Origin of the sequence: Halomonas urumqiensis (assembly GCF_003028575.1) — a bacterium.
Classification (GTDB): Bacteria; Pseudomonadota; Gammaproteobacteria; order Pseudomonadales; family Halomonadaceae; genus Halomonas; species Halomonas urumqiensis.
Genome location: NZ_PYUD01000003.1, coordinates 342,758 through 399,972, shown reverse-complemented (window position 1 = coordinate 399,972; position 57,215 = coordinate 342,758). Strand labels below are relative to the sequence as shown.

Annotated in this window: 48 protein-coding genes and 1 pseudogene (2 of these 49 running past the window's edge); 28 read left to right on the top strand and 21 right to left on the bottom strand. The window is 60.9% G+C overall.

Features of this window, described 5'->3' with window-relative positions; genetic code table 11:
• Positions 1-591: the final stretch of an OmpA family protein gene (locus tag C6V82_RS11620; RefSeq protein ID WP_102587167.1), read on the top strand. The gene continues 1,620 nt to the left of window position 1, outside the view; only the last 591 of its 2,211 coding nucleotides appear in the window; the start codon falls outside the window, past its left edge; its stop codon occupies positions 589-591.
• Between the two features lie 111 nt (positions 592-702).
• On the opposite strand, the gene hmuQ is transcribed toward C6V82_RS11620, so the two are convergent.
• Complete coding sequence (hmuQ, locus tag C6V82_RS11615) at positions 703-1,035, bottom strand: heme-degrading protein HmuQ (RefSeq protein ID WP_102587166.1); 333 nt, start codon at positions 1,033-1,035, stop codon at positions 703-705.
• 208 nt (positions 1,036-1,243) lie between these two features.
• On the opposite strand from hmuQ, the gene C6V82_RS11610 reads away from it, so the two are divergent.
• Together C6V82_RS11610 and C6V82_RS11605 are read left to right on the top strand one after the other, a co-directional pair.
• A complete protein-coding gene (locus tag C6V82_RS11610) occupies positions 1,244-1,570 on the top strand; it encodes a helix-turn-helix domain-containing protein (RefSeq protein ID WP_102587165.1) in 327 nt (108 codons plus the stop codon).
• Positions 1,560-2,816: a type II toxin-antitoxin system HipA family toxin gene (locus C6V82_RS11605; RefSeq protein WP_102587164.1), complete on the top strand. Its 1,257-nt coding sequence runs from the start codon at positions 1,560-1,562 to the stop codon at positions 2,814-2,816. Before C6V82_RS11610 ends, C6V82_RS11605 begins: the two co-directional genes overlap by 11 nt.
• A gap of 428 nt (positions 2,817-3,244) precedes the next feature.
• Here the strand turns inward: C6V82_RS11605 and C6V82_RS11600 are convergent, their stop codons facing one another.
• Positions 3,245-4,237, bottom strand: coding sequence for an alpha/beta hydrolase (locus C6V82_RS11600; protein ID WP_102587163.1), 993 nt, complete (start codon positions 4,235-4,237; stop codon positions 3,245-3,247).
• 295 nt (positions 4,238-4,532) lie between these two features.
• Positions 4,533-5,843 carry a glycine cleavage T C-terminal barrel domain-containing protein gene (locus C6V82_RS11595; RefSeq protein ID WP_102587162.1) on the bottom strand — a complete coding sequence of 437 codons (1,311 nt, stop codon included), beginning with the start codon at positions 5,841-5,843 and terminating at the stop codon, positions 4,533-4,535.
• 370 nt (positions 5,844-6,213) lie between these two features.
• Between C6V82_RS11595 and C6V82_RS11590 the strand changes: the two genes are divergently transcribed.
• Positions 6,214-8,247, top strand: coding sequence for a sensor domain-containing diguanylate cyclase (locus C6V82_RS11590; protein ID WP_180978232.1), 2,034 nt, complete (start codon positions 6,214-6,216; stop codon positions 8,245-8,247).
• A gap of 94 nt (positions 8,248-8,341) precedes the next feature.
• On the opposite strand, the gene C6V82_RS11585 is transcribed toward C6V82_RS11590, so the two are convergent.
• Positions 8,342-9,358 carry a TauD/TfdA dioxygenase family protein gene (locus C6V82_RS11585; RefSeq protein ID WP_102587160.1) on the bottom strand — a complete coding sequence of 339 codons (1,017 nt, stop codon included), beginning with the start codon at positions 9,356-9,358 and terminating at the stop codon, positions 8,342-8,344.
• A gap of 285 nt (positions 9,359-9,643) precedes the next feature.
• On the opposite strand from C6V82_RS11585, the gene C6V82_RS11580 reads away from it, so the two are divergent.
• Both C6V82_RS11580 and C6V82_RS11575 read left to right on the top strand, forming a co-directional pair.
• Positions 9,644-9,922, top strand: coding sequence for a type II toxin-antitoxin system RelE/ParE family toxin (locus C6V82_RS11580; RefSeq protein ID WP_102587159.1), 279 nt, complete (start codon positions 9,644-9,646; stop codon positions 9,920-9,922).
• A gap of 10 nt (positions 9,923-9,932) precedes the next feature.
• Positions 9,933-10,220 (top strand): HigA family addiction module antitoxin, encoded by a 288-nt coding sequence (locus C6V82_RS11575; RefSeq protein ID WP_102587158.1) that lies wholly within the window; start codon positions 9,933-9,935, stop codon positions 10,218-10,220.
• A gap of 522 nt (positions 10,221-10,742) precedes the next feature.
• On the opposite strand, the pseudogene C6V82_RS11570 reads toward C6V82_RS11575, so the two are convergent.
• Positions 10,743-10,877: pseudogene (locus C6V82_RS11570) on the bottom strand (IS5/IS1182 family transposase); the annotation flags it as partial.
• 208 nt (positions 10,878-11,085) lie between these two features.
• Here C6V82_RS11570 and C6V82_RS11565 point away from each other — a divergent pair.
• The 11 genes from C6V82_RS11565 to C6V82_RS11520 all read left to right on the top strand — a co-directional run bounded on the left by C6V82_RS11565 (position 11,086) and on the right by C6V82_RS11520 (position 24,088).
• Positions 11,086-13,188, top strand: coding sequence for a putative bifunctional diguanylate cyclase/phosphodiesterase (locus tag C6V82_RS11565; protein WP_102587157.1), 2,103 nt, complete (start codon positions 11,086-11,088; stop codon positions 13,186-13,188).
• A gap of 195 nt (positions 13,189-13,383) precedes the next feature.
• Positions 13,384-13,614 carry a DUF427 domain-containing protein gene (locus tag C6V82_RS11560; protein ID WP_229843170.1) on the top strand — a complete coding sequence of 77 codons (231 nt, stop codon included), beginning with the start codon at positions 13,384-13,386 and terminating at the stop codon, positions 13,612-13,614.
• 1 nt (position 13,615) lies between these two features.
• Positions 13,616-15,229, top strand: a complete 1,614-nt coding sequence (locus C6V82_RS11555; protein ID WP_102587156.1) for an RNA-directed DNA polymerase — start codon at positions 13,616-13,618, stop codon at positions 15,227-15,229.
• Positions 15,178-15,939 carry a hypothetical protein gene (locus C6V82_RS18025; RefSeq protein WP_146009662.1) on the top strand — a complete coding sequence of 254 codons (762 nt, stop codon included), beginning with the start codon at positions 15,178-15,180 and terminating at the stop codon, positions 15,937-15,939. Before C6V82_RS11555 ends, C6V82_RS18025 begins: the two co-directional genes overlap by 52 nt.
• A 303-nt stretch (positions 15,940-16,242) precedes the next feature.
• Positions 16,243-16,653, top strand: a complete 411-nt coding sequence (locus C6V82_RS11550; protein ID WP_102587155.1) for a hypothetical protein — start codon at positions 16,243-16,245, stop codon at positions 16,651-16,653.
• A gap of 517 nt (positions 16,654-17,170) precedes the next feature.
• Positions 17,171-17,845 carry an SDR family oxidoreductase gene (locus C6V82_RS11545; protein WP_102587154.1) on the top strand — a complete coding sequence of 225 codons (675 nt, stop codon included), beginning with the start codon at positions 17,171-17,173 and terminating at the stop codon, positions 17,843-17,845.
• Positions 17,823-19,019: a nuclease-related domain-containing protein gene (locus tag C6V82_RS11540; RefSeq protein ID WP_308430829.1), complete on the top strand. Its 1,197-nt coding sequence runs from the start codon at positions 17,823-17,825 to the stop codon at positions 19,017-19,019. Before C6V82_RS11545 ends, C6V82_RS11540 begins: the two co-directional genes overlap by 23 nt.
• Before the next feature lie 269 nt (positions 19,020-19,288).
• Positions 19,289-20,263: a lipase family protein gene (locus C6V82_RS11535; RefSeq protein WP_146009661.1), complete on the top strand. Its 975-nt coding sequence runs from the start codon at positions 19,289-19,291 to the stop codon at positions 20,261-20,263.
• 293 nt (positions 20,264-20,556) lie between these two features.
• Positions 20,557-21,405: a DUF2726 domain-containing protein gene (locus C6V82_RS11530; RefSeq protein WP_219724479.1), complete on the top strand. Its 849-nt coding sequence runs from the start codon at positions 20,557-20,559 to the stop codon at positions 21,403-21,405.
• Between the two features lie 122 nt (positions 21,406-21,527).
• Positions 21,528-23,180: a hypothetical protein gene (locus C6V82_RS18020; RefSeq protein WP_146009660.1), complete on the top strand. Its 1,653-nt coding sequence runs from the start codon at positions 21,528-21,530 to the stop codon at positions 23,178-23,180.
• Positions 23,181-23,494: 314 nt separating this feature from the next.
• Positions 23,495-24,088: a uroporphyrinogen decarboxylase/cobalamine-independent methonine synthase family protein gene (locus C6V82_RS11520; RefSeq protein WP_102587150.1), complete on the top strand. Its 594-nt coding sequence runs from the start codon at positions 23,495-23,497 to the stop codon at positions 24,086-24,088.
• 164 nt (positions 24,089-24,252) lie between these two features.
• Here the strand turns inward: C6V82_RS11520 and recD are convergent, their stop codons facing one another.
• From recD to recC, 3 genes are read right to left on the bottom strand one after another with little or no spacing between them, the layout of a single operon-like run.
• Positions 24,253-26,487 carry an exodeoxyribonuclease V subunit alpha gene (gene recD / locus C6V82_RS11515; protein WP_229843188.1) on the bottom strand — a complete coding sequence of 745 codons (2,235 nt, stop codon included), beginning with the start codon at positions 26,485-26,487 and terminating at the stop codon, positions 24,253-24,255.
• A gap of 5 nt (positions 26,488-26,492) precedes the next feature.
• Positions 26,493-30,422, bottom strand: a complete 3,930-nt coding sequence (gene recB, locus C6V82_RS11510; protein ID WP_102587148.1) for an exodeoxyribonuclease V subunit beta — start codon at positions 30,420-30,422, stop codon at positions 26,493-26,495.
• Positions 30,419-34,036 carry an exodeoxyribonuclease V subunit gamma gene (gene recC / locus C6V82_RS11505; protein ID WP_102587147.1) on the bottom strand — a complete coding sequence of 1,206 codons (3,618 nt, stop codon included), beginning with the start codon at positions 34,034-34,036 and terminating at the stop codon, positions 30,419-30,421. Before recC ends, recB begins: the two co-directional genes overlap by 4 nt.
• 164 nt (positions 34,037-34,200) lie before the next feature.
• Here recC and C6V82_RS11500 point away from each other — a divergent pair, with 164 nt between their 5' ends.
• Together C6V82_RS11500 and C6V82_RS11495 are read left to right on the top strand one after the other, a co-directional pair.
• Positions 34,201-34,602 (top strand): MbcA/ParS/Xre antitoxin family protein, encoded by a 402-nt coding sequence (locus tag C6V82_RS11500; RefSeq protein ID WP_102587146.1) that lies wholly within the window; start codon positions 34,201-34,203, stop codon positions 34,600-34,602.
• Positions 34,603-34,604: 2 nt separating this feature from the next.
• Complete coding sequence (locus C6V82_RS11495; RefSeq protein WP_229843169.1) at positions 34,605-35,300, top strand: RES family NAD+ phosphorylase; 696 nt, start codon at positions 34,605-34,607, stop codon at positions 35,298-35,300.
• 257 nt (positions 35,301-35,557) lie between these two features.
• On the opposite strand, the gene C6V82_RS11490 is transcribed toward C6V82_RS11495, so the two are convergent.
• Both C6V82_RS11490 and C6V82_RS11485 read right to left on the bottom strand, forming a co-directional pair.
• Positions 35,558-36,100 carry a helix-turn-helix domain-containing protein gene (locus tag C6V82_RS11490; RefSeq protein ID WP_102587145.1) on the bottom strand — a complete coding sequence of 181 codons (543 nt, stop codon included), beginning with the start codon at positions 36,098-36,100 and terminating at the stop codon, positions 35,558-35,560.
• Between the two features lie 165 nt (positions 36,101-36,265).
• Entirely contained in the window at positions 36,266-36,559 is a 294-nt protein-coding gene (locus C6V82_RS11485) for an EF-hand domain-containing protein (protein WP_180978231.1), read from the bottom strand.
• A gap of 166 nt (positions 36,560-36,725) precedes the next feature.
• On the opposite strand from C6V82_RS11485, the gene C6V82_RS11480 reads away from it, so the two are divergent.
• Positions 36,726-37,376 carry a flavin reductase family protein gene (locus C6V82_RS11480; RefSeq protein WP_102587143.1) on the top strand — a complete coding sequence of 217 codons (651 nt, stop codon included), beginning with the start codon at positions 36,726-36,728 and terminating at the stop codon, positions 37,374-37,376.
• A 34-nt stretch (positions 37,377-37,410) separates the two neighbouring features.
• On the opposite strand, the gene C6V82_RS11475 is transcribed toward C6V82_RS11480, so the two are convergent.
• Positions 37,411-38,280 carry a pirin family protein gene (locus C6V82_RS11475; RefSeq protein ID WP_102587142.1) on the bottom strand — a complete coding sequence of 290 codons (870 nt, stop codon included), beginning with the start codon at positions 38,278-38,280 and terminating at the stop codon, positions 37,411-37,413.
• A gap of 163 nt (positions 38,281-38,443) precedes the next feature.
• Here C6V82_RS11475 and C6V82_RS11470 point away from each other — a divergent pair, with 163 nt between their 5' ends.
• Complete coding sequence (locus tag C6V82_RS11470) at positions 38,444-39,391, top strand: LysR substrate-binding domain-containing protein (protein ID WP_102587141.1); 948 nt, start codon at positions 38,444-38,446, stop codon at positions 39,389-39,391.
• Positions 39,392-39,470: 79 nt separating this feature from the next.
• On the opposite strand, the gene C6V82_RS11465 is transcribed toward C6V82_RS11470, so the two are convergent.
• On the bottom strand, positions 39,471-40,418 hold the full coding sequence (locus C6V82_RS11465) for a D-2-hydroxyacid dehydrogenase family protein (protein ID WP_102587140.1): 948 nt from the start codon (positions 40,416-40,418) through the stop codon (positions 39,471-39,473).
• A 97-nt stretch (positions 40,419-40,515) separates the two neighbouring features.
• On the bottom strand, positions 40,516-41,265 hold the full coding sequence (locus tag C6V82_RS11460; protein ID WP_102587139.1) for a haloacid dehalogenase type II: 750 nt from the start codon (positions 41,263-41,265) through the stop codon (positions 40,516-40,518).
• A gap of 202 nt (positions 41,266-41,467) precedes the next feature.
• Here C6V82_RS11460 and C6V82_RS11455 point away from each other — a divergent pair, with 202 nt between their 5' ends.
• Complete coding sequence (locus C6V82_RS11455) at positions 41,468-43,453, top strand: aconitate hydratase (RefSeq protein ID WP_102587138.1); 1,986 nt, start codon at positions 41,468-41,470, stop codon at positions 43,451-43,453.
• Positions 43,454-43,538: 85 nt separating this feature from the next.
• Here the strand turns inward: C6V82_RS11455 and C6V82_RS11450 are convergent, their stop codons facing one another.
• Both C6V82_RS11450 and C6V82_RS11445 read right to left on the bottom strand, forming a co-directional pair.
• Positions 43,539-44,141, bottom strand: coding sequence for a 2-hydroxychromene-2-carboxylate isomerase (locus C6V82_RS11450; RefSeq protein WP_102587137.1), 603 nt, complete (start codon positions 44,139-44,141; stop codon positions 43,539-43,541).
• A 58-nt stretch (positions 44,142-44,199) separates the two neighbouring features.
• Positions 44,200-45,717 carry a malonate--CoA ligase gene (locus C6V82_RS11445; RefSeq protein ID WP_102587136.1) on the bottom strand — a complete coding sequence of 506 codons (1,518 nt, stop codon included), beginning with the start codon at positions 45,715-45,717 and terminating at the stop codon, positions 44,200-44,202.
• A gap of 277 nt (positions 45,718-45,994) precedes the next feature.
• Between C6V82_RS11445 and C6V82_RS11440 the strand changes: the two genes are divergently transcribed.
• Positions 45,995-47,470: a protein adenylyltransferase SelO gene (locus tag C6V82_RS11440; RefSeq protein WP_102587135.1), complete on the top strand. Its 1,476-nt coding sequence runs from the start codon at positions 45,995-45,997 to the stop codon at positions 47,468-47,470.
• Between the two features lie 10 nt (positions 47,471-47,480).
• Here C6V82_RS11440 and C6V82_RS11435 read toward each other — a convergent pair whose 3' ends face one another.
• From C6V82_RS11435 to C6V82_RS11410, 6 genes are all read right to left on the bottom strand, one after another.
• Positions 47,481-48,800, bottom strand: coding sequence for a TRAP transporter large permease (locus tag C6V82_RS11435; RefSeq protein WP_102587134.1), 1,320 nt, complete (start codon positions 48,798-48,800; stop codon positions 47,481-47,483).
• Positions 48,800-49,306 carry a TRAP transporter small permease gene (locus C6V82_RS11430; protein ID WP_102587133.1) on the bottom strand — a complete coding sequence of 169 codons (507 nt, stop codon included), beginning with the start codon at positions 49,304-49,306 and terminating at the stop codon, positions 48,800-48,802. The genes C6V82_RS11435 and C6V82_RS11430 overlap by 1 nt, the downstream gene beginning before the upstream one ends.
• Positions 49,307-49,382: 76 nt before the next feature.
• The gene (dctP, locus tag C6V82_RS11425) at positions 49,383-50,384 is read right to left on the bottom strand and encodes a TRAP transporter substrate-binding protein DctP (protein WP_102587132.1); all 1,002 of its coding nucleotides are present in this window, start codon (positions 50,382-50,384) and stop codon (positions 49,383-49,385) included.
• Positions 50,385-50,427: 43 nt separating this feature from the next.
• Positions 50,428-51,069, bottom strand: coding sequence for a 3-isopropylmalate dehydratase small subunit (gene leuD, locus C6V82_RS11420; RefSeq protein ID WP_102587131.1), 642 nt, complete (start codon positions 51,067-51,069; stop codon positions 50,428-50,430).
• Positions 51,070-51,098: 29 nt separating this feature from the next.
• A complete protein-coding gene (gene leuC, locus C6V82_RS11415) occupies positions 51,099-52,496 on the bottom strand; it encodes a 3-isopropylmalate dehydratase large subunit (RefSeq protein ID WP_102587130.1) in 1,398 nt (465 codons plus the stop codon).
• Between the two features lie 213 nt (positions 52,497-52,709).
• The gene (locus tag C6V82_RS11410) at positions 52,710-53,537 is read right to left on the bottom strand and encodes a GntR family transcriptional regulator (RefSeq protein WP_102587129.1); all 828 of its coding nucleotides are present in this window, start codon (positions 53,535-53,537) and stop codon (positions 52,710-52,712) included.
• A gap of 154 nt (positions 53,538-53,691) precedes the next feature.
• Here C6V82_RS11410 and C6V82_RS11405 point away from each other — a divergent pair, with 154 nt between their 5' ends.
• The 5 genes from C6V82_RS11405 to C6V82_RS11385 all read left to right on the top strand — a co-directional run.
• Positions 53,692-54,279, top strand: a complete 588-nt coding sequence (locus C6V82_RS11405; RefSeq protein WP_102587128.1) for a nuclear transport factor 2 family protein — start codon at positions 53,692-53,694, stop codon at positions 54,277-54,279.
• Positions 54,280-54,328: 49 nt separating this feature from the next.
• A complete protein-coding gene (locus C6V82_RS11400) occupies positions 54,329-55,204 on the top strand; it encodes an isocitrate lyase/PEP mutase family protein (protein ID WP_102587127.1) in 876 nt (291 codons plus the stop codon).
• 68 nt (positions 55,205-55,272) lie between these two features.
• Positions 55,273-55,950: an isochorismatase family protein gene (locus tag C6V82_RS11395; RefSeq protein ID WP_102587126.1), complete on the top strand. Its 678-nt coding sequence runs from the start codon at positions 55,273-55,275 to the stop codon at positions 55,948-55,950.
• 31 nt (positions 55,951-55,981) lie between these two features.
• The gene (locus C6V82_RS11390; protein ID WP_102587125.1) at positions 55,982-56,944 is read left to right on the top strand and encodes a polysaccharide deacetylase family protein; all 963 of its coding nucleotides are present in this window, start codon (positions 55,982-55,984) and stop codon (positions 56,942-56,944) included.
• Positions 56,945-56,946: 2 nt separating this feature from the next.
• Positions 56,947-57,215: the 5' end (the start) of a polysaccharide deacetylase family protein gene (locus tag C6V82_RS11385; RefSeq protein ID WP_102587124.1), read on the top strand. Its footprint extends 694 nt past the window's final position; 269 of the gene's 963 nt are visible here — the first part of the coding sequence; it begins with the start codon at positions 56,947-56,949; its stop codon lies beyond the right edge, outside the window.

Below are 57,215 nucleotides of genomic sequence, written 5' to 3'. Positions count from 1 at the left end.
CAAAAAGCCGATAGCTGGCAGTCCTCCGTCGACATGGAAGAATCCCTGCCTCCCCTGCGCCATGACCTGCCGGACAATCGCTATGTGGTCGATTACCGTCGTGCGGACCGGGACCTCCTGCGCGAGGCGCTGCTGGCACCACCGGTGCAGGAAGTCGACCGTACCTTCACGCTCCGCCAGGTGCGTGAAAGCTCTCGAGTCAGGGACATCATGCCGCGTATCGATCTCGACGTTATCCAGTTCGCTACAGGCTCGTCGGCCATTCAACCTTCCGAGGCCGAAGCGCTGGGCCTGATCGGGAAGACCATGGCCGATGTGATTGAGCAGAATCCGGATGAGATATTCCTGGTAGAAGGCCATACCGATGCCATTGGATCGGACGTGATGAACCTTGGGCTGTCAGACCGGCGAGCGGAAGCGGTTGCCCTGGCGCTGACCGAATACTTCGCGATTCCCCCGGAAAACCTGATCGTACAGGGCTATGGCGAGCGCTACCTGAAGCTGAATACGCAAGGACCCAGTCAGGAAAACCGACGCGCCAGCGTCCGGCGAATCACCCCGTTGATCAATGCAGGCCAGGCGAGCCTCTGAGCAGACAGACCAGAAGACGAGGCACTGGACAAGCCGGCAGACATTATGTCTGTCGGCTTTTTTTTGAGGGGGAGTGTTTGGAAGCAGTCGGACGTAGGATAGAGGCTGGGATCAGGCGTCGCTCGCTTTACCGATCGTCTGGATCACCTCGAATCCCTCGAATTTCGGCGGGCCCAGGTACAGCCCTTCACGGCGGCTCTGGCCGGCATTGGCGTGAGCCGCGCGGAACGCTTCGGAGTGCGTCCAGGCATCGAAATCCTCGCGCGAGCGCCACACCGTGTGGGACGCGTAAAGAACGTGATCCTCTTCCTCCGGGCCGCGCAGCATATGGAACTCGACGAAACCGGTCAGGCCCTGCAGGTGGGTTTCCCGCTCCAGCCAGATCTGTTCGAACTCCTCGACTCTCTCGGGGTTGACCCGAAAACGATTCATGGCGATGAACACGGCAAGGCTCCTTGTGGTGGGGTGCCATTCAATGTCGATTGACGATGTCACCTTACCGGATGAGGGGCAAGGTTGAGCAGGGGTATCGGTTTCCTGGCATGTAGCGCACTACGAACGTTATCAGGACGACTGGCGAGCGTTACGAAAAACCACCATAATGCAGCATATGAGTTGCTTTAAAGTGCGACTTGCAACGTATAAGGTGCCAATGAGTCTCCACGACCAATTCCGCCAGCGCCGGCATGGGCTGAACCTCACCCAGCAGGATATCGCCAGCCGAACCGGCATGGTGCGTCAGCAATATCAGCGCCTGGAAGGTGGCGGTAACCCACGCCTTGATAGCCTCGAGCTGGCTGCCGATGGGCTCAACGCCAAATTGATGCTGATTCCGATCGAGAAATGGCATGCCGTGCAAGCCCTGCTGAGGGGTGAAGCCGATGAGGCAACAGGGTTCGATGTCGACCCCTGGAAGGGCTTGTTGGGAGATGATGATCGCGATCAAGAGAACGGTGGGGAAGGTCGCAATGGCCAATGACGCGGTCGAGATGCTGCGCCTTGAACTTCACGGTCGGGGGGTAGGCTATCTGGCGGGTTATCGAAGTGGGCGTAATGTGATGGTCTTCGACGACGCCTGGCGACTCGATGCCTCGCGCCCCACGCTCTCGCTATCCCTGCTCCCCGATTTTCCTCGGGCGGCCGAAGTGATGCAAACGCCTTGGGTGCGACAGCAGCGTCTGCATCCCTGGTTCTCGAACCTGCTGCCGGAAGGGGCGCTACGGTCATGGCTTGCACAGCGGCTCAAGGTGCATCCCGACAACGAGTTTCCCCTATTGGCGCGCCTGGGGGATGATCTTCCCGGAGCACTGCGGGTATCGCCGGTACTACCCAACGACATGCCGGATTGGGTGCTCAGCCATCGGCGTAGTATTACACCAAGGCGCCGGATTGCAGAGGTAGGCGGCGGCTTCTCGCTGGCCGGTGTGCAGATGAAGTTTTCAATGCGTGAACGTGATGGGCGTTTTCACTTTGGTCATGCCGACGAGTTCGGTGACTGGATCGTCAAGACCCCCTCGACACGCCACCGCCGAGTACCTGAAAACGAGGCCACGACGATGTGGATGGCCCAAAGTGCGGGCGTGGAGATCCCCGAGATTCGCCTCATCCCGCTGAATGCCCTCGAAGGCCTGCCTGCCATCAATCTGCCAGATGAGCACCTCGCCTATGCCATTCGTCGATTCGATCGCGAAGGCGGGCAGCGCATTCACGCCGAGGACATGGCGCAGGTTCTGTTTCGCTACCCCCATGAAAAGTATGACGGCCCCAATTACGAGCAGATAGGACGCCTGCTGCGCGAATTCACGACTGACGGTCTGGACAATGTTCAGGCTTTTGCGCGGCGTTTGCTGGTCGACATCCTGCTGGCCAACGGCGACGCCCATCTCAAGAACTGGAGTCTTATCTACCCGGATCAACGCACTCCACGACTGGCACCTGCCTACGATATCGTCAACACGCTGGCCTACCTCGAAGGCGACCACCGGCTGGCACTCAATCTGAATGGAAAGAAGGATTGGTATCGCCTGGGAGAAGACGATTTTCGCCGCTGGGCCGAGAAAGCCGGTGTGGCCTGGCCGGCGATTCGTACGGTATTGGACGACACCATTGAACGTGCTCGTGCCCGGTGGCCCAGGCAGTTGGTGGAGCTGCCAATGGATGATGCGCATAAGGCGATTCTCAAACGACATTGGCGCCACCTGGCACCGGAATGGCGAATAGGGTGACATCCACTCGCGCAGCGGATTCTCTATCGTCTGGTCCCTTAGCGGTTCCTGGAAACAAGGCGACTGGGTGCCGCCGTTACTGTGGTCTGCCGGTGAAGACCTGTATGGTGGTCTCCCCGAAGCCAGGCTGCGCCGCCGGCACCAGGTCAGGCTGATTGACTTGCCCAAGGGCTCGGTTAAGAGGTGCTCATCCTGCTGGGCGAGCGGCACCGAATAGTCGAAGGTGGAGTAGTGGTAGTGCTCGCTGGGAGTACCCGGAAAACCGGGCCTGCCTGAGCTCCGGCAGATGCAGGGGAATGGGGTCGGCAAGTTTAGCAGGGCTGGAAAGCAGCACCATCGAGAGAGCCCGGCCTACAGGGCCGGGCTCTGTTGCTTCCTCAGGGCCAGAATTGCAGCGGTGGCCCCTTGCGGTTCAGCCGTTCGCTGATTCAATCATCAGCAAGCCCCATCATCTCCCGGGCGGCTTTCGCCACGTCGCCATCCGGGTCGGCAAGGCTATCCATCATTTCGAAGTGATTCAGCTCCGGCAGGAACAGTAATGCTTCCGCATAGGGGGATTGCGCAAGCGCTTCATGAAAATCGCGGGAGTGTCGCTGGAACTCGGGCGTTTCTTCCCCACCGTAGGCCAAGGTGATGGGGGCACGAACCTCGTGCAAGTGGCGCATGGGGCTGAGCGCCGCTTCCTCCGCCTCATCGAGGTCGACATACTCACTGCGTGCCGACAGCATGACCGGCTCCAGGTCGAACATGCCACTGACAGGCATGCCACCCTTGAGCGCGTCCATGGGAAGGCCATGCTCGGCCCAATCGGTTGTCAGCATGACACCGGCAAGGTGCCCACCCGAGCTGTGGCCGGTGATATAGAGCTGTTCGGCATCAAGCCCGAGCGCGGCGGCGTTTTCATGTGTCCAGACGATGGCCCTGCGCACCTGCTCCGCCATGTCGGGCAGCCGAGCATCGGGGATGTTGTCGAAGTTCAGCACCAGCACGTTCGCCCCGTAGGGCACGAAGGCATCCGCAAGCAAGGAGTAGGCTTCCTTGCTGCCGGCTCTCCAGGCGCCGCCATGAATGAACATCAAGGTAGGCGCATCGGACTGATCCGCGGCGAAGAGATCCAGCACTTCGCGTTCCGAAGGGCCGTAACGGAATGTTTGACGCTCGAAGCGGGTGCGCGCCTCTTCACTTCGGCTCACCCAACCCTGAATGAACTCCCCGACATTCGAGACCCAGGCCCGTTGATCATAGGCCTTGTCGAGCTCCGCCTGGGAGTATTCGAGGAAGACATGAGTTTCTGAAGTGGGGGAGGATTCCGCTGCGTCATCCTGGGCCAGGGCCGGCGAAAGTGCCATGCCAATGCCCGCGCTAGCGAGACACACCGAGATGCCGACAGGACGCAGCAGAGCTACAGCAACATGCTTCATTATTGTTTCTCCTGAGTTTGCCGCAGTGTAATGCGACTTTTTGTTATAAGGAAAATCATTTTGACGCTAACGATACGCTCGGAAAAAGTCAAACGCGTGCCGCCAACGCCATAATCGGATCTGCTCGGCGCAATCCTGCGTACACCAACATATCGCTGTGACCAAGGAAAAGCGGCCACCGTGTCATTGTGACAGGTGGCCGCTGGCTATCAGGGATTATCAGGCAAGGGTTATCAGGCAGGGATTGCCAGGGTATTGCGGTCTCGAGATGCTTCGGTGGCGTCAGGCTCGTACCTCAATAGGCGTAATCGCGACCGGCGGCCTTGGCACGTTCCCGCGAGCTTTGGTGGACCGATTCGCGGAACGGCATCTGGCTGACCGTGGCGGCGACGGGTTGCCCCGGAATGTCGAGAAACTCGTCGGGTAGCCAGGCGACCAGTTCGGTGCCGATCTCGGCCGATGCGACGGGCACATAGGCCATGGCGATGTTGGTGCCGAGCTCCGGCGAGTACCAGGGCGAGGTGATCCAACCGCACGGTTCGCTACCGGCATCGGCGCCCACCAGCCAGAAGTCAGGCGCATAGTCCTCGATGGGCTTGCCACCCAGCTTCAGGCCCACCAACTGGTGGCTGAAGGGCGGCTGGCCGGCATTGACGAGCTCCCGGGTGCGTTCCAGCGCCGCCTTGCCGATATAGTCCGCCTGCTTGGCCTTGGGCACCATGTGGCCCAGGTAGCACTGGAAGGGGTTGGTCTCGTGATCCAGGTCCTGGCCGTAGGAAAGGATGCCGGCGGCGATGCGCCGATGGTGAGCCGGCGCGATGACCATCAGGCGGTACTTCTCGCCGACCTCACGAATGGTGTTCCAGACCGTCTCGGCATGCAGGGACGAGTTGAAGGCGTACACCTCGTAGCCTTTCTCACCGGAAAATCCGGTCTGTGAAATCAGCACCTCGACGCCCTCGATCCGGCCGAGCATCAGGCCATAGTAGGGCACGTCGCGCACCGCCTCACCGACCAGGTCGGCCAGCAGATCCTCGGACTTGGGGCCCTGTATCTGCAGCGGGCAGACATCGATCTCGTCGATCTCCACATCGAAGCCCATGCCGTGGTTCACCCCCCGGAACCAGTAGGCCAGGTCCGAATCGCTGATGGTGAACCAGAACTCGTCATCGGCCAGGCGCAGCATCACCGGGTCGTTGAGCACGCGGCCCTGCTCGTCGCAGAGCACCACATAGCGCCCCATCATCGTCGGCACGCGTGTCACGTCGCGTGTGCATACATAGTTGCAGAAGGCCTCCGCCTCCGGGCCCTTGACGCGGATCGGCCGTTCGACGGCCACGTTCCACAGCGTCACGTCATTGACCAGTGCGCGGTACTCCTCCATGGCTCCGCCATCCTCGGGCTTAACATAGGCGCGCGGATGATACATGCGGTTATACACGGTGGCTTTCCAGCAGCCGGCCTCCACGGAAAGGTGCCAGTAGGGCGACTTGCGCACCCGGTTGGATATCAATAACTGAATGCCGGGATCGCCACTCTGACGAAGGTTGACCGGCACGAGACGATCACTTTGATCGATGGACTGCTGAAAATTGACGTTGGACATGGCGTGGCACTCCTCGCCCTTGTGTAATAGTGGGAGATCAACGGCCACCCGTGCTCCGGCAACAGCCGGGTCTAGCGGGTGTGGGCCACCGTTACCCACAGGGTAGGCTTACGCGTGCCAGCCACCATTCCACTGACGCCTCCGGAAAATCCGTGTGCGACACCGCGTTCATCCCTCCATCGGTACCAGCCACGATGGCAATCGTTTCAATCGCGCTTATTGTCATCCAACACACCTCCCAGTAATGCTTGCCGGTGGCGCTTGATGACGGTCAGCGTTGCGAAAAGAGGTTTGTGCCAGATTGACAGTGGTCGTTCGTGTGAGCGGCCTCCACTGGCATCTGGTGCCGCTTGCAGGCAGCATGTTCATCATGACGACCCATTCAAAAGTGGGAGAACTAGGACTAGGCTCCCGATTCCTTGGTCTACTGAGCCGCCCGCTCTCATTCCCACTGGTCACCCTGCGTGGACGCTTACTGCTTGGTGCCGCAGCGCTGTGGGGCGTGCTGTGCGTGACCCTGCTGACGCTTGGCTGGCAGGCGGGCTACATACTGGTCGATGAGACAAATCGCCAGCACCTGCGCTATGAATCCGAGCTGATCCATAACGCCATCACTGATCAGGTCAGCGAGCGACTACAGGCGCTGGAGCGTCTCGCCCAGACGACCCCCGAGCCCACCACCGGTTCTCTCGCGGCGGCACATGCCAACGCTCTGGAACCGCTTTTCGAAGGCTTGGTAATGTTCGATCGCGACAGCCGGGTCGTGGATGCATGGCCGGCCGCAGGCGAGCGCGTGGGGGCCACCGTCGCCGACCGCGATTATGCGCACTTCATGCACGCCTTCCAGCACCCTCATGTCAGCGAGCCTTTCATTGGTCGTATCAGCGGCGAGCCCCTGGTGATGATGCTGGTACCGCTGCATGATGCCTCGGGGCGTTACACCGGCTTCCTGGGTGGGCTGGTCAATATCAATGAAAGCCGACTCTTCAAGGGCTTCAATCGCCTGCGCCTGGGAGAGAACGGATACGTCACCATTACCACCGCGGCAGGCCAACGTCTCTATCACCCTAATCAGCGGCAGGCCAGCATCGAGGTCAGCGACGACTTCGCGCCGGAGCTCGAACGGGCGCTGTATGGCTGGCAGGGCGAGACGGTGGAGACCACCGCCTCCGGGGAGCGGGTGCTGGTCGCGTACCGCCAGATCTGGCTGGCCGATTGGATCGTCGGTGTGCACCTTCCCCAGGCGCAGGCCGAGGCGCCGCTTGTCGCCGGCATGCAGAGAATCACCTATCTTGCCTGGTGGGGGCTGGGGCTGGTCTTGCCGGTGGTCGGTGCGCTGATCTGGCTGGCGTTGCGCCCGCTCACCCGGCTGGCCGAGCAGGTGCATGAACTGCAAGGCCACCAGCGTCATCTGATCGAGATCCCTACTCGCATGCCCGAGCTGCGTCGGGTCATCGATGTCATCAACGAAGCCGAGGAAGACCGGCGGGCCTACCTGCGTGATCTGACGGAGCGTGAGGCTCTGTTGCGTGGCACCTTGGCGGCATCACCTCAGGGCATGTTCGTCACGGATGATCTTGGACACCTGAGTTTCGTCAATGACGCCCTGAGCAAGGTGCTGGACATCACAGGGCCACATAGCCTCGATACCTGGACTGACAGGATCCACCCTGAGGATCGTCCCGCTGTTTTAGAGGCCTGGCAGCACAGCCATGCTCAGCGTGGTGATTTCGTGCGGCAGTTCCGTTTCCAGGGCCCTGAAGGCCAGCAGCGTTGGCTGGATGTTCAGGCGGGCGCGATTCATGTCGATGGCGAGTTCATCGGCATCGTCGGCGCGGTGCGCGACATCACACAGCACCGTCACGATGATGCCATGCGCCGCTGGGAGGCCGAGCACGACCCGCTCACCGGTCTGCTCAACAGGCGCGGTTTGACACGCCGCCTGGAGGAAGCACTGGTCGAATGGCAGAAGGTTGGCACCCGCACGGCCGTACTGCTGTTTGATCTGGACCACTTCAAGCCGATCAACGACCAGGGTGGGCACGCCTTAGGGGACCGCATGCTGCAGCAGATCGCGGATACGGTTCGTACGCTGGTACGCAGCAGCGATCACGCCGCGCGCCCAGGCGGAGACGAGTTCACTGTACTGCTGAATGGTTGCAGCCCCGAGCAGGCGCTGACCCTTGCCAACGTGCTGCGCGAACGAATCGCCTCCCGCCATGTTGATCAAGAGGGGCAGCGCTGGTCCGTCACGGCCAGCATCGGCATCAGCCACTTTCAGCCGGGCGACCACGCCATCGATGACATCCTCGCCCGGGCTGATGCCGCCAGCTACCGTGCCAAGAAAGCCGGTCGCAATCGCGTTGTCAGTGACAACGAAGTGTCATCGTCCAGCCAGATCTAAGTCAGGCGGGCCCTGGCATTGCGTTGATCCAGCGAGAAATGAGGGTCTGTCCCCGATTTCCTCGGGTCTGTCCCCGATTTCCTCCCCGATTTCCTCAATTCTGCATCGGAATGTCATCTTCCCACCGGAAACCGACACCGCCGGCTTGCCAGACGCCTTCACCTAACGGGTTGGGCCCAAAAATATCGACGTGTTGTGGCAGCCCGAACCCCGGCGCAAGGTCTTGCACGCCGCGCACCGTGCTGCGGTGCATGATCCGCAAGCCCTGCTCCTCGACGGGCAAATGGGCCTCGGGGGCAGCCCGATGCGCAACGGCGAGATTGTCGATGAATACGCAATCGTTCTCTTGATACTCGTAGACGGTGGTGTATCCGTTCTCCAGGCCGGCATTCAGGATGTCGTTGTATTCATGACAAAGCTGCTGCATTTCGTCAGCATTCAGCAGGCGAAAGGCATCTTCATCGGGCAGTTTTTCAATCACCGCCCCTGTCATGCCCAGATGCAACCAAATGCACTTGCGCTTAGATATGGGATGCTCATGTACCACGGGGTGAACGACGCCTGATGATGAGTTCACCGAGGAGAGACGGCTCCAGTACTCCTTTCGGCCCTCCGGGAGAGCGTCATAAGCGGCACCTTGATGGGCGAAGTAAGTCCCTCCGCCTTTTTCCGCCGGCCGGATGATGTGGTAACCCGAGTGCGAGAAGGTGTCTGCATTGAAACTGCCATCATTGTGCCATTGCGGCCCCACACCTGGGATCCCGTGACGTTTATCGTTGGAAAGACGGAAGATATGTTGGTTGCCACCAGGTGTCGCCGGGTGGACGCCATGAGTGCTGTGCAGCTCCTTGCCGCCCCACCAACAGCTGGCGCGGAGAAAACTGTCGGCATCCAATGGCTTTTCGTTCTTGAAAACAAGAAACCCGCGGTTCGCCATCTCGCGTTCCAGTGCTTCGAGAACCTCGGGTGGCGGCGCGTCACTGGATGATAAATCGATGCCCTGTACCTGCGCACCCAGGGGATCCAGCGAAGTGATGGTTCCACCGAAGGCTTCGATCGTGGCAACGCGGGAAGGGTCCAGGGGCGGTAGCGTCGATGGGCGGGTCTTCATGCGGGCCTCCTGTCGTTTTGCTTGCTGCAAGAAGGATGAAAACGCCGCCAAGAGCGCCAATGAGGCAGCATGTGCCCAAAGGGCGTCGCCGTCATCCGAGCACAGGATGTATGTGTGGATCATGCTGACAGAGACAATCCTGTTTTCCAAACGCGGGTCAGCCTGTGCCTGGCGAAGGGTGTAGAAATGAGGGTCTGTCCCCGGATTCTCGGTCTAACCCGGCGGGCCCGGGTTGGGCCGTTTTCTTTTTTTGACACCTGATACGTTACAGGGTACATTCAAGGAATGATTAGAAGCTTCAAACACAAGGGCTTGGCCAAATTTTTCAAGTCTGGCAGCACCGCCGGGATTCAGGCCGCTCATGCAAAGAGGCTTCGGCTTATTCTCGGTAGATTGAATGCAGCGTCAGATGCCAAAGATATGGACTTACCTGGCCTTCGGCTTCACGAACTCTCGGGAAATCGCACCGGTATCTGGTCAGTGACAGTCAGTGGTAACTGGCGAGTGACGTTCCGGTTCGAGGACGGAGATGCCGAGATAGTGAACTATGAAGATTATCACTGAGGTACCACCAATGTTGATGCACAACCCTCCCCACCCCGGTGAAGTATTGAGAGAGCTTTGCATTGAGCCCCTTGGTCTCTCTGTCACGGCAGCCGCAGAAGCACTGGGCGTTAGCCGCAAGACTCTGAGTGCCGTGTTGAACGGCAAGGCCGGTATAAGCCCCGAAATGGCTATCAGGCTTTCTATCGCCTTTGATACCTCAGCAGAAAGCTGGCTGAACCAGCAGTCTCAGTATGAGCTCTGGCATGCCGAGCAGCATCGCAAAGAGCTCAACGTGAAGAAACTGGTTGCGGCCTGAAGCGGTTCATTATCAAGCTTTCCAGTAACCGCCACCGGACTCAGGACGCCAGCGCCTCGGCCCGATACTGGGTTGGGCTGACTCCGCGTACCCGCTTGAAGGCAGCGCTGAACCACCCCTGCGTTGATCCGCTGCATGGGGCAAACTACGCTTCGGTGCTAGGCTATAGCCTGATAACAATAACGACACAAACCATACGCAAGGGACTTCCTTGAAGCCTACGGCCTCAACTCAGCCCTGCATGACGTTGCACTCGTGCCTCTATTGGCTATGGGTAGCGGTAGCCATTGCTAGAGTTGACCCAGCAGGCGCGATGGTGGGTGTCATGTGGCCACGCCATACTCGAGTTTTCGGTATTTCAGTGCCCAAGGGGGCTCTGCGTGCGTGCGGCATAACGCTTGTTGAACTAGCACGCACGTTCCAATGTTCAGCCTTTATTCACCATGTTCCGCACAGTGAATAAAGGCTGAACAGTCAGGGAAAAGGGGACATGGAAGTGTCTTGTGAACCAATAATAATCCGCTCTTCCATCTTCGTGATGGCGCCGCGCTTGGCAGCGACGCAGCACCGGAAGCCCGGGGCATTCTGTTCCTCGTCAAGAGACTTCCACATGCCGAGATAACCGGCATCGCCATACCGGGCCAGGGCGCCTGTCATCGGCGATATTGGCCGAGGTGGTAAGAACGTCAGATTTCATCCCGCCGTTGGTTGCAGGGCAGCTTTGGCGCCATTAACGCAGCGCTTCCTCAAAGTTCCTGCACGGTAAGCCGACAGTCTCTTTAGTCGGCTTCATGGTACGACGGTTCGGGGAAACATGGATTTGTTACGCGGTTGATAAGTTCAAGGCGACCGATCAGGAGTCAAGATGGAATTCTGGCGCTTCGATAACTCCGACCCAACGCTTGGCCCGTTGATGGAAGGCACCTACGATCCCGTGCTGGTCACGCTTTCCATTGCCATCGCCTGCTTTGCGGGACTCACGGCATTGATGTTGGCGGACCGCATGGTCGCCTCGCCTACGCCCACGAGCAAGATCTGGTGGCATCTCGGCGGCGCAGTGGCCATGGGCTGTGGCATATGGGCGATGCACTTCAGTGCCATGCTGGCCTTCTCCGTGGAGGGGCGCGAGTACATGAGTTACACCATGGGGTTGACGGCGCTGTCCCTGGTGCCGGCGATACTAGGCAGCGGCACGGCGCTGCACTTCATGGCTCACCCGAGCCTCAAGGCGCATCAGCTTCTCGTGGGAGCACTGCTGATGGCCGTCGGCATTGGCAGCATGCACTACATCGGCATGGAAGCCATGCACATGGAAGGGCTGCGCTATGACTTTCCCTTCTTCGTTCTCTCCATCGTGGTGGCCTTTCTGCTGGCCCTGGCGGCACTCTACCTCCACTTCCGCGTGCGCCGCCTGCCGGCGTTTTCGGAGAGAAGCATGACGCTGATAGCCGGGGTGTTCATGGGTTTTGCGGTGGCCGGCATGCACTATATCGCGATGGGCGCCTCCCGCTTTTATGAAAGCCCTCAGGCTGCCGCGCATGGTTCGCTGCTGTCCCAGGAGGGCATGGCCGCGGCCATTGGCGGCTTCGCCAGCCTGATCCTGGGCCTCAGCCTGCTGGTGAGCTGGATCGATCGGCAGAAGGCGATCCAGCGGATGTTGGAGCAGATCGCCAACACCGACGCACTGACCGGCCTGTCGAACCGGGCGCATTTCCGGCGACGCCTCGGGCTGGCGCTGTCTCATAGCCAGCGGCATGGCACCCGCCTGGCCGTGATGTTCTTCGACCTGAATGACTTCAAGACGATCAATGACAGTCTCGGCCATGCCACGGGGGACAGGGTGCTCCAGGAGTTCGCGCGGCGGCTCACCGAGCACGTTCGTGGAGAAGACGCGGCAGCACGTTTCGGTGGCGATGAGTTCATCATTCTGATCCGGGACCTGGTCATGCCGGAAGACGCTGTCCAGACCGCGGAGCGATTGCTGCGGACCATGGAGGCGCCGATAGAGTTCGACGACTGGAAGCTGCATGCCCAGGCCAGTATCGGCATCAGCATTTATCCAGATGACAGTGAAGAGGCCGACGCGCTCATCCAGCAGGCCGATGCCGCCATGTACCAGGCCAAGCGCCATGGCTCTCGCTATCACTTCTTCGATCAGGACATCACCGATCAGGCGATGTTGCGGATGCGACTTGGCAACGACCTGCGGGATGCCCTGAGGCAGGATCAGCTGATGCTCCACTACCAACCCCAGGTCAACATGCAAACTGGGAAGTGGACAGGGGTGGAAGCCCTGGCACGATGGCAGCATCCCTGGGAAGGCAATATCCCGCCGGCTACTTTCGTACCCCTGGCGGAGCGCACCGGCCTGATATTGCCGCTTGGCGAATGGGCGCTGCGGCAGGCCTGCCAGCAGGGGCGGGCCTGGCTGGATGACGGCCTGGAGTTCGGATACATCGCCGTCAATGTGGCGGCTCCCCAACTGGCGAATCCGGGGTTCGTCACGCAGCTTCGCCGTATCCTCGAATCTGCCGACCTGCCCGCCAGATACCTGGAGCTGGAGATCACGGAGTCATCCCTGATGCACTCGGACCAGGCGACCATCCAGAGACTGCACGAGATGCGGCGCATGGGGGTCTCCCTGGCGGTCGATGATTTCGGGACGGGCTACTCGTCGCTGAGCTATCTCAAGCACCTTCCCATCAACAAGCTGAAGATCGATCGCAGCTTCGTACATGGCATCCTGGACGATCCCCGTGACCAGGCCATCGTCCGCGCAGTGGCCGATATGGGCGCCAGCCTGGGATTCATCGTTCTCGCCGAGGGGATCGAAACCGAGGAGCAGAGGCAAGCCGTGCTGCAACTAGATTGCCACCAGGGGCAGGGCTACTTCTTCGCCCTGCCTGCGGATGCTGAGTCGATTGACCGAGCGCCGCACTGGTCCAAGTGGGAAGGTGTCGGCGGCTAGCGGTGGATGCAACGAAGGGCAGAAGATGACCCAACGTGGTCAGAGAAATGAGGGTCTGCCCCGATTGTCCCTCAAACGCGCGACAAGCGGATCTTGAGGCGCCCGTGGGTGGCTCGAATGGGACAAACCATGCTTCGGTGCTAGGCTGAAGCCTAATCACGATAACGACACAACGCAGACGCAAGGGATGGCACCATGGCAATGGACTCCACCGAGCCCCGCATCACCCTGCACCCGCACGAGCAACGGGTACAGGTAATGATCGACGATACCCTGCTCGCCGACACCACCCGTGCCATCGAACTCCGCGAGCACGGCTACCCACCCTGCCAATACATCCCTTGTGACGATGCAGAAATGAGGGTCGATCCCCGGTTTCTTCGATTTCTGATTTTACATTTCGTCTTATTTAAGGTTTTTGCATAAAATGAGCAAATTTAGATCATATTTAAAGAAGGCGGTGGATAATGTTGTCTCTTATGGAGATACAGATATATTTCCGTATCCAGTAGATAATATTTTCTTTAAAGATTCGTCAAAAGAAGTTGTTGATATATTGGAAAATATCCATAAGGATTTCTACGATTTTTTGCCTGTTTTTCCTGTTAATCAAGAGAGGGCTTTGCAGGCGGTGGGGTATTATGGATTTAGGTGGGGTACTCAGATCGATCCTATTTGGAATTGTTATCTATTAGCATTGGTTATTTCAATAGCGGATGATATCGAGAAGTCTAGAATACCTAAAATAGAAAATAGAATTTTTTCTTATAGGTATAAGTATGACGAAGTCGAGAATTCTCTCTTTGATAAAAAATTGAGTTGGAAGGATTATATTGAGGTTAGTGTTGAAAAATCAAAAAATTGTAGTTTTGTTCTGAAGTGTGATATATCTGATTTTTACCCTAGAGTATATCACCATAGAATTGAAAACGCGTTAAAGAAATGTACCAGTAATACTGAGTCTGTTAAAAGAATAAAAATACTGCTATCAAAGCTATCTAAGGGTGTTTCATATGGGTTGCCAGTGGGTGGGCCTGCATCGAGAATTCTCAGTGAACTTCTTCTAAATAGAGTTGACAAGCTTTTGAGAATGGAAGGGGTTGAATTTACAAGATATGCTGATGATTACTTGATTTTTTGTGATTCACTTGAAGATGCGTATGCGCATTTGATTTTCCTAAGTGAAAAACTGCATGAAAATGAAGGACTTTCAATTCAAAAGTCTAAAACTCAGGTGATGACTTCCGAAGAGTTTAGGTCAGGTTCCGAATTTGCTATGACAGAGAGTGAGGATTTGTCAGAAGAAGATAAGGAGGAAATTAATTTCTTAAGATTGAGATTGTTTTATGATCCATATTCACCAACTGCAGATGAAGATTATGAAAGCCTCAGGGATGAGCTTGATAAATTTGATATTATTGGTATGTTGGGTAGGGAGGTGAATAAAAGTCGGATTAATCAGGCTTTGACCAGGAGGTTGATAAATTCTGTTAAGTACCTGCAGCCTAAGTCGCAAAGAACAGCCATACTATCAATGACAGAAAATATGGCTGTTCTTTACCCTGTGTTCCCATCAGTTATGATGTTGACGCGCGCGCTTATTGAGGACCTTGACTCAGAGACATTGGATGCTGTTTTTGCCGAGCTTAGAAGGCTTTTGCATTCAGGTTCTTACATAACAAAAGTTTCTGTTAATAGGGCGTATGCCATCAGAGTTTTATCACATGATTTTTCTGACGAAACTGATGTGATTTTTGGTAGAATTGTTAAGGAAGAAACTAATCTCGTTATCAAGCGAGATTTAATACTGGCTATGGCTCAGAGGAATGTTGATTATTGGGTTTCAGATAGATTGAAATACTTCAATATAATGAGTGATTGGGAGAAGCGTTCTCTGATTCTTGCCTCGTATATTCTTGGTGATGAAGGTCAGCACTGGAGAGATAAAATAAAACCTGAGCTTTCGTTGTATGACTTGAAGCTGCTTGAATGGTTTTCAGCAAGGTTTTCTTCAAAGCATGCATGGGGGGTGGTTTTGTGATTTCTGAGATTGTTTTTTCTCGTGGCTACCACTCTTTTTGGAATAAAACATTCCCCTTTTTACCTAGGGTGTCCAGAAAATTAAATTTGGAGAAAGTTTATTACGAGGATTATGCAGTGCTGGATTCAAGTCCAGATAGAAGAGCGTTGCTAAATGAGTTTGCTTTTCGTATATTTGAAGCCTGCGTGAGGCTGGGGGTTTCAAGTCCTAAGGGTATTCCTTTAGAGCTACAGGTGGAAATTGAATCCAAAGCAGTTGAATATATAAAATCACTTTCAGGCGGGAGATTGGGTTCGTCTAAAATTACTCCATGCGAGCTAGACGAGTCATTTATACTTTGTCGAAGGATGTTTGATTTTTATAATTACAATGAGCCTGGATGTCTTCCCAATATTTCCCCTTTTTTTATGGGGTGCGGTGTTCTGAATTCTTGTTATGGTGATGTTGTATGTGGGAAGACTCTTTATGAAATTAAGTCCGGAGGTAGAGAGTTTAGGTCAATCGATGTGAAACAAGTTCTGATATATGGCGCCTTGTCAAATTTTGATGAAGCCTTTGATATAGATACTTTTGGATTTTTGAATCCTCGTCTTGGTATTTTTTCTTCTGTTTCGGTGAGGGATGTTGTTGAAATTTCCTCTGGATTGAGCGTGCAGGATGCATTCTATGAAATAGTGAACTTCTTAGATTCACCAGAAAGCTTTCAGTGATTATAAATAGATGCATTATTGGTTTTTATGCTTATATACAATGTTGTTCATAAGCTAATTTTTTCGAGATATGCTACTCGTTCGTGCCATTTTAAAAACTCTAACAGGTCGGCTTGCTTTTTGCCGATCAGGATGATCCAGTCCTGTGCCCGTACAGATCAACTCCTAGTTAATGATGGTGTTGTAGGGGAGAGAAACCGGGGAAACCGGGGACAGACACTAATTCGTGCAGATGGGGTTGTGTGCATTTTATTTACAGTATATAAGCAAGCTGGTAGTTTAGCTGATTTCAAGGAGGTGTAAATGGAAAAATTCAACAGGTTGGTCGCCTTGCTTTTTGGCACTTTGTATGAAGAGTTCCCGGTTCCGCATCGACTTGATGCGGCGAGGTTTCTGGAAAAAGTAATAGATGAGAGAGACGAGGAAGGGGCGTTTAATTTTTCAGAATACTTTGAAAGCACAGTCAAGTGGCTGGAAACAGCTGGCTATGTTTGGGTTGTTAACGACTATACGACACTTGATGGGTATGACATTGAGGTGGTGCTTAGTGAAAAGGGCTTGGAGGCACTACGTCAAGTGCCGAGTTCGTTAGAAGGGAGTGAGTCTCTAGGTGAGAGATTCGCCAGCTTTGCCAAGTCGAGAACTTCAGAGGCTTTAAGCACCCTGATTTCGATTGCTATTGGTAGCACAATTACTGGTGCTACTTCCTCTTAATTAAGCCAAGCACCACAACAGATTTAAGGGTGTGGCTTCGGCTGAGCTAAGAAGCATCGCGAGAGGTTAATATTATCTAAGAGCGATTGTTCGCCATCCGCTTCTGGCTGGATAGCGACGGCTTAGAAACTAAGGAAATCGGGCGTAAGGAAATCGGGGACAGACCCCAATTCGTGCCAGCGAGCTGCGTGACCTGGACGTGTTCATGGAGAGCCTGGCCGAGGCGCCGCCGTCGTTTCACCGCGTTCCCACCAGGCCCTGGAGCGCTGGCTGCAGAGCCGCCACCAGGAGCAACATGAGGCGCTGTGCCAGCAGCTAAGCACCCCCGACTATGACGAAGAGATGCTGGCCTGGCACGGGGGTGTCGCCTCCAGGGACTTTAGCGAGCGTTGCGCGAGCATGTTATCGCGCTGTCCCCGCTGGGCGCCTGACCATGCTGCCTGTGGCACCGGGTTGAACTGCGACGCCCGGCCTGCACACTGATCAAGTGTCACCATTTTCCCATTCTGGAGTTGAGATGATGTCCACCGTACTGATCACCGGCGCCAACCGCGGCGTCGGCCTGGCCCTGGCCCGCCACTACCATGCCGCCGACTGGGCGGTCATAGGCGTCTGCCGCAGCGGCGGCGAGGAGGTTGCCGAACTGGGCGAAGTGGCCGAGACGCTGATCGAGGGTATCGACGTGACCCGCCCAGAGGACATCGCACGCCTGCAGCGGGACCTTGCGGGGCGACGCCTGGACCTGCTGATCAACAATGCCGGCCTGCTCAGGGACGAGACCCTGGGCGAGCTCGACTTCGACACCATGCGTGAACAGATGGAGATCAACGCCTTCGCGCCGCTGCGGGTCACCGAGGCGCTGCTTGGCAACCTGGGGGAGGGGGCCAAGGTCGCCAATATCACCAGCCGCATGGGCTCCATCGCCGACAACGGCTCTGGCGGGCGCTATGGCTACCGCGCCTCCAAGGCGGCTCTCAACGCCTTCGGCAAGTCACTGGCGATGGATCTCAAGCCCCGCGGTATCGCCGTGGCGCAGATCCACCCTGGCTTCGTAAAGACCCGTATGGTCAATTTCGGTGGCCTGATCAGTGCAGAGGAGGCCGCCGACGGCATCGCCCAGCGCATCGACGAACTGACCCTGCACACCAGCGGTGGTTTCTGGCACAGCAATGGCGAGGAACTGCCCTGGTGAGGTGGGCGCTGTCCCTGCCGTTCATCCGAACCGCTGCCGCCTCGAGATACGCCGACAGCAGATTGCGCCATTGCCGACTAGCTCCCAAGCGAATTTGCTGGCAGGCTTTGCGGTAACAAGATGTAGCCGACGACGACAGCAGGAATATTTCGTCAGCGCGTTATGCAGGGGCAAAATAATGATTCTAAAGGAAAAGGACGCCTTCTTCGGCGCAGGCGAGCGCGGTTTCTATGGCCACAAGCAGGAACAGGACGTGGCCTTCCACCTTCGTCGGGAGTTCGGCACGAGCGAGCAGGTCCGCATCATCCACGATCTGCTGATCGAGCACGATGGCGAGCGTGCTCAGATAGACCACCTGGTGATTCACCCCTACGGCTTCATCATCATCGAATCCAAGAGCATCGTCGGCGAGGTACAGGTCAACGCGGAAGGGGAGTGGTCACGTAGCTACAAGGGTAACTGGACCGGCATACCGTCGCCGATCCGTCAGGCGGAACTCCAGCAGGACCTGCTGAAGGAACTATTACGCGATAACGTGGAACACTTGCTTGGCAAACTGCTGGGTATCCAGACTCAGGTCGGCCATCGCGAATGGCGCGCGTTATGTGCCATCTCCAGCACCGCGATCCTGCATCGCAAGCAGATGCCGAAGGATGTGGCCGACAAGGTGGTAAAGACCGAGTTCGTGGCCAAGAAGGTCAAGGAGCTGGTTGGCAGCCTTCGGGGCGGTCTTTTCAAGGGCAGGGCTCGGTTCTCGGCACATGAACTGGAAAATCTCGGTGTCTTTCTCCTCGAACATATGGCATCGCTCCAGACAGGTTCGAATCCAGTGGATCAGCCATCAGCGGTTCAGGAGCCGGATATGCAAGCCGCCCCCCTCAGCGAACCAGTGCCAGCAATAAGCGAGCCGTCGTCAAACACCTCAGCTCCGGCGAGTAGCCTGCTGACCTGCAAGCTCTGCGGCAAAATCGATCACCTGACCGACATGTATGGCAAGTACGGCTACTACGTGAAGTGTGGCAGCTGCAGCACCAACACCTCGATGAAGCAACCTTGCCCCGCCTGCGGCTGGAAGAGCGTCAAGGTCGCCAAGGATGGCGCGAGCTACACGGCGACCTGCCAAAAATGCGCCCACCAGTACCTGGTCTATCGGCAAGAAGCGGGGAGAGCCTGATGACGTTCCAAAGAATCGAATTACATCACGCACAGGAAAGGGCCTTTTTTGGGAGCACTGCTTGCAGCCCGAAAGAATGACCGCTTTCGACCCAAAGCGGCCATTCCGGCAATGGTAAGCAGGCATGCAAGTTTTGGATATATCCCCTAATTAATGATGATGAAGATCACAGGCTTGTATACTTACTGGGCAAACGTTTGGGCACTTTCATCCATTCATAGAGAGTGTCAACTAATACCTGTGAGGCCATAGGCAGAGGAGATCTTACATTGGATGAAAATCTTCGAAATCGTATGGGAAAAATTCTCAATCTTGCGTACGAACAAGATTGGAGCAAAAAATCATTTTCTTTGCACAAGGCGCAAGTCTGTGCAGAATTATCATCTATAGTCTATCAGGACGTACAAGAGTACGAGTTAAAAAAAGCGAGCCGAATACATCTTGTTGCAAGCGATTTATATCGTAGTTTTGTTAGGTCAGGAAAGACAAGCTCAATTCTTGATGCTTTAAATGGGGTCAAACTTGACGCTAGATTTTTTGTTGTTAGAGGCAGGTACTCCTTGGTTTTTGGGACGATATTCAATGATGTAGTGATTCTAGCGGTAAGAGGTACGGTGTTTAGAAAACTTTGGGATTGGAAAGCTAATATAGATACTGAGAAATTTTATTTGAGAGGTGGGAGATTTGAATTTTTTCCATTTGAATTTACAGCTACCGATCTGGGGCGGCAATACTTTCATAAAGGATTTTTTGAATCAATTGTTCCACAGTTCGAGTCAATTTCAGAACAAATAAAGGAAAAAACAAATTCGGTTAGTAACTTGAAAATAGTGTGGACAGGGCACTCACTTGGTGGGGCGATGGCTGCAATAGGCTATGCTATTCATAGCTCAAGGAATGGGCATATGTTGCTGGCGGATGAAATGCCGAACGATGCTGTATGTGCATATACGTTTGGCATGCCGCGCTATTGTGGGCTTGGCGTAATATGCGGCTTTTCAGGGCCTTATCATATTTACAGGCATGCTGATGTGATACCTACTGTTCCCCTTAGAAGAATGGGGTTTTCTGATAGCAATAGAGAGTACGAATTAACGGAATCAGGAGGTGTCGCACCAACTGAGCGCACTGATGCATTTGGAATTGCGAATCATATACCAAAGTTGTTAACAAGCATTAAATCACACAGTATAGAAGGCTACGCAGAACTAATAGCTAAAGGTACAGGTAAGGCCAGACCATGAGGAGTAACAGAATGGTTTCGCCTAACAATCGCACGTGCAGCGACGGATTTTTCGTTGCGGATTTATCTTCACTATAAAGCTGGGAGTGCTGCGGTGATTATAACAGAATGGTCTCAACATCCGCTTCTGGCCGAATTAAGAATGTTAGACTATGCTCATGGACAGAATTAGGCAGCTGGCGACCCAAAGCAGACATGCCATCAAAGGCAGCATGCGCGGTGATTGGTGTTATGTAGCCGAGCTAAATTTAATGTTAAAATATTTCTGCGTTAGATACATAGAAGGACATTATTTTGTTCGATTCTGAATCGCTTTTCCACATGCTGGCCAATAAGGAATGGGAATCTATAGCGAAAACCATGTACAACAACTCAAAGCTTATTGGTCCAGATCCTGTGTTCGCGCAAGCAATCAGGTTGTTTGAGTCTGAGTTCTTCGTAGAAACCGACTCTCTGCCACCAGGCGAACGGAAAAAGGTATATGAGTATCCCAGCTTGGTAATTGAGTTGAAGCAGCATGCGTTTTCGAAGTCATTTGTAGAAACTTTTGTTGACAGAAAACTTGCTCTTCTAAGAGAAACCAAGAGTGACCACCTGCTGAGTTATGCAGCACAGCACCAAGATCGTCCGCTTGCGGTTCAAATACTAGAAGAGATTAAAGCTAAAGCACCTGAAGTACTGGCTCATGCACGTCGTCAGAACGTTTCCATCAAAGCCACCCTTACCACTGGCGAGAATTCAAAAACTACTAGGTTGTTCAAATCTCGCCAAGAACAATTTTTCTTCGAGGCTGTGAGAGAGGCTTTCCCCACATACCACCCATACCCTAATGTGGCCGTAAGCTGTATCATAGCTTACTCGGCTATAAAGGATTCTCTGAGTTCTGATGAACGTGAATATTTTTTTAAAGCTATCATTGACAGCGTTGTCTTCGATAGTGGTAATGAGTATGAGCCAAAATTCTTTATTGAGTTGGACAGCCAACACCATGACAATGAGTGTGCAGTAAAAAACGACCGCATGAAAGATGGAATATTCAGAGCGGCAAATGTAAAACTTATTCGAATAAGAGCCTACGACACGAATGAAATTTCAACGGAAAAATTTAAGCAATTGGTCTTAGAAGTGATGCGTGGCTTATGAGTTTAAAAAATTAAGAATCTAGCAAAGGGTTCCAAGTGATGTCGGCGCTTATGCGCCGCTGCACTTGAGCCAAAGATGTTAGCATGTTGGCTTGAAATTCAAATCAAGGAGAGCCTGCGGTGATGTCTCATTCAAGTGACCTGCATGTACAGCAGGTAAACTGCTTCTATAACTACACGGCAGGCCTTGATGTAACTGAGGTAGACCTTCTAAAGACAGCCACGAAGCTTCTTAAGTCTGGCTTAGTCAATACCGTTTGCTTCTCTGATCTTAAGGCTATCTACCTTGATGAGCATGGCGATATCCAGCTCGAATGGATCCAACCACAGGGACGCCAGTGGGATAATCATTGGACGGTCAAATTTAGCGATGCCTTACCAAAGCATGCTGTTGATGACCTAACTTTCTGTATGGAGTTATCTTTCCATGAGCAGCGCATTGAAGCGCCAGAGGCTAGACAAGTGCCACCATATCTGCGAGCTGCCTTATCGCCATTAATTCTTGAACGTGACGACTTGATCCTGCCGATTTACCCATGGCTCAAGCTGTATGCTGATGGAATTATGTCTATTTGCTTTAAATTCGATGCTGAATGGAACAACCTTGCTGAAGCCGACTTCATCCAAGAATACGTGAACTTATTTCAGTGCTACTTTGATTGCATTTGGGTACAAGCAGAGCTCCAGTTAATAGATGGCGAGCAGCTTTTGTTTAGCGGATTTGAGAATGCAATTTCAATTGGTGGCCAAAGTATTGTCGATCGAAAGACCCGCAAGCTTGTTAAAGAAATGCGTCAAAGAGCTAAAGCAGTACTCAAGGAATCCTTAAGTAGAGAAGGAAGATGCTTCGAATTAAACGGTCAAACATGGAATCTTCACAAAATCGCCGGTTCCGAAGACCAAGCTGAATGGGAAGCGACCATTGACCTTTGCCGATCCATCTACGCAAGCGCTGCCGCATCACAAGTAGTTGCAAGGAGTAGCAGGAAGCCCAAGAAGGGAATAGGTATCCAGTTGTGGCAGGGCCGGCCGTCGATTTCACTAATGCGATTTGCAGGCCAGCCCCAGTGTAAAGATGCGCTATTCGAAAAATATGGCCCGTCGCTATCACGAATCCTGATGCGCTCTCCTGGAAATTACCAACCCCCGCCACTGCCAACTGACTTGCGTCCCTTTGAGGATTATTGTCTACATGGCAATAGAGCACTGCTTCTTTGGACGTGGTTGCGGCCAAGTGATGCTCCTGAAAATGCATGGGAGGATACAAGTACAACAGCTTATCTGCTGGAGAATCAAGCTAGGGCTGAACACTTTGAGTACCACAATATGCGTATTGCCAGAGCATGTGAAAACGCGAGCTCTCCTCCCTCTGATGAGCATCTTATCCATGCTTTCGAAACCCTTGCAGTTTCCGAGTCTGTAATCCACCAATCAAGCCAAGCCGGAGAAATTACAGATGCCCTCGAATACTTGATGGATGCTGCAGGTACAACGAGGCTCATTGCATCAGGCAAAGAGCAAGCAAGATGGCACTTGGATGAACGTCGCTATAGTATCGATAAACAACGTTCTCGGATGGATCGATGGCTGATGGCTGTATTTGGGATAGTTGGTGCCGCAGGGTTGGCGGACTTAGTCATTCAGCCGTTACTAAAAGATACGTATTCCGCTTGGACAGATTGGTTCATTGGACTTACTGCATTCGCGCTAGCATCATTCTTGGTAGGCATGACTGCGGTTTCCATATGGATCGTTAACAATTTCCATAGGGGATAGCATACTGAAGAATTGATTAAGCCAACCCTAATTGCACTTAATCACCTAGCTTCGCTTGATCTTTATCCGGAATTATTGATAGTCTGCTTTTGGCCGAATTCGGAATTATGCTGATAGAGTTGTAGAGAGACCTTAAATTCGCAGCGTGTGGCCGTTTTTTCGTTCGGGATGGATCGTTGAAGAAGGATGTTTTATAAGAAAAGATAAACTGCTAGCGTGCTAGCGATGCCCAGGCAGTCATGCTTATTGCCCTAGGGCAGTGATAACGTTCATTCTGCCAATCATGCATTTCTCTATTAGTGGATATAACTGACATGACAGTCCTTGACATATTGTCAATCGGAGCTAGCATCATCGCCTCACTTGGTGGCGGTGCAGTGATAGTTTTTGCTTTGTCGAACTGGCTTGGAAAACTCTGGGCTGAGCGTTTGATGGAATCTGAACGTCATCAGCATGTGATTGAGTTGGAAGAGCTCAAAGATTCATTGAAGCGCACGTCTGAAGAGCAGATCGCGTCTATCAAGGCTCATATTGATATAGCACGTGAGGCTCAGGTAAAAGAACACTCCGATCGAGTCGCTATTTACCGTGCTGCGATTGATTTAATCGCTGTTATGGTGGCAAAGGTCGAGATGATGATGCTCGGGAAGAGGGGGGCGCTAACGAGTGAGGAGTTGCAAGAGTTTGAGTCGCAACGGCTTAGGGTATACGCATATCTCGCCATGCATGCTCCACAATCCGTAATGGACGCCCATGATGCCCTTACAGACCTCATATTGGCTGTTATTTATGATGGAAAAGAAACAAATTGGGAGAGCTTCAGAGGCCTAGCTATCAATTTCCTCAACGAAATACGCAAGGACGTTGGGATCCGGGTAGATCCAATTACTTACCAAGGCGAAAGGTAAGATTTTTAGGATTTATTCTGAATTGTAATCAATAAGCTGGAGACGCACCCCCTTCTTTTCGCTGTAAGCCCTGCGGCAGCTCAAGCGGGACGCTATATCATATTTCACTGATCGTCCGCTTCTGGCCGAAAGCCGCTTCGCCCCCACTATCGATGGCGGCTTTCCTACAACCTCCCCAACCCACTCACCCTCATCACCTCCCTTGTCACCGCTTCATCCAGCATCCCGCGTCCGGTTTCCACCACGGTGAGCCAGTCGCGGGCGCGGGTGATGCCGGTGTAGACCAGTTCCCGGGTGAGGATGGGGTTTGGGGCGTCGGGGAGCAGCAGGGCGGTGTGGGTGAATTCCGAGCCCTGGGATTTGTGTACCGTCATGGCGAAGACGGTTTCCACCGCTTGCAGGCGGCTGGGCAGTACCCACTTGATGCTGCCGCTGCCGTCGCTGGCCGGGAAGGCGACACGTAGCAGCTTTCTGCCCGGTGCGCGGGCGTCGGGCAGCGCGAGGGTGATGCCGATATCGCCATTCATCAGCCCCAGGCCGTAGTCGTTGCGGGTGACGAGTACCGGGCGGCCTTCGAACCAGCCATGGTCCAGCTCCAGGTCGTTGGCATTGAGCCACCCGGCGCGGCGCAGGGCGCGGCCGATACGCGGGTTCAGGCCTTCGATGCCCCAGGGGCCCTTTCTTAGCGCGCAGAGCAGTTGGAACTGGCCGTGGGCGGCCAGCACGGCGCGGGCCCAGTCGTCGAAGGGCTGGCGTGTGTCGCCTTCGCCGAAGGTGTCGTGGGCCGGGCGTTGCGTGCGGATCACCTCCAGGTAGTGGCGGTAGCCGCGTGGCGGCGCCACCGGCTCGCCACGGCGGTCGTGGCGGCCTTCGCCGTGATGGGCGAAACCGGCGGGGTGCCCGTGGGTGACCAGCTTGTCCAACCCCGAGTCATCGGGTTCCGCCAGGCGCAGCCGGGCCAGGTCCACGTAGCCCTGATCGAATACCTCGCGCACGGCGCGGCGTTTCTGCTTGGCGGTGTGCGCTGCGGATAGCGGGCGGTTCACCGCTTCGGCGAGCTGGCCGATGCCGCTTTGAGCATCGAAGCGGTGGCTGACCCGCAGCATGGCGATGGCCTGGTCCAGCGGCTGGCCCAGCGTGTTGTGGTCGGTGCCGTGGTGGCGATCCAGCGTGTGCTCGGGCAGCGGTGTGCCGGTGGCGGCTTCCAGCCATGCGGCGGTGTCGGCGGTATAGTGGCCGCCTTCGGCGCGCTGGCAGAGGTCGCCGAGCACGGCGCCGGCTTCGACAGAGGCGAGCTGGTCCTTGTCGCCCAGCAACACGAGGCGCGCCCGGGGCGGCAGAGCGGTGAGCACGGCGGCCATCATCTCGATATCCACCATCGAGGCTTCGTCGATCACCAGCACGTCCAGCGCCAGCGGATTGCCGGCGTGGTGGCGGAAGTGGCGGGTGTCGGGCCGCGAGCCAAGCAGGCGGTGGAGGGTGGTGACCTCGGTGGGAATGCTGTCGCGCAGGGTCGGGATATCCACACCCTGTTGGCTTACGGCGCTGGCCAGTTCCAGCAGCGAGAGGCCCTTCACCTGCTTGGCGATGGATTCGTTGAGGCGTGCGGCGGCCTTGCCGGTGGGGGCGGCCAGGCGGATGCGCAGGGCGTGTTGGCCGGGCTGGCCGAGTTGCAGGGCCTGCAGCAGGGCGAGCAGCTTGACCACGGTGGTGGTCTTGCCGGTGCCGGGGCCGCCGGTGATCACCGCGAAGGGCGAGCGCACGGCCAGGGCGCAGGCGGTCTTCTGCCAGTCGATGGTGGCCGTGGGGGTGAACAGGGCGTCCAGGGCGTGGGCCAGGGTGGCAGTGTTGCCCGGGTAGGCACCGGCCTCCAGGCGCTTGGCGATATGCAGGCGGATGTCCTGTTCGTACTGCCAGTAGCGGCGCAGGTAGAGCCGTGTGCCTGCCTCGCGTTCGCTGCGCACCAGCGGGGTGTGGCCGGGGGCGTGGTCGTCGCCGTCGGCCACTAGGCCGGGGTGAGTGAGCGCTTCCTGCCAGGCGGCGAGGGTCAGGCCGGCGAGTACCTCGCTTGGTAGCGGTGGCGGGTCGCTGAGGTCGTCGCCTTCCGGGGGCAGCGAGAGGGCGAGGTCCGGGGCGCTGAGAGTGGCGGCCAGATCCAGGCAGACATGGCCGCGCCCGAGCTGGTGGCTGGCCAGGGCGGCGGCGAGCAGCAGTGTGGGCGGGGCATCCGGCACTTCGCGGTGCAGGAACACCGCCAGGGCGCGGTCCAGGGCGCGCAGCCAGCCGCGCGCCACCCAGCGCTCGAGCAGGGCGAGCAGCGCGGGGGCGTCCTCCAGGGCGGGGTGGGCCCGCGCCCCTGGCTGAGGGGGTTCGGGCAGGTCGTCGAACAGGTCGTTCATGTCGTTCATGCGGGAGCCCCTGCCGGCGTGGAGTGAGTGGTGACTGTCGGCTCCTGGCCCTGGAACAGCGCATCCAGCGTGTCGATCAGTTCACGCGGGGGGCGTTCGGCATGCACGCCCCGGCCCGTCTCGGCGGTGCTTGCCCCCACGCCACGCAGGAAGACAGTCAGCGAGCCGCCGATATGGCGGTCGTAGTCGTAATCCGGCAGCCGCGACCGGAGCAGCCGGTGCAGCGCCAGCAGGTAGAGCGCGGCCTGCAGGTCGTAGCGCTTCTCGGCCATGGCGTCGCGCATGGCGGCCGGGGTGTAGGCGTCGTCGTCCGGCCCCAGGTGATTGGATTTCCAGTCGAGCACGTAATAGCGGCCCTGATGCTCGAACACCAGGTCGATGAAGCCCTTGAGCATGCCGTTGAGGGTGTCGGGGTCCAGCGCCGGGCGAGGCGCGCCCGCCAGTATGTGAGTGCTTACGGGGGCGTCCAGCGCCTGGGTCGAAACGCGCTTGGCGGCGAACCAGAATTCCATCTCCACCTGGTAGGCGGTGAGCTCGCAAAGTCGCAACTGGCGCGCGTCGGGCAGCGGCAGGGGTGTGGTGAGCAACTCCCCCAGCCAGCCATCCAGGGTGACGAGCCACGGGGTCCAGCCGCGCAGTTGGGTGCGCCGGGCCAGCATGTCTTCGCGCAGGGCGGTGTCGTGGGTGGCGTGGGCGAAGCCGTGCTGGCCGGCCCATTCCAGCAGGCCGTGGAGGAAGGTGCCGGGCCCCGGCCCACGCGGAAACCTGTGCAGATTGTGGGTGTGAGGGGCGTCGGCGGTGTCGCGGGGCTCGTCCATCACTTCGAAGGCGGTGGCCTCCAGCGGGGTGGTGGGCTCCGGCTGGGCGGCACTGTGCGGTGTGTCAGTGCTGCGGGGTGTGTCAGCGCTTACTGGGGCGCTGGCCAGTGGCTGTTGAGCCGCGGGCTGGGGCTCGAGGATCGCGCCGCTGGTGCGCAGTGCCGAGTAGCTGGCGATCCACCATTGCTCGCGGGCCGGGCGGCGCGGTATCAGCGCTTCGCCGAGATTGGCCTGGGGCTCGCGGGGGCGGAACAGCGTGGCGCTGGGCGGCGGCGCGGGCTGGATGGCGATGGCGGGTTCGTTGCCCTTGAGCATTGCCAGGGCCTCGCTGAACTCGGCGGGCGAGAGGCTGGCGCCATTGGCGAGCAGCTGGCCGATGGCGCTGCCTTCGCCGCCCTTGAGCGGCGCCATGCCAAGCCAGGTGGCGTGCCGGGCGCGGGTCAGCGCCACGTAGAGCTTGCGCAGGTCTTCGCCGAGGCGTTCGCGGTCGGCCTGGGCCAGTATGGCGTCGTCGGCCTCGAGGCTGAGATGCAGCCGGCCTTCGGCATCGTGCCAGCGCAGCGGCGTATCCTCGGCCTTGGTGGCGCGGTGGCCGCAGATGAACGGCAGGAACACCAGCGGGTACTCCAGCCCCTTGGACTTGTGGATGGTGATCACCTGCACCAGGTCGGCATCGCTCTCCAGGCGCAGCTTGTGCGCCTCGCCCTGGTCGTCGGGGTCGGCGATGGATTCGGCGAGAAAGCGGATCAGCGCGTGTTCGCCATCGAGCTCCTGGCTGGCGTGCTGCAGCAGTTCGCCGAGATGTAGCAGGTCGGTGAGATAGCGTTCCCCTTCGCTGGCGGGCCCTTCGGCCAGCAGCCGGCCGGGTACCGCGAAGTCGTTCATCAGCCGGCGCACCAGCGGCAGCACGCCCTGGCGCTGCCACAGGCGGTGATAGTCGCGGAACTGCATCACGCGGCCTTCCCAGGCCAGTTCGTCCTGCTGCAGGTGGTCGAGCTCGGCCAGGCCGAGTCCCAGGCTTGGGGTGGCCAGGGCGGCACGCAGGCGGCGTTCGTCGTCGGGGTCGGCGCAGGCGCACAGCCAGGCCTCGAGCTCGCAGGCCATGGGCGAGGCGAAGACCTTGTCCTTGTCCGAGAGATAGACGCTCTTGACCCCGCGCCGCGCCAGGGCCTGGCGGATGGCGCGGGCCTCGGTGAGGCCGTTGACCAGCACCGCCATGTCCGAGGGCTTGAGCGCCCACAGGGTTGCGCCGTCATCGAAGCCGGCCACGCCGCGTTGGCCGCCTTCCAACAGGGCGACCATCCGCGAGGCGCAGCGTTCGGCCATCTCGTCGCGATAGACCCCCTTGGAGAGCGGCTCGTCGCTTTCCAGTTGCCCGCTTTCCAGTTGCCAGAGCGTCATGGCCGGCTGCGGCTGGCCTTCCACCATCAGGGCATCCTTGCGACCCTTCGCCTTGACGCTGACGAAGGGCACCGGATTGCCGCCGTCACTCTCCTTGAACAGGAAGGCGCCGGGCGGGTGAGCTTCAGCGAATTCGAAGCAGCGGTTGACCGCGGCGACCATGGCCGCACTGGAGCGGTAGTTGGTGCCCAGGGTGACGTGGCGGCCGGCGGTGTCGCGGCGGGCCTGCAGGTAGGTGTGGATGTCGGCGCCCCGGAAGGCGTAGATCGCCTGCTTGGGGTCGCCGATCAGAAAGACCCCCGCCCGTTGACTGCCGCCCTCGGGGTCGCCGCCGGCATTGTCGTCCAGGCGGTAGACGCGATCGAAGATGCGGTACTGCACCGGGTCGGTGTCCTGAAACTCGTCGACCAGCGCCACCGGGAACTGGCGGCGGATCTGCTCGGCCAGGGCCGCGCTGCCAGGGGCTGATTGGGTGCCGTTCAGGGCGCGGTCCAGGTGGGTGAGCAGGTCGTTGGGGCCCATCTCGGCGCGGCGTTGCTGCTCGCGCTCCAGGCGCACCCGGCACCACTGCACGGCGTGGATCAGCAGGTCGGCGTGGGGGTCGGGCAGGGCGTTCAGCGCTTCGGGCAACTCGACCAGGGCTTGCCAGGCTTGCGGCAGCGGGGGCGTGCCTTCCTTCCAGATCTCGGCCATGCCATCGGGGGTAAGGCGTTTCCAGGCGGCATCGGTAAGCGCGGGGCGGATGGCATCGCTCTCGGCCCATTCGCGCAGGGCGCCCAGCCAGTTGGCGCGGCTCTTGGCATTGAAGCTCTGGCCCTTGAAGGCCTTGCGCGTGGCGGCGTCTTCCAGGGCGGGGGCGAGCTCGTCCAGCCAGGCGCTCCAGGGGGCCTTGAGCTCGGCCAGGCGGGTGTCGCGCTCGGCCTGGGCGGCGGCCAGGCTCTCGGCGGGCGGTGGGGCCTTCCGGTCCAGTGCCTCGCTTTCATGCAGCAACGGGCGCACGGCGCCGTAGAGCGAGGAACGGCCTTCGGTGGGGGCGTTCCAGTAGCGGGTGATCTCGGCCAGTGCCTCGGCGTCCAGCGGGTAGTAGAAGCTGCGCCAGTAGTCGCGCACCACGTCCTGTTCCAGCTCGCTCTGGTCGGTTTCCAGCGCCAGCGAGAACAGGCTGCCACTGTCGAAGGCGTGCTCGCGCAGCATGCGGTAGCACCAGCTGTGGATGGTGGAGACGGCGGCCTCGTCCATCCATTCGGCGGCCAGTTGCAGGCGCCGGGCGCAGGCGGCCCAGCCAGCCGGGTCGTATTGGTCGCGGAGTTTGAGCAGCAGCGGGTCTTGCCGCGTCTCTGTCGCTTCGTCAGCAGGTCTCTGCGGAGGCGCTGTGAACCCCTCCCTGGGCGCAGAAAAATGGGGGTCTGTCCCCGATTGAAACACCGTCCCCGATTGAAACACCTCGGCGGCTTCCACCAGCCGCGCGCGAATCCGTTCGCGCAGTTCCTGGGTGGCGGCGTTGGTAAAGGTCACCACCAGGATTTCCGGTGGGGTGAGGGCGCGGTCGAAGGCGGCGGTGTCTTCGGCGTGGCGGGCGCCGAGTACCAGTCGCACGTATAGCAGGGCGATGGTGAAGGTCTTGCCGGTGCCGGCGCTGGCTTCGATCAAGCGGCTGCCGTGCAGCGGAAAATCGAGGGGATCGAGCTCGATGGGCGTATCGCTCATTTCCCGCCTCCTTTGACGGCGTCATGCAGCGGCTTCAGCAGCCGCTCGGTAAGCTCGGCGAAGCTGTCCGGCCGGTGGCGATTGGCGCCGGCGAGGGCGGCGAAGTCGGGCCAGCGGTGGGCCAGGTAGGGATTGCGCTCGACTTCGCCGCTGGTGAAGCCGTCGCCTTCATAGGCCTTGCGGGCGGCATGCCAGGCGTCGTGGTCCGGGGTGAGCTCGCCGGGGGTGTCGTTTGGCCCGCGTTTGGCGAGCCACACGAAGGCGGTGTCGCAGGCCACCGGCAGGGGCGCCTGCATGCCGGCCTGCCAGGCGGCGATCAGCTCGCCGAGCCGGTGCCGGGCCTCGTCGTCGCCCAGGGGCGGCAGGGTGACGTTGCCGGCCTTGGAGAGCAGTTGCGTGGTCATCGGGCGTTCCAGGTTTCCCGCCAGATGCGCCACCCAGGGGCGCACCAGTTGGCCCCAGCGGTACTGGCCGCGCCCGCGCCCCTGGCTGACCAGGCTGCTGCTGGAGAGCAGCAGGCGGCAGCGCTGGCCAGAGTCGTCGAGGCGCAGGGCGTCGAGCCAGTCTTCCAACGGCGGGGCCTCGGCGGCGTCGCGGTCGAACAGTGCCAGGCGCACCGGCTCGGGTTCCTCGACGGCGTGGGGCCAGGCCGCCAGCGCTTCGGCGTAGGCCTCGAACAGCGCCTCCATGGGTTCGGCGAGCTGCTCGCGCATGCGCTCGCCGAAAGCGCCCATGGCCAACACGCCCTGGCCTTCCAGGCGTTCGAGGGTGGCGTGCAGCGCCTCCAGCCGCGGCTGGCCGGCGTCGATGGCGCGGCGCTGGGCCTGGATCAGGGTGTCCTGCAGTTGCCAGTGGGTGAGGCCATCCAGGGCGAAGGGTTCCTGGTCGAGGCTGGTGATGTCCTCGCGCTCGAGATAGACCCGAAGCCGGGTGTTGAAGAAGGCCTTGGTTGGGTCGCGCAGGAAGTTGCCGAGCTGGATCAGCGTCAGCGGTGTGTCCTGGGTGAAGACGCCGAGTGCGCCGGTGGCCTGCGTTGGCGCGGTTTCGGTATGCACATCCCGCCACTCGTGGGCGTAGGTCACCAGGCGGCGGGCCGAGGTGTTGCGTGCGGCCTGGGTGGCGGCATCGGGGAAGTAGCGGCGGCTGAAGGGTTGCAGCGGGTGCTTGGAGGTGAGGTCGTCGAGCAGGTCGCTTTCGTGCGTGGTGCGCCAGCCGGCGGCGAGGTGGTCGCGGAGCTGGCCGACCAGCACCGAGGGAGGCTTCTCGGCGTTGTCGACGATGCTGCGCCCGACCCAGCTGATATACAGCTGCTCGCGGGCGGAAAGCAGGGCCTCGAGGAACAGGTAGCGGTCGTCTTCGCGGCGCGAGCGGTCGCCGGGGCGGTAGTCGCCGTTCATCAGGTCGAAGTCCAGCGGCGGGTGGTGGCGGGGGTAGTCGCCGTCGTTCATGCCCAGCAGGCAGACCCGCTTGAAGGGGATGGCGCGCATCGGCATCAGGGTGGCGAAGTTGACCGCACCGGCCAGGAAGCGCTGCGATAGGCTGTGTTCGTCGATCTGCCCGAGCCAGTGTTCGCGCACCACGGAGAGCGGCAGCTCGCGGGTCAGGCCGGCCTCGCGGGTGCTTTCCTGGAAATCCTGCAGCCCTTGTTCGAGACGTGCCAGCATCAGGCTGTCGGCGCTCTCCTCGGCGCTGAAAAAGGCCTCGAGCAGCTCGCGCAGGCGGGTCACCCAGCCGTCGGCATCGGTGGGCGTGCACAGCCGTTGCCACTGGGTTTCCAGGGTCTCCAGCAGTTGCGCCAGGGGGCCGGCCATGCCCGCTTCAAGACCGCCGATATCGTCGAACGGCTCGATGCCTTGCCAGGCGCCGCCGCTGCTGCCCACCGCGTAGCCAAGCAGCAGCCGGCGCAGGCCGAAGGCCCAGGTGTTCTGGGACAGCCCCTCCGGCAGGTCGAGGCTGCCACGCTGGCGGGCATCCAGCCCCCAGCGGATGCCGGCGCCCTCGATCCAGCGCGAAAGGGTCGGCAGGTCCGCCTCGGCAAGCCCGAAGCGCGCGCGCAGCGCCGGCACCTCGAGCAGGTCGAGCAGGTCGCTGACCGAGAAGCGCAGCTCCGGCAGCCGCGTGAGCTTCTCCAGAGCGATCATCAGCGGCAGGCGGTGGCGGCTGGCCTGGTCGGAGAGGGTGTAGGGGATGAAGCGCGGGTCGTCGGGCGGCAACTGGCCGAAAACGGCCTGGATATGCGGCGCGTAGTGGTCGATGTCCGGCACCATGACGATGATGTCCCGCGGGCGCAGGTCGGGGTCGGCGCTGAAGGCGGCCAGCAGCTGGTCGTGGAGGATCTCCACTTCGCGCTGGGGGCCATGGGCGATGTGGAAGACGATGGAGTCGTCTTGGCTGGGGTCGAGCACCGGCCAGTTGTCGCGGGTCTCGGCCAGCGGGCGCAGCTCGCGGATGTCGTCCTGCAATTGCGAGAGCAGGCAGCCGCCGTCTTCCCCGATGCAGGGCTCGAAGAGGTCGATACGCAGTGCCTCGCGTTCGAACAACCCTTGGTAGGCACCGGCGTCGTCGTGTTCGTCGAGCAGCCGCAGGTAGTCGCGGCCCTGCTTGCCCCAGGCGGCCAGCAGCGGTTGGGCGTGCAGGTGCAGCGAGGCTTCGCCGTCGCCGCTGCCCAGCACGTCGAGGCGCTCGGGCATGCCGGCCTTGCGTTGCTGGCGCCGCTGGGTGGCCCTCAACAGCTCGCGGTGCTCGATGATGTCGGCCCAGTAGTGCTGGCAGGGGTTGTGCACGCAGAGCACCACCTGGCTGACCCGGGCGATGGCGGCCAGTGCCTCCAGCGCTTGCTGGGGCAGCGAGGAGATACCGAACACCAGCACCCGGCGCGGCAGCTCGCGGGGCCGATGCGCCGGAGTGAACGCCTCGGCGGCATCGAGAAACCGACGGTGGACTTGGGCGCGGCTGGCGTCGATGCCGGCTCTGCCCTGGGTGCTCTCCACATCGTCGCAGATGGCCCGCCATAGCGCCGGCTGCCAGCGCTGGGTGGCGTCCAGCGGCTTGGCCTCGCCCCGCGCGGTGATTAGCACGTCCTCGCCGGCGGCCCAGGCTTCCAGCCAGTCGGCGCGGTAGACCTGGTACTGGTCGAACAGGTCGGCCAGGCGCTCGGCGAGCTGGTGATGCTTGCGCAGGTCGTCGTCGCCCTCCAGAAAGCGCGCCAGCGGGGCGAAGTCTTCGCTGGGCATCAAGGCCGGCAGCAGGCGCAGCAGCCGCCAGACCAGCCGTGACTTGTCGAACGGCGAGGTGGCCGGCACCGCCTCGCTGTCGCCTTCCGCGTGGTTGAGCACGGCGCGATAGGCCTGCCACAGGAAGCGCGCCGGCAGGCTGACGTCCAGCGCGGCGGCGATGCCGGCGCCGCCGTTGGCCGGGTCCTCGGCCAGCGCCAGCTTCAGCCACTGGCCGATGCCGTTGCTCTGCACCAGGATCGTCTCGTTCTCCAGCGGCGAGAGCGGGTGGCGCGTCATCCACGCCACCGCCAGGCCGCGCAGATCCTCCAGGCGATTGCCATGCACGACCATGAAGCCGGGGGCAAGGGCCTCTTCCCTGGGAGAGCTCGCGGCGGGCATGGCGATTCCTTACACGGCGGGTGGATGGTTGGGTGATGGGGTGACACCGTCATGGTGCCGCAAAACGACAGGCGGATAAACGCGGGCGATTTGGTGATTCGCATGCGAATCATAGGTGGACTATAATCCGTATGAGGATTTCTTGTTCTCCCAGGAGCCACGCCATGCGCGCCGACACATTGCCCGAACGCCCTGATACAGCCAGCCCGGAAGCCGGTCGTGTGGCCTTGAAATTCTTCTTCAACGTCATGGAGCTGTGGGGTTGTACGCCGGCCCAGCAACGTATCTTGCTGGGCGGTATCGGCAATACCACCTACCACAAGTACAAGAAGCTGCCAGGGGTGCGTCTGCCACATGACACCCTGGAGCGTATCTCCTACCTCATGGGCATACACAAGGCCCTGCGCATTGTCTTCAGCGGCAACCCCGAGAAGGCCTATGAGTGGGTGTGCAAGGCTAACGCCGCACCGCCGTTCAATGGGCAGTCGGCACTCGAGTACATGTTGCATGGGCGCGTCGTGGACCTGGCGGATACCCGGCGCTACCTGGACAGTGTGAGGGGGTGAGCGTGATAGCGACACGCCTCCCGGAATGGCGCAACGCCTTTCGTATCGTCAACAGTGCCTATCCGCCCATCGCGGTGTTCGAGGACACCCTGGACCCGGAAGACCTGGAGCTTGCCTTTGCCATCGAGGCGATGACGAACGACAGGTTGCTCGAGGAGGCGGGCCGACTGAACCGTGTTCCGCCTCATGATCGTATCTCGGGCCCCGGTTCCACCTCCATCATGGCGGCCTTTACCCACATTGGACGCCCATCGCGGTTCACCGATGGGACCTATGGGGTCTACTACTGCGCCAGCACGCTGGATGCGGCGATTGCCGAGACCCGCCACCACATGGCCGAGTTTCTGGCGGCCACCCGTGAGGCCACCGTCGAGATCACCATGCGCACCTATATCAACACGGTTACCCAGGCGCTGCATGACGTGCGCGCGGGGCATCCCGAGCTGCACGACCCGGACCCGGCGACCTATGCCCAGGGGCAGGCGTTCGCTTCGCGTATCAGGGCGGAAGGGGCATGGGGGATTCTCTATCGCAGCGTTCGACAGCCTGGACACGAGTGCGCGGCGGTCCTCAGGCCAGCGGCGCTGAGCATACCCGTCCAGGGCCCGCATCTTCGTTATGTGTGGGATGGCAAGTCCCAGGCCGTTACCCATGTCCTGGAAGTGACAGAGCACCGCTGGGACGACCCTGTGACATGACGTCAACGAATGCCGGCCTGTCGGGAAAGGCGATTCGCAAGGCGCTCTAGACGCTGGTTACCAGCTACCACGATGAACTGGCCCGGCACGTGGAAAGTGAGGTACCCGGTGCCGTGACCCTGGCCACCGCCAAGGGGCCGCTGGGGCCCTTCATGAAGAAGGTGGGCATCGCCGGACACCGGATCCCTATCTGGGCTGGCTGACCCTGGGGGATACGGTGTTCTCGGTGCGTGAGCGCTCGCCGTAGTCGTGAGCGCTCAGGATGCGACTTTCTCAGGCGGACCTTCGGCGTATTGCCGGCGCCAGGCCAGCGGGCTTACGCCCATGGCGCGGTGGAAGGCGCGGGTCAGATGGGATTGGTCGCAGAAACCACAGGCAAGCGCAATGCGTGACAGCGATTCGTTGCTTGAGAGGATCATCTCGCGGACCCGTTCCAGGCGCTTGCGGGTGATATGCGCACGCGGCGTCTCGCCGAAACTGTGCTTGAAGGCATGGGAAAAGTGGCTGGCGCTCAGCCGCGCCACGCCTGCCAGGTCTCGGGTGTGGATGGTTTCGCCCAGATGGGCCTCGATATACGCCTCCAGGCGTTTGATTTGCCAGCTGGAAAGGCCGCCGTGGGGCTTGAAGGCCGCGTTGGTGAGGCTGTCGGCCTGCTGGAGAAGCGCCATGGCTTGCCCGAGGCTCGCGCTTGCCGACTGGCGGTCGGTGGCCAGTGCCGCTTCGGCATCGTCGATCAGCCGGAGCACCGTGATAAGAAGGTCGTCGGCCTTGCTGCGGGCCGCCGACGACGGGACCGACATCGTCTGGTTCCTCCACTGCAATGCAATCGGTGGATTCACTATAGCCGCGCGGACGCCGGGCGACGGATGATTTGACTCAGCAAAAGGAAGGGCGGGTGCCGCAGCACTCGCCCCTTGGGTTGCCCCGGTGTCTTGCCATGGTGTCTTGCCATGGTGTCGCGTGGCTCAATACGGCCGGTAAGCATATTCGCTGGGTGACAGGTAGCCATCCTGGTTCCTGTCCAGTACCCAGAAGGCTTCCGGGAGTCGTCCGCCAGCTTCCATGGCGGAGAGCCTGCCATCACGGTCGGTGTCCAGTTGGCGGAAGTGGCTGCTACGAGCCGCCTGGTCCTGGGAATGCGCGCCGATGCTCTGAAGCGGGTCTTCGTGGGGGAGTTTGCCGCTGCCCTCGGCCAGGGTGGCGCTTGGCGCTAGGAGCAGGGCCAGTGCGATGGCCATTGCCCTCCAGTGGGTGTTCATGTCCGTCATCCTCCTGCATGGTTCGGCGAGATGTCGAACGCATGAATCAGGATGGTCGCTGCACTGCGCAAATTCTTGCCTGCAGGTGTGGCAATTTGGATTTACCTGCGGTGTTCTATCAGCTTCGTGTTTTACCAGCGGTTTTCCAGCGCAACAGGGGAATGATATGAGCGACTACCTTATTGGCGATCACGACCTGAGCCCCGGCAAGATCTACCGGTTACTCTCTGGCAGTATCTGCCCGCGCCCGATCGCCTGGGTCTCGACGCTGGATGGTGAAGGCAACGCCAACCTGGCGCCGTTCTCGTTCTTCAACGTGGTCAGCGTCAACCCCCCGGTGCTCGGTTTTTCGCCGCTGCTGGATGGCGACGCCAGCCCCAAGGACACCATTCGCAATCTCGACGAGGTGGGCGAGTGCGTGGTGCATATCAGTGGCGAGGGGCTGGTGGAGGAGATGAACGCAACCAGTGCCGGCCTGCCCCACCACGAGGACGAATTCGCGCTGGCCGGGCTCGACAAGGTCAGCATGCCGGGGGTGTCGGTGCCGCGCGTGGCCAACGCCCCGGTGGCTTTCGGCTGCCGGCTGCGCGAGATCATCCGCTTTGGCGACGAGCCGCTTGCCGGCAACCTGGTGCTCGCCGAGGTGGTGTCGATCCATGTCGACGATGCCATCTGGGATGGCCGCCACGTGAGCCTCGAGGGGCTCAAGCCCATCGGGCGCATGGCGGGCAATGACTATGCCCGCTGCACGGATCTGTTCGTGGTGGAACGCCCGGCTTCGGGCAGTGCGATGAGCCGCCAGGAGCGTGGCGGCTAAGGCTTGTGGGGTCAGGCTCTCCAGGGCAGGGCTGCTAGCCTGCCAGGCGGCCGAACTTGCCGGCCTGGAAATCGGCAAAGGCCTGGTGGATCTCCGCTTCGCTGTTCATGACAAAGGGGCCATGGCCCACCACCGGCTCGTCGATGGGCTCGCCTGTGAGCAGCAACAGCCTGGCATCGTTGTTGGTCTCCAGGTGCAGCGTGTCGCCCTGACGCTCGAAGGCCACCACGGCCTCGTCTCGCACGACGGCGTCGCCGTTGACCTGCACGGTGCCCTCGAGCACTACCAGCAGGGTAGTGTGGCCCTCGGGTACCCTGAGGGTCGTCTCGCCACGTTGCTCAAGCCGCAGATCCCAGACGTTGATCGGGGTGAAGGTGTGAGCGGGCCCTTCATGGCCGCGATACTCACCGGCGATCACGCGTAGCTCTCCGGCTCGCTCCGGCAGCGTCACCCTTGGGATATCGGCGTCGAGCAGGGTCTGGTAGGCTGCGGGGGCTGACTTGTGCTCGGCAGGCAGATTCACCCACAGCTGCACCATCTCCATGCTGCCGCCACGCTCGGTGAAGGCGGGGGAGTGGAACTCCTCGTGGACGATGCCCGCACCCGCGGTCATCCACTGGACGTCTCCCTCGCCGATTTGCCCGCCGCTGCCCGTGGAATCGCGATGCTCGAGCTCGCCCCGGTAGACCAGGGTTACGGTTTCGAAGCCGCGATGCGGATGGGCACCCACGCCGCGTGGCCGGCGTGCCGGCGTGAAGTCGTGTGGGCCGGCATGGTCGAGCAGCAGGAAAGGGCTCAGGTGTTGCGCACCCAGGCGGTCGTAGGTGAACAGCGAGCGCACGGGGAAGCCGTCGCCGACCCAGTGGCCGCGGGGAGCGCTGTAGATGCCGTGGATCTTCTTCATGTCTGGCTCCTTTTTCTTTCTATGGTGAGGGGCTTGGTGGTGAGGGGCTTGGTGATGAGCACGTTAGCCCGATGCAGAAAGCCTAAATGGAGAACAGTGGTGGCGGTAGGGGGTGTTATTTACACTGTCCGTTCTACCAATGGAACGACAGGACCGCAGCGTCATGCAGGATCTCAACGACCTTTACTATTTCGTCCAGGTGGTGGATCACGGCGGCTTCGCCCCTGCCGGCCGGGCCCTGGGTATCCCCAAGTCGAAGCTGAGCCGGCGCATCGGCCAGTTGGAGGAGCGCCTGGGCACCCGGCTGATCCATCGCTCCACGCGTCATCTGTCGGTCACTGAGCTTGGCCAGGCCTACTACCGTCACTGCCAGGCGATGCTGGTGGAGGCGCAGGCGGCCGAGGAACTGATCGCGCGCAACCTCACCTTGCCACGGGGCACTGTGCGCCTGAGCTGCCCGCCGAGCCTGCTTCACTACCTGATCACGCCGCTTTTGGTGCGCTTCATGGCCCAGTGCCCCGACGTCGAGGTGCAGGTGGAGGCCACCAGCCGGCGGATTGACGTGGTCAAGGAGGGCTTCGACATGGCCATCCGGGTGCGCTTCCCGCCGCTGGAGGACAGCGACCTTGCCATGAAGGTGCTGGCGAGGAGCCCCCAGCGCCTGGTGGCGGCACCGGCGTTGCTCGAGGAACGGCCCAGGCCGAGGGTGCCGGGAGACCTGGCGACACTGCCGAGCCTGGACTTCGAGCAGGTCCACCGCCAGCACTACTGGGAACTGGACGGGCCGGAGGGGGAAACTGCCCAGATTCGCCATCAGCCGCGGCTGGTCACCGACAATGCCGAGACGCTACATCGGGCGGCCCTGGCCGGGCTCGGGGTGGTCAAGCTGGCCTTGCTGGTGGCTAGCCAGGACCTCCAGGCGGGGCGGTTGATTGACGTGGTACCCGGCTGGGAACCACGGGGCGGTATTCTTCATGCTGTTTTCCCCACACGGCGCGGCGTGCTGCCCGCAGTACGCGCGCTGCTGGAGTTCCTGGCAGACAATATCAACGAGGTCGATTTCACCAGTGACACCGCCTGGACAATGACCCAGAGCGGACAGGAGACGTAACGCTCGTCAGGCCCGGTGGGTTAGTCGGCTTCCTGCTCGGCGTCGGTAAATGTCGATGGTCACCAGGTGTCGAATCGGCTCATTCAGCCAGGTTGGTGACGGGCTTGCCGGCGGCGAAGGCCAGCAGGTTGTCGAAGGCATCGCCGAAGTAGAGCTCGTAGCTGTCCTTCTCGACGTAGCCCAGGTGCGGTGTGGCCAGGAGATTGGGAAGCTCCAGCAGCGGGTGGGTGACTACCGGCTCCGCGTCGAACACGTCCACCGCCGCCTGAGCGGGTCGGCCGGCCTTGAGGGCGGCTTCCAGCGCGCCATCGGCGATCAGCGGCGCGCGGCTGGTGTTGACCAGCAGTGCGGTGGGCTTCATGCGGGCCAGGTGGTCGGCGCTGACGATGCCGCGTGTCTCGTCATTGAGCCGCAGGTGCAGGCTCAGCACGTCACTGCGTTCGAACAGGTCGTTCTGGCTGCTGGCTACCTCGAGCCCTGCATCAGTGGCGCGGGTGCGCGTGCCCTCGCGCCCCCATACCAGCACGTGCATGTCGAAGGCCTGGGCGTAGCGCGCCATCAGTCGGCCGATCTTGCCGTAGCCGAAGATGCCAAGGGTGCGCCCTCTGAGCCCTGTGCCCAGGGTGCGTTGCCAGCGCCCAGCCTTGAGGTTGGCGACCTCTTCGGGAATGTGGCGCATGGCGCTGAGTACCAGCCCCCAGGTCAGTTCGGCGGCGGCGTGGGGCGAGCCGGTGCCGGCCGTGACGGTGACGCCATGGCGCTTGCAGGCGGCCATGTCCACGTGAGCCGCACCGCCACCGGTCTGGCTGATCAGCTTTAGGTTGGGCAGGCGGGCGAGCAGCGCCTCGGTGATCGGCGTGCGTTCGCGGATCAGTACCAGCGCATCCGCGTGCTGGAAGCGTTCGGCCAGCGTTTCCAGGTCGGTTGTGGTGTCGTTGAACACCGTGACATCGTGGCCATCGAGCTTGCCGAAGGTCTGCAGCGTGCGAACACAATCCTGATAGTCATCCGGAATCACGATGTTCATCGCACCGGCTCCTTGTCGTGGTAGGTGGTAGCCGACATCGTGCTGCGTTCGCGCAAGCTTTGCCAGACATCGAGCAGGGCGCTGCAATCGAGCCTTGTCACGGCGTGTCGGACGGTGGCCCGACCAGCTGGTCGGCGAGGTCGAGGAAATCGTTGGCCACGACATCGAAGCGTGGGTCCACGCTGAGATCCACTTCCGCCTCCGGGCCATGCTCCAGCGGGCGCTTGACGAAGGCGGTGCGGAACCCTTCTTGGTAGGCGGCCTGCAGGTCGTCCTGGTGGGCAGCCACCATCATGATCCGCGAGGGAGGAAGGTCGAGCAGCTCGGCGGCCTTGTGATAGACCTCGGGATCACGCTTGTAGTGTCCTGCGAGTTCGGCGGAAAGCACGCAATCCCAGGACAGGCCCGCGTGCTTGGCCATGTTGACCAGCAACGAGACATTGCCATTGGAGAGCGTGGCGAGGATGAAGCGCCGGCGCAGTCGCTGCATGCCCGCGACGCTGTCGGGCCAGGGGTCGAGACGGTGCCAGACCCGATTGAGATGTGCCTTGTCGGTTTCATCAAGCCGTTCGGCGATGCCGAAGTCTTCAAGCAGCCGATCCAGCGTCATGCGGTGCAGGTCATCCAGGCGGGTCCAGGGCAACTCGCCATGACGCACCCGGTCCATCGCCGGGGCATAGCCGCCGCGCCAAGCATCGGCGAAGGCGGCCCAGTCGATGTCCAGGCCTCGCGCCCGACCCAGCGCCTGGCCTTCACCAATCACACTGGAGCGCCAGTCCACCACGGTGCCGAATACATCGAAGGTCAGCGCGCCGATGTTGGCCAGCGGTTCATGGGCATCACTCATGCTTGGGCCTCCGTGGATCTCCCGCTGGAGCCGGTATAGATAAAAGTTGCATGCAACTACGCTCGATATAAGCCGAATCTAGGCCTATATTGGCGGTGATTGCAAATAATCGTACACAATTCAGAGTCAGACCATGGTCGAAGGCCGCGTATCGACAGCCAACAACGCCTTCGACAGCCAATAACAATGACAGGACCGCTCCATGAACCAGCCTCACAAGCCGCTCAATCTGGCTCAGCAGCTGATCCGGGATCATCTGGTCAGCGGTGAGATGACCCCCGGCAGCGAAATCGCCCTGCGCATGGATCAGGCGTTGCTCCAGGATGTGCTTGGCACCCTGGTGATGCTAGAACTCGAGGCCATGGGCCTGGACCGCGTGCATACCAATCCCAGCGTGCAGTACATCGACCACGGTCTGGTGCAGGCCGACAACCTGAATGCCGAAACCTACCTGTTTCTGAAGAGTGCCTGCGAGCGTTTCGGGGTGTGGTACTCGGGCCCCGGCAATGGCATCAGCCACCCGGTGCACATGGAGTACTTCGGCGTGCCGGGGCAGTCCATTGTGGGCTGCGATAGCCACACCACGTCGGCGGGTTCGCTTGGCATGCTGGCCATCGGCGCGGGGGGAATCGAGGTGGCCACGGCCATGGCCGGCGAGCCGCTCTACCTGACCATGCCGAAGATCTGGGGTATTCGCCTGGAAGGGAATCTGCCGGACTGGGTTTCGGCCAAGGACATCGTGCTCGAGCTGCTGCGCCGCCATGGCGTGGCCGGTGGCAAGAACACCATCATCGAATACCATGGGCCCGGGCTCGATGGGCTTTCCGCCATGGACCGCCATGTGCTGGCCAACATGGGCACCGAGATGGGCGCCACCGCCACGGTGTTCCCGAGCGACGAAGAGACACGCCGCTTTCTGGCCGCGCGCGGCCGTGAAGCTGACTGGAAGGCGCTTGCCGCCGAGCCCGGCTGCACCTACGACCTGGAGGAGACGCTGGATCTCTCGGCGCTAGTGCCGATGATTGCGCTTCCCTCCAGCCCCGACAAGGTGGTGCCGGTTAGCGAGGTGGCTGGTGAGCCGCTGCATCAGGCCTACGTGGGGTCCTCGGGCAACCCTGGCTATCGCGATTTCGCGGTGGTGGCAAGCATGGTCAAGGGGCGCCAGGTAGCCGACGGCGTATCGCTGGACATCAATCCGTCATCGCGGCAGGTACTCTCGACGCTGATTCGTGATGGCTATCTGGGCGATCTGGTGGCAAGCGGCGCGCGCCTGCATCAGACCGGCTGCAACGGCTGCATCGGCATGGGTCAGGCGCCGGCGGCGGGTCTCAACAGCCTGCGCACCGTACCGCGCAACTTCCCCGGGCGTTCCGGTACCCGTGAAGACAGTGTCTTCCTGTGCAGCCCGGAAACCGCCGCCGCCTCGGCGCTGGCGGGGGTGATCAGCGATCCACGTACCCTCGAGATGGCCTACCCGCGCATCCTCGAGCCTGAACGGATGGTGGTCAATCGCGATGTCTTCACGCCGCCGCTACCGCTTGCGGAAGCACGCCTCAAGCCGCTGCAGAAGACCGACAACACCCCGGCGCTGCCCGAGCTCCATCCACTGCCCGATACCCTCGAGGTGCCGGTGCTGCTCGTCACGGGTGACAACATTTCCACCGATGACATCATGCCGGCGGGACAGCGAGTCATGCCCTACTGGAGCAGTGTCTACGCCTCGGCTCCCTTCACCTTCGAAGCGGTGGATGCGGACTACGCTGGACGTGCCGAGGCCAGCCGTGAACTGGGTGGTCATGCCATCGTCGGCGGGCATAACTATGGGCAGGGCTCGAGCCGCGAGAATGCCGCACTGGTACCCCGCTACCTTGGCCTGCAGGTGGTGCTGGCGAAGAGCTTCGCGCGCATCCATTGGCAGAACCTGGTGTGCTTCGGTGCGCTGCCGCTGAGTTTTATCGATGAAGCGGACGCCGCGCGACTGGAGCAGGGCGATTGCGTGGCGATCCGCGACCTGCACGCTCAGCTCGCCGCCGGTCCGGAACTGACCGCCGAGATTGTCGGCAAGGGCAACATCCGCCTGCATCATGGGCTGAGCGAGCGCCAGCGCGAGTTGCTGGCGGTGGGTGGGGTGATCAACCATCTGCGCGCCCGTCAGGGCGAACAGAACCCGGCTGGCGCCAAGGGGTGAACGATGCCTCGCCCGGTGACGTGGCGCCGGGCGAGGCATGCGGGGAGACGTCCTGGCTCACGTCAGCATTCGGTACTCGCGCTCGTCACTTGCCCGCTTTCAGGGCGTGTTCCAGCAGGTCGAGGCGGTCCTGGCCCCAGAACGGTTCGCCGTCGAGGTCGTACCAGGGTGAGCCGAAGCAACCCGCCGCCAGTGCGCGCTCGCAGGCCTCCTCCATCCGTTGCTGGCCCGCCTCGCCTTGCGCTTCCTCGAGCAGTTCCTGGCCACTCAGGCCGCACGCCGCGGCGATCTCGACAAGCGTTGCCGGGTCGGCGATGTCGCGCTCCTCGACCCAGCAGGCGCGCAGCATGCCGAGGGTGAGGGCAGCGATGTCATGGCCGTGTGCCTTGGCGGTCAGCGCTAGCCGTACCGCCGTGCGATCATCGGCGGGGAAGTGTTTCGGCTCCACATTCAAGGGAATGCCCAGCCGCTGTGGCCAGCGCTTGAGTTCCACCATGCGGTAGGCCTGGCGCTCCGGCGCGCGCTTGGCAAGCGGCAGGCCACCGGTCTTGGGAAAGATCGCGCTCATGGTGACCGGCACGTACTCGACGCTTACGCCGTGGCGCGCGGCGATCTCGCCGAGCCTGGCATGCCCCAGGTAGGTCCAGGGCGATACCGGGGTGAAGTAGTAGGTGATGCGGCTTGCCATTCGTCGTCTCCTGAAACGATCGATCGGTATTCATCGCTGGGTTTTCATCGATCGGCTGTTATTGATAAGCGTCCGCGAACCGCTTGCGCAACTCGTTCTTCTGCACCTTGCCCATGGTGTTGCGTGGCAGGGTGTCGACGAAGAATACCCGCTTGGGTTGCTTGTACTTGGCTAGCCGCCCGTCCAGATGGCCGATCACCGTGGCTTCATCGAGCTCGGCACCAGGCCGGCGCACCACCACCGCGGTCACGCCCTCGCCGAAATCGGGGTGGGGCAGGCCGATTACCGCCGATTCCGCCACCTCATCGAGCTCGTCGACCACCTGCTCGACTTCCTTCGGGTAGACGTTGTAGCCGCCTGAAATCACCAGGTCCTTGTCCCGGCCCACGATATGAACGTAGCCCTGGTCATCGACCATGGCGAGGTCGCCGGTGATGAAGAATCCGTCATCGAGCAACTCTTCGCGGGTCTTCTCGGGCATGCGCCAGTAGCCGATGAACACGTTGGGGCCGCGTACCTGCAGCATGCCGATCTCGCCGGCGGGCACGTCGGTGCTGCTCTCGCGGTCGGTGATGCGTATTTCCACGTCCGGCAGCGGCATGCCCACGGTGCCGGCACGGCGTGCGCCCACATAGGGGTTGGAGATGTTCATGTTGGTTTCGGTCATGCCGTAGCGCTCGAGGATGGCATGGCCGGTCTTCGCCTCGAAGGCCTCGTGGGTCTCGGCGGTGAGCGGTGCCGAGCCGGAGACGAACAGGCGCATGTTGGCGGTCACCTCCGGAGTCAGTCGCGAGTCGGCCACCAGGCGGGTGTAGAAGGTCGGCACGCCCATCATCACCGTGCCGCGCGGCAGCTCCTCGAAGATCACGTCGGCGTCGAACTTCGGCAGGAACAGCATGCTGGAGCCGGCCATCAGGGTGACGTTGCAGGCCACGAACAGCCCATGGGTATGGAAGATCGGCAGGGCGTGGATCAGGCGGTCCCCGGCGCTGAAGTGCCAGGCCTCGGCCAGGGTCGCGGCGTTGGAGCCGAGGTTCTGGTGGGTCAGCATGGCGCCCTTGGAGCGGCCGGTGGTGCCCGAGGTATAGAGAATCGCCGCCAGATCACGCTCGCCTAGCGCGACGATGTCCTCGCGCGGGGTGGCGTCACGGGCCTTGTCCATCAGGCTGCCATCGGCCTCGCTGCCGAGGGTTTCCACCGCGGGGCAACCGGTGTCGGTGGCGATGGCGCGGGCCTCGTCCAGCACCTTGGGGCGACAGACGAACAGCGCCGGTTCTGCATCACCCAGAAAGTAACGGATCTCATCAAAGGTATAGCCGGTGTTCAGCGGCAGATAGACGCCACCGATGCGCAGGCAGGCGAGATAGAGCAGGATCGCCTCGGGGCTCTTGTCGACCTGCACGGCGACGCGGTCACCGGTGGCGACACCCAGTTCGGTCAGCGCCCCGGCCAGCCGCGCACTGTCAGTGAGCGCATCGGCGTAGGAGTAGCGGCGCCCCTCGCGGGTGGTGATGAAATCGGCGTCGCCACGCTCGCGCATGCGCGCGGCAAAGGTCTCGAACAGGTTGTGGCTCATTTGACGGTGTCTCCCTTGGCCAGCTTGCGGGCGCGGCGGAGTACATCGCCTTGTGCCGCCGCGCGTTGGATGAATACTCAAATGAAGGTTTGCCGAACCGATGTCAAATCCAGGGCGAGCGCTTCAGTGATTTCGTGGCAAGTGTCAGGCGCTTCGAGAACCCACGCACTGCGGCTGGCTCGCTGTCGACACTCGCTATCGATAAACGCAAAACCTACCTTTATACTCGGGTATTCATCCGTCCGCTGCCGCTGCGCGGCGTTTCACCGGAGCCGTCATGTTTCCCGAGTTCACCCTGCGTTATGCCCACCTGCCGTCGCATTTTTTCGAGCGTTTCGACCCACTGCCGGTAGACTCGCCCCGGCTGGTCGCCTTCAATCGTCCACTGGCCGATGAATTGGGATTCGACCTCGACGCCTTCAAAGACCAGCAGGCCGCCGCGTGGTTTTCCGGCAACCAGGTGCCTCCGGGTGCCGCGCCGCTGGCCCAGGCCTATGCCGGGCACCAGTTCGGCAACTTCGTGCCGCGCCTGGGGGATGGCCGTGCGGTGCTGCTGGGTGAGGTGACTGGCCGCGATGGCGGGGTGCGCGACATCCAGCTCAAGGGTGCCGGGCGCACGCCGTTTTCACGCGGCGCCGATGGCCGCGCGCCACTCGGGCCGGTGCTGCGCGAATACCTGGTCAGCGAGGCGATGCACGTGCTTGGCGTGCCGACCACCCGGGCGCTGGCGGCGGTGACCAGCGGTGAGCGGGTATTTCGGCGTGTCCCCGAGCCCGGTGCGGTGCTGACCCGGGTGGCCTCGAGCCACCTGCGTGTCGGCACCTTCCAGTATTTCGCTGCGCGGGGCGATGTGGCTGCCATTCGCACCCTGGCCGACCTGGCCATCGAGCGCCACTACTCTCACCTTCAGTCAGAACGTGATGAGGGCGGGCGCTACCTGGCGCTGCTCGACGCGATGCAGGCCCGCCAGGCCAGGCTGGTGGCGAAATGGATGGGGCTTGGCTTCATTCATGGGGTGATGAACACCGACAACACCTCGATTTCCGGCGAGACCATCGACTATGGCCCCTGCGCCTTCATGGAGCGCTTCGACCCGCAGTGCGTGTTCAGCTCCATCGACGAGGGTGGCCGCTATGCCTACCGCAACCAGCCGTGGATCGCCCAGTGGAACCTGGCGCGTTTCGCCGAGACCCTCATTCCGCTGATCGATGACGACCAGGACAAGGCGGTGGAGAAGGCGACTGCCTCTATTCAGGCCTACCCCGCGCAGTACGAAGCCGAGTGGCTGGCGGTGATGCGTGAAAAGCTCGGCCTTGCGACGCAAGAGGAAGGCGACCAGGCGCTGGCCGACGACCTGCATGAAGCGATGCACGCAGGCCATGCCGACTTCACCCTGACCTTTCGCCGCCTGGCGGACGCCATCGAGGAGGATGCCCCGGCGCTGCTCGAGCTGTTCAACAATGACCGGGCGCTGCGGGAGTGGCTCCCCCGCTGGCGCGAGCGCCTGACTCGGGAGGCTGTCCCGAGCGACGCGATCGCGTCTCGCCTGCGCGCGGTGAACCCGCTCTACATTCCGCGCAATCACAAGGTGGAGGAGGCACTGGCCGCCGCCGCCGAGCATGATGATTTCGGCCCCTTCGAGACGCTTCGCGAGGTGCTGGCGCAGCCGTTCACCGAGCAGCCCGGGCGCGATGATCATGCCCGCCCGGCACCGCCCAGTGAGCAGGTGTTTCGGACCTTCTGCGGCACCTGAATCCGCCGGATCAACTCGAGTTGATCATCCCCGGCAGCCAGGTGGCGAGTGACGGGAAGGCGATCAGGATCGCTACCAGCAGCATCGAACAGAGGATGTAGGGAATCGCCGCGGCATAGATCTCGCGCATGGTGGTGCCGGCGGGTGCCACCCCTTTCATCACGAACAGCAGCAAGCCGAGCGGTGGCGTCGAGAAGCTGATCTCGAGCGCCAGCAGCACGATGATGCCGAACCAGATCAGGTCGAAGCCGAGTGCCTGGGCCAGTGGGAAGAAGAAGGGCGCGGTCAGCATCATGATCGAGATCTGTTCCATGAAGGTGCCGAGCACCAGCAGCACGGCGAACATCGCCAGCAGCATGAGGATCGGCGCCAGGTCGAAGCTGGTGGCCCACTGGATCAAGCCGCTGGAGGCGCCGGAGAAGGCCAGCAACTGGCTGAAGGTGGCCGAGCCGAAGACGATCAGGTAGGCCATCAAGGTGACCTTCAGGGCGCCGGTCACCGACAGCTTGAAGGCCTCCCAGCTCATGCAGCGGTAGATAGCCGCCAGCACGATGGCCCCCAGTGCGCCAAATGCCGCCGCCTCCGAGGGGGTGGCGAAGCCGGTCAGCATCAGGGTCACGATCAGCACCATCACGCTGATCATGGGCAGGATGTCGGTGGCGATCAGCTTGAGCTTCTGGCGCATCGGCACCGGTTCCAGCGCGTAGGTGGGCGCCGCCGACGGGTCCAGCCTGGTCTGCAGCCAGATGGTGGCCATGTAGAGGCAGGCGAGCACCAGCCCCGGCAGAATGCCGGCAATCAGCAGGGCACCGATGTCGATCTTGGCCAGGGTGGCGAGCAGCACGGCCAATGCCGAGGGCGGAATGATGATCGCCAGGCCCCCGGTACCCAGAATCGGGCCGATGGCCATGTGTTTCTTGTAGCCGCGACGCTGCATCTCGGGCACCAGCAGCGAGCCCATCAGCGCCGTGGACCCCATGGAAGAGCCGCTGAGCGTGGAGAAGCCGGTGCCGCCCACCACGGTGACGTAGGAGAGCCGCCCAGGCACCTTGCCCATCAACTGGTCGATGGCATTGAACATTTTCATGCCGAGGCCGGTTCTGAAGAACAGCTCACCCATCAGCAGAAACAGCGGGATGGGCACCAGGTTGAAGCTGGAAAGCCCCCCGAATCCGTTGTTGAGCAGTTGTATGAGACCGTTCTGCCCGCCCATGAAGTGCCAGGCACCTATCAGGTTGGCGGCAAGGAATGCCAGTGCGATGGGCGTGCCCAGCGCCATGAACACCAGGATCATGGTGAGCAGAAAGGCCAGAGCCAGATACCATTCCATTATTCTTTTATCCCCGCTTCGCCGCTGTGAAGGATTTCCGGGCCCACCACGAAGCGGGCGAACTCGATCGCCATCAACGTGAAGCTGATGGGAAAGGCGATGGTGAGAATCCACTTGGGTACGAAGAATGCGCGCACGTCGTAGTCGCTGCGCTCGATATTCATCATCACCAGGTCAAGCCCTTTCCAGGCCAGTACCGCGCAGACCAGCACGCACAGCAGGGCGACCAGCCGGCTGAGCACGTTGAGGGCGGCGGGCGGCAGCACCGACGTGAGCAGCTCGATATGGACATGGCCCTTTTGACGCACCAGCCAGGGGGCGCCCAGAAGGGTCAGGTAGAACATGGCGTACTCGGTGGAGAGAAAGAACCAGGCCGAGGGTTGCAGGCCAATGTTGCGGATCACCACGGAGAGCACGATGGCCACCATTAGCCACACCAGCATGATGGCGGCCACCAGGGCCATGCCGTTGAGTACCATCAGGTAACAGCGGTTCACTAAGTGCATAGCGTCGTCCAGGGCGTGAAGCCGAAAGCCGGGCGGACGTGAAGGGCCGAGCGACGCATCGCCGGCCCGTCGTGTCTCACAGGTCGTTGAACTTCTCGATCAGTGCGTCGTAGTGATCGAGCCCCATCGGGTGGCGCTCCATCTGGCCGCGCATGCGCTCCCAGGTGGCTTCGCGAGCGGCTTCTGAGAACGTGGCGCCGGCCTCGCCTTCCAGGCGGAAGACCTGCATGCCGTCATCCTCGAGTTCCTGCTGCTGCTCCTTGGCAAGCTCGGCGAGCTGTTCGGCACTGTCGCGCTCGTGTTCGATGGCCACTTCCTGGAGGATCTCGCGGGATTCCTCGCTCAACTGGTTCCAGCTGTCGAGATTGACGATCACCCCCATGTCGGTGGAGAAGAACGCCGGGTCGATGCGGTAGTTGAGGAAGCGGTCCCAGTTGAGGTCCTTGAGGCCGATCTGGGTCCAGCCGGTGGCGTTGACCACGCTGCGCTCCAGCGCCGAGTAGACATCGGTGGTGGGCAGGCTGATCGGCTGGGCGCCCAGGTAGTCCTGGAAGAAGGCGTCATAGACGGGATTGCTGCGCAGGGTCAGGCCCGAAACGCTGAGGTTGCCGTCCTCGTCGATTTCCGGCTCCTCGATGGTATAGAGGTTGTAGCTGACGCCACTGTCGAACCAGCCGAGATAGTAGGTGCCCATCTTCTCCTGGTGGATCTCGTTGAGCAGGTCGATGCCGCCGTTTTCGCGGGCGAAGATCGCATTGGTGTTCGAAGCGACCATGGCGTCACGCTCCGGCACGGTGCCGGCGTAGAAGCTGGCCGCCGTGTAGGCCATGTCGACCACGCCGTTGCGCACCGCATCGGGTTGCTCGGACAGACCGATGACCTCTGGACCGCCGCGTACGTCGATCTGTACCACGCCGTCGCCACGCTCGTTCACCTTGTCGACGAATTCGAGAAAGCTCTTGGTGTAGATCAGCGAGGTCGGGAAGGCGTGAACCGCGCTGATGCGGTCGAGCGCCATGGCCTGGCCGGAGGCCAGCAGGGTAGCGATGCCTAGGGAAGTGATCAGGCTCTTGTTCATGGTTGTTCTCCTTGTGAACAGCGGGTGATCGTGTTGCCGGTGGTCAGAAATCCCGGGCGATGACGCCGGGGTCTCCGGGGCTGGCCTTGAGCCAGGGGTGCCGCGCCGCGTAATCGGCGGCGAAGCGCGTGATTGCCTCTTCGTGCTGGCGGGTCATGTCGATGTCATCCCAGCCATTGAGCAGCTTGGTCCGCCAGGTGGGGCTGATGGTGAAGGCCAGGTCCAGCTCGCCTGCCCGGATACGGCAGGTTTCCAGGTCGACATGCAGGCGGCCGGGCGTGTCACCGAGGTGCTCGAGCAAACGCTCGATGTCTTCTTCGGGCAGGGTGGCCGGTAGAAGCCCGTTGTTGACCGCATTGGACGAGAAGATGTCGCCGAAACTCGGGGCGATCACACAACGAAAGCCGAAGTCCACCAGCGCATACACCGCCGCCTCGCGCGAGGAGCCCGCCCCGAAGTTGCGCCGTGCCACCAGGATGCTTGCCTGCCTTGCCTCGGGATGCTCGAGGATGAAGTCGCCGCGGGGCTTGCCGCTTGCGTCGTGGCGCAGGTCGTGGAGCAGGAACTGCCCGTAGCCGACACTGCGCGGCTCCTTCATGAAGCGCGCTGGAATCAACTGGTCGGTGTCGACATTGGCCTGGGCCAGCGGGCATGCCAGGGCGTCGAGATGCCTGATCGGTTCCATGCTCGTCCTTCCCCTAGAGTTCGCGAATATCAGAGCTCGCGGATATCGGCCAGATGGCCGGCCACGGCGGCGGCGGCCACCATGGCGGGCGACATCAGGTGAGTTCTGGCCCCTGGCCCCTGACGGCCCTTGAAGTTGCGGTTGGTGGTGGAGGCGCAGCGTTCGCCACTGGCCACCAGGTCACCGTTCATGCCCACGCACATCGAGCAACCGGATTCACGCCACTCGAGCCCCGCCTCCAGGAAGATACGGTCCAGGCCCTCGGCCTCGGCCTCCCGCTTCACCTGGGTGGAGCCTGGGGCCACGATACCCGGCACCTTGCTGCGCCGGCCCTTGAGCACCGCCGCCGCGGCGCGCAGGTCCTCGATGCGGGCATTGGTGCACGAGCCGATGAACACGCGCTGGATGGCGATGTCGGTAAGCTTCTGACCCGCGCTCAAGCCCATGTAGTCGAGGGTATCCTGTAACTGGCGGGCGCGGTTCGCATCCTGTTCACGGGCGGGGTCGGGTACGGCCTGGTCGATGGGCAGGGCGTCTTCCGGCGATACCCCCCAGGTCACGGTGGGTCCGATCTCGCTGGCATCCAGCGTCACCTCGCGGTCGAAACGCGCCTCGGGATCACTGGTAAGGGTTCTCCAGTAGGCCATGGCCTGTTCCAGCGCTTCGCCTTGCGGGGCATAGGGGCGGCCGCGCAGGTAGTCGAAGGTAGCCTCGTCCGGGGCGATCACCCCGCAGCGCGCGCCACCCTCGATGGAAAGATTGCACAGTGTCAGCCGCGCTTCCATCGACAAGTCGCGGATGGCGCTGCCGGTGTACTCGATGGCGTGGCCACGCGCACCATCGGCGCCCAACCGGGCAATCCAGGTCAGCGCGATGTCCTTGGCCGTGATGCCCGGGGCGAGGCGGCCCTCAACGTTCAGGCGCATCTGCTTCGGACGGCTTTGCCAAAGGGTCTGCGTGGCCAGCACATGGGCCACTTCCGAGGCGCCGATACCGAAGGCGATGCTGCCGAAGGCACCATGGGTGGACGTATGGCTGTCGCCACAGACCATCAGCAGTCCCGGCTGGGTCAGCCCCTGCTCGGGGCCGAGCACGTGCACGATGCCCTGGCGTGGGTCGTTCAGGCCGAACAGCGCGATGCCATGGCGGGTGGTGTTGTCCGACAGCTGTTCGATCATGCCGCGCACCTTGGCATCGCCGATCTCCTCGAGGTGCCGGGTGAGGGTTGGCACGTAGTGATCGGCGATGCCGAAGGTGAGGTCGGGACGCGCCACGGGCAGTTCCCGCTCATGCAGCTTGTTGAAGGCATGGAAGGACCCTTCGTGGACGAAGTGTCGATCGATCCACAGCAGGCTCTGGCCGCTCTCGCTGCGGTGGATCTCGTGGGCATCCCACACCTTGTCGAACAGTGTCGTTGGCATTGTCATGGTGGGTTGGCTCGCCGTGGCTCCCCTGTTGATAAGGTCCAAGTGTCAGGACTTGGGGTTGGGCTTGAATTGCGAGAGTCGCGTTTCCCGCATGATGACAATACAACTAGCGCAGCAACATGGCACAGGTCAAATGTATTTTTTCTTGTAGTTTAAATGTATTAAAAATAATACAGGTGGTGAGCGTGTCCGATTCGGTGAAGCGATGGCGCCTCACGCCTCGTCGGGCGACATCTCGCGGGCCTGGGGGGCGCGCTCGGCGTCCGGGGTCCTGGGCTCCCAGTAGCGGGCTTCCTCGTCGCCGGTTCGATTGAGGTCGATCTGGATACGGTAGCGATCCGGCCGGTAGAGCGCATCGAGATACTCCACGCCACGCCCCTCCTCGTCGTACACCACACGCGTCAGCGAGATCAGTGGCGAGCCCACCGAAACCCCTAGTGCTTCGGCGATCTCGTGGGTGGCGAGCGTGGCCGAGATCGACTGGGAGGCATGGTCGACCAGCACGCCGCTGCGTTCGAGCAGGGCGAACAGGGGGGTATTGGTGAGGTCGGCTTCGTTGTAGTTCAGGGCGATGTACTCGGGCACATGGGTGACCAGGTACGAGAATGGCTTGCCATCGGCCATGCGCACGCGAACCGAGCGCTGCACGCGGTCGCCAGCACCCAGCCCGAGTTCCTCGCGGACCGACTCGCTAGGCTTGACGTAGCTGAACTCCAGAAGCCGGACCTGCGAGGCCTGGCTCATCTTGACCATGTTGGGTAGCAGGTTCGAGACGCTTGCCGTCATTACCGTGGCATCCAGCGGCTGCTCGAGCACCACGGTGCCAAGCCCGGGCTTGCGAGCCACCAGCCCGGATTCGCGCAAGGCCTCCATGGCGCGCCGCACTGTTACCCGTGATACGCCGTGCTGCTCGGCAAGCTTGATCTCTCCAGGCAGCTTGCGGCCGGGAGGGAGGCGCCCGCTGAGGATCGCGTCCTTGAGCAGCAGGAAGATCCGGTGGGACTTGGTGCCGCCCACGGACGTCACGTGTGTGTGGTTCATGGCACATTCCTTATGATGTCACGAAACTTGACGCAGGCATTCGACTAGACATAAAACTAGACATGGAAATGTATTATGAATAGTACAGGTTGATGTGATGTGCGAGTGATTGCGCCCTGTATGACAAAGATAACAACCTCCGGGAGATTCGCCCATGCCCGTTGTTCAGGTCAGTCTGATCCGAGGCTACTCCAGTGCGCTGAAGCAGCGACTCTGCGAGCGCCTGACCGACGCAGTCCGCACCACCATCGATGCCGACCCCCAGGCCATCACCATCTTTCTGCATGAAGTGGATGGCGATGCCTACATGCGCGGTGGCCGGGCGCGTCGTCCGGGTGGCGAAGTCCAGACCGCGGGCCATGCGGGAGCAGGCAACGAATCGCCGGAACAGCTGGTTCGGGCGTTTCTCGATGCCATGCAATCCCGTGATCTTCAAGCCGCGCGCGCACTGCTCGCCGACGATTTCCACATGACCTTCCCGGGCGGTGTCGAGATGACCCGGCTCGAGGAGCTGGTGGCCTGGGCCAGCGAGCGTTATCGCTTCGTCCACAAGCGCTTCGACGCTTTCGATACCTGCGACAAGGAGGACCACAGCGTGGTGGTCTGCCACGGCGAGCTATCGGGCGAATGGCCCGATGGCTCGCCGTTCGCGGGTGTGCGCTTCATCGACCGCTTCGAGGTGCGCGACGGCAAGCTTGCGCGCCAGGCGGTCTACAACGACCTGGCCCTGGCCTGCGATTGAGCAGCGGGCCGCCATTCGAATTCCCTGCCATGCGAGGAACCTTCACGCCATGACTCTCTCCACCCATGATTTCAAATCTCGGCTGCATGCCCCAGATATCGTTGTGGCGCCCGGCATCTTCGATGCGCTGGGCGCCTCGCTTGCCGAACAGGCCGGCTTCGACACCGTCTACCTGTCGGGGGCAAGCCTTGCCTATACCCAACTCGGGCGCCCGGATATCGGCCTGCTCGGACTCAGCGAAATCGATGCGTCATTGTCCCGCATCCGTGAGCGAGTCGAGGCCGATATCGTGGTGGACTGCGACACCGGCTTCGGCAATGCCATGAATGTGATGCGCTGCGTGCGAATGCTGGAGCGTTCCGGTGCCAATGCGTTGCAGCTCGAGGACCAGACCTACCCCAAGCGTTGCGGTCACCTGCGTGGCAAGACCCTGGTGCCCACGGCAGAGATGGTCGGCAAGCTCAAGGCCGCCCTCGATGCCCGCCAGAGTGATGCAACGCTGATCATCGGACGCACCGACGCCCTGGCGGTGGAAGGCACCGATGCGGCGATCGAGCGCGCTATCGCCTATCGTGATGCAGGGGTGGACATGCTGTTCATCGAGGGCATCCGCAGCGATGCCGATATCCAGCGGATCATGGCCGAATTCAAGGGCCAGGTGCCGATCATGGCCAACATGGTGGAAGGGGGCGACACGCCGCTGCAGAACGCCGCGGCCTTGCAGGCGCTCGGCTTCTCGCTGGTGATCTTTCCAGGCGCCCTGGTGCGCGCGCTGACCCACATGGCCAGCCAGTTCTTCGCCACCTTGCGCCAGGATGGCACGACCGATGCCTTCCGTGACCGCATGCTCGATTTCGGTCAGCTCAACGATTACCTCGGCACCCGGTCGTTGCTGGAACTCGGCCAGAAATACGACAACACCTGATGATGTGGGGCCGCCTCCAGGCGCGCCCGACAGCGAACGATCACAGTCACCCAGGTAGGAGAAAGCCAATGATCAAGAGCGACAAGACCGCCAGGGAAATCTTCGAAGACGTGATGGCCAACCCCCAGCGCGTTCCGTTCGGGTTCGGCAACAAGGCGGTGCTGGTCAACGTCGACCCGCAGAAGGCCTACACCCGTACCGACCTGTTCAAGACCGCTTACGAGACGGACCCCCGTCAGCTCGAGTACGTCAATCAGCTGTCGCGTGGCTTCCGCCAATTGAACTGGCCGGTGGTGTGGACCCACGTGGCGTTTCTGGATTCCGCCGAGGACGCCGGTGTGTGGGGAACGCGTACCGACACTCCCGATTCCCTGCAGAACATCAAGTACGGTTCGGAGCGTGCCGAGTTCGACGAGCGTGCCGAGATCGAGCATGGCCGTGACGTCGTCTACACCAAGCGCATGCCCTCGGCGTTCTTCGAGACACCGCTGCAGTCGCTGCTGGTGTGGCACCAGGTGGATACCGTGATCGTCACCGGTGGGTCCACGTCCGGCTGCATCCGTGCCACCGCCGTGGAAAGCCTGTCGCGAGGCTACCGCACCATCGTTCCCATTGAATGCGTGGCCGACAAGCACGAAAGCTACCACTACGCCAACCTCACCGACCTGCACCTCAAGTATGCCGACGTGATGCCGGTGGCCGATGTGCTGGCCTGGTTGGAATCGCGGGCCGCCGACAAGGCTTGAGCGGCACGGCAAGCGAACGGGAGTGAGCAAGATGAAGGAAGTTCTGGACGCCTACGGTTATTGGCCCTACGAGAATCGACCGAAGATCACCTGGCCGGGTGGGGCCAGGGTGGCCTTCTGGGTGGCCCCCAATATCGAGTACTACGAGCTGGACCCGCCGCAGAACCCGCAACGCAAGCCGTGGCCGACGCCGCACCCCAGCGTGCCTGGCTTCAGCATTCGCGACTACGGCAACCGGGTTGGCCATCAGCGCCAGATGGCGTTGCTCGACAAGTTCGGCGTGCGCGGCTCGATCTCGCTGTCGGTGGCGCTGTGCGAGCATCATCCCGAGATCATCGAGATGTGCCGCGAGCGCGACTGGGAGTTCTTCAGCCACGGCATCTACAACACTCGCTACACCTACGGGATGAGCGAGGCCCAGGAGCGGGAGATGATCCGTGACAGCATCGAGACCATTCACCGCCACACCGGCCAGGCCTGTGCCGGCTACCTGGCACCGGCGCTTTCCCACTCGGAGCGTACCCTGGATCTGTTCGCCGAGGTCGGCCAGGAGATGTTCGGCGAACGCGCCGGACTCTACACCTGCGACCTGTTCCATGATGACCAGCCGACACCGATCCAGCTGCGTTCGGGGCGACGATTCGTCTCGGTGCCCTATTCGCTTGAGATGAACGACACCATTGTCTATGCGGTGAACAAGGTCGAGCCGCGTCATTACCTGAAGATGCTCAAGCGGCACTTCGACCGGCTGTACGCCGAGGGCGCCGAATCCGGCACGGTGATGTGCATTCCCACCCACAACTACCAGATCAGTTGTCCGCATCGCATCAAGGCCTTCGAGGAGGCACTCGAGTACATCACCGGACACAGCGACGTGTGGGTGGCCACCGGCCGCGAGATCGCCTCGCACTACCTCGAGCAGCACTACGACCAGGCCCTGGCCGATATCGCCGGGCGTGCGGGCGGCACCCAACACCACGCAGACAGGGGGTGAACATGGCGCGCGACGACGGCTCTCTCGACAACGACTACCTTCACTATCCGCATCGTCATCACGGCTATGACCACGATCGCTACGACTGGTCGATGCTCAGCGAGCGGCCACCCGTCACCTGGCCTGGTGACAAGACTCTGGCGGTGTGGATCAACGTGTCGCTGCAGTTCTACCCACTGAACCAGCGCGGGGTGCCCTTCAAGGTGCCCAATGGCATGACCATGCCCTATCCGGACCTTCGCCATTATTCACTGCGCGACTATGGCAACCG

What these genes read in the sequence shown, in the direction of transcription:
- C6V82_RS11610 (WP_102587165.1), top strand. Translation starts at nt 1,244, where the DNA reads ATGAGTCTCCACGACCAATTCCGCCAGCGCCGGCATGGGCTGAACCTC.
- C6V82_RS11605 (WP_102587164.1), top strand. Translation starts at nt 1,560, where the DNA reads ATGGCCAATGACGCGGTCGAGATGCTGCGCCTTGAACTTCACGGTCGG.
- C6V82_RS11600 (WP_102587163.1), bottom strand. Translation starts at nt 4,237, where the DNA reads ATGAAGCATGTTGCTGTAGCTCTGCTGCGTCCTGTCGGCATCTCGGTG.
- C6V82_RS11595 (WP_102587162.1), bottom strand. Translation starts at nt 5,843, where the DNA reads ATGTCCAACGTCAATTTTCAGCAGTCCATCGATCAAAGTGATCGTCTC.
- C6V82_RS11590 (WP_180978232.1), top strand. Translation starts at nt 6,214, where the DNA reads ATGACGACCCATTCAAAAGTGGGAGAACTAGGACTAGGCTCCCGATTC.
- C6V82_RS11585 (WP_102587160.1), bottom strand. Translation starts at nt 9,358, where the DNA reads ATGAAGACCCGCCCATCGACGCTACCGCCCCTGGACCCTTCCCGCGTT.
- C6V82_RS11580 (WP_102587159.1), top strand. Translation starts at nt 9,644, where the DNA reads ATGATTAGAAGCTTCAAACACAAGGGCTTGGCCAAATTTTTCAAGTCT.
- C6V82_RS11575 (WP_102587158.1), top strand. Translation starts at nt 9,933, where the DNA reads ATGTTGATGCACAACCCTCCCCACCCCGGTGAAGTATTGAGAGAGCTT.
- C6V82_RS11565 (WP_102587157.1), top strand. Translation starts at nt 11,086, where the DNA reads ATGGAATTCTGGCGCTTCGATAACTCCGACCCAACGCTTGGCCCGTTG.
- C6V82_RS11560 (WP_229843170.1), top strand. Translation starts at nt 13,384, where the DNA reads ATGGCAATGGACTCCACCGAGCCCCGCATCACCCTGCACCCGCACGAG.
- C6V82_RS11555 (WP_102587156.1), top strand. Translation starts at nt 13,616, where the DNA reads ATGAGCAAATTTAGATCATATTTAAAGAAGGCGGTGGATAATGTTGTC.
- C6V82_RS18025 (WP_146009662.1), top strand. Translation starts at nt 15,178, where the DNA reads ATGGTTTTCAGCAAGGTTTTCTTCAAAGCATGCATGGGGGGTGGTTTT.
- C6V82_RS11550 (WP_102587155.1), top strand. Translation starts at nt 16,243, where the DNA reads ATGGAAAAATTCAACAGGTTGGTCGCCTTGCTTTTTGGCACTTTGTAT.
- C6V82_RS11545 (WP_102587154.1), top strand. Translation starts at nt 17,171, where the DNA reads ATGATGTCCACCGTACTGATCACCGGCGCCAACCGCGGCGTCGGCCTG.
- C6V82_RS11540 (WP_308430829.1), top strand. Translation starts at nt 17,823, where the DNA reads ATGGCGAGGAACTGCCCTGGTGAGGTGGGCGCTGTCCCTGCCGTTCAT.
- C6V82_RS18020 (WP_146009660.1), top strand. Translation starts at nt 21,528, where the DNA reads ATGTCTCATTCAAGTGACCTGCATGTACAGCAGGTAAACTGCTTCTAT.
- C6V82_RS11520 (WP_102587150.1), top strand. Translation starts at nt 23,495, where the DNA reads ATGACAGTCCTTGACATATTGTCAATCGGAGCTAGCATCATCGCCTCA.
- recD (WP_229843188.1), bottom strand. Translation starts at nt 26,487, where the DNA reads ATGAACGACCTGTTCGACGACCTGCCCGAACCCCCTCAGCCAGGGGCG.
- recB (WP_102587148.1), bottom strand. Translation starts at nt 30,422, where the DNA reads ATGAGCGATACGCCCATCGAGCTCGATCCCCTCGATTTTCCGCTGCAC.
- recC (WP_102587147.1), bottom strand. Translation starts at nt 34,036, where the DNA reads ATGCCCGCCGCGAGCTCTCCCAGGGAAGAGGCCCTTGCCCCCGGCTTC.
- C6V82_RS11500 (WP_102587146.1), top strand. Translation starts at nt 34,201, where the DNA reads ATGCGCGCCGACACATTGCCCGAACGCCCTGATACAGCCAGCCCGGAA.
- C6V82_RS11490 (WP_102587145.1), bottom strand. Translation starts at nt 36,100, where the DNA reads ATGTCGGTCCCGTCGTCGGCGGCCCGCAGCAAGGCCGACGACCTTCTT.
- C6V82_RS11485 (WP_180978231.1), bottom strand. Translation starts at nt 36,559, where the DNA reads ATGAACACCCACTGGAGGGCAATGGCCATCGCACTGGCCCTGCTCCTA.
- C6V82_RS11480 (WP_102587143.1), top strand. Translation starts at nt 36,726, where the DNA reads ATGAGCGACTACCTTATTGGCGATCACGACCTGAGCCCCGGCAAGATC.
- C6V82_RS11475 (WP_102587142.1), bottom strand. Translation starts at nt 38,280, where the DNA reads ATGAAGAAGATCCACGGCATCTACAGCGCTCCCCGCGGCCACTGGGTC.
- C6V82_RS11470 (WP_102587141.1), top strand. Translation starts at nt 38,444, where the DNA reads ATGCAGGATCTCAACGACCTTTACTATTTCGTCCAGGTGGTGGATCAC.
- C6V82_RS11465 (WP_102587140.1), bottom strand. Translation starts at nt 40,418, where the DNA reads ATGAACATCGTGATTCCGGATGACTATCAGGATTGTGTTCGCACGCTG.
- C6V82_RS11460 (WP_102587139.1), bottom strand. Translation starts at nt 41,265, where the DNA reads ATGAGTGATGCCCATGAACCGCTGGCCAACATCGGCGCGCTGACCTTC.
- C6V82_RS11455 (WP_102587138.1), top strand. Translation starts at nt 41,468, where the DNA reads ATGAACCAGCCTCACAAGCCGCTCAATCTGGCTCAGCAGCTGATCCGG.
- C6V82_RS11450 (WP_102587137.1), bottom strand. Translation starts at nt 44,141, where the DNA reads ATGGCAAGCCGCATCACCTACTACTTCACCCCGGTATCGCCCTGGACC.
- C6V82_RS11445 (WP_102587136.1), bottom strand. Translation starts at nt 45,717, where the DNA reads ATGAGCCACAACCTGTTCGAGACCTTTGCCGCGCGCATGCGCGAGCGT.
- C6V82_RS11440 (WP_102587135.1), top strand. Translation starts at nt 45,995, where the DNA reads ATGTTTCCCGAGTTCACCCTGCGTTATGCCCACCTGCCGTCGCATTTT.
- C6V82_RS11435 (WP_102587134.1), bottom strand. Translation starts at nt 48,800, where the DNA reads ATGGAATGGTATCTGGCTCTGGCCTTTCTGCTCACCATGATCCTGGTG.
- C6V82_RS11430 (WP_102587133.1), bottom strand. Translation starts at nt 49,306, where the DNA reads ATGCACTTAGTGAACCGCTGTTACCTGATGGTACTCAACGGCATGGCC.
- dctP (WP_102587132.1), bottom strand. Translation starts at nt 50,384, where the DNA reads ATGAACAAGAGCCTGATCACTTCCCTAGGCATCGCTACCCTGCTGGCC.
- leuD (WP_102587131.1), bottom strand. Translation starts at nt 51,069, where the DNA reads ATGGAACCGATCAGGCATCTCGACGCCCTGGCATGCCCGCTGGCCCAG.
- leuC (WP_102587130.1), bottom strand. Translation starts at nt 52,496, where the DNA reads ATGACAATGCCAACGACACTGTTCGACAAGGTGTGGGATGCCCACGAG.
- C6V82_RS11410 (WP_102587129.1), bottom strand. Translation starts at nt 53,537, where the DNA reads ATGAACCACACACACGTGACGTCCGTGGGCGGCACCAAGTCCCACCGG.
- C6V82_RS11405 (WP_102587128.1), top strand. Translation starts at nt 53,692, where the DNA reads ATGCCCGTTGTTCAGGTCAGTCTGATCCGAGGCTACTCCAGTGCGCTG.
- C6V82_RS11400 (WP_102587127.1), top strand. Translation starts at nt 54,329, where the DNA reads ATGACTCTCTCCACCCATGATTTCAAATCTCGGCTGCATGCCCCAGAT.
- C6V82_RS11395 (WP_102587126.1), top strand. Translation starts at nt 55,273, where the DNA reads ATGATCAAGAGCGACAAGACCGCCAGGGAAATCTTCGAAGACGTGATG.
- C6V82_RS11390 (WP_102587125.1), top strand. Translation starts at nt 55,982, where the DNA reads ATGAAGGAAGTTCTGGACGCCTACGGTTATTGGCCCTACGAGAATCGA.